57 protein-coding genes (1 of these 57 running past the window's edge) are annotated in these 56171 nt (G+C 59.9%); 31 read left to right on the top strand and 26 right to left on the bottom strand.

Going from position 1 to position 56171, the window contains the following annotated elements:
• Nucleotides 1–128: 128 nt before the first annotated feature.
• Complete coding sequence (locus Q0K06_RS02335; RefSeq protein ID WP_294548051.1) at nucleotides 129–953, bottom strand: late competence development ComFB family protein; 825 nt, start codon at nucleotides 951–953, stop codon at nucleotides 129–131.
• A complete protein-coding gene (locus Q0K06_RS02340) occupies nucleotides 953–1744 on the bottom strand; it encodes a ParA family protein (protein WP_294548054.1) in 792 nt (263 codons plus the stop codon). Before Q0K06_RS02340 ends, Q0K06_RS02335 begins: the two co-directional genes overlap by 1 nt.
• A 255-nt stretch (nucleotides 1745–1999) precedes the next feature.
• Here Q0K06_RS02340 and fliD point away from each other — a divergent pair, with 255 nt between their 5' ends.
• From fliD to Q0K06_RS02355, 3 genes are read left to right on the top strand one after another with little or no spacing between them, the layout of a single operon-like run.
• Nucleotides 2000–4591, top strand: coding sequence for a flagellar filament capping protein FliD (gene fliD, locus Q0K06_RS02345; protein ID WP_294548057.1), 2592 nt, complete (start codon nucleotides 2000–2002; stop codon nucleotides 4589–4591).
• Between the two features lie 27 nt (nucleotides 4592–4618).
• Nucleotides 4619–4993, top strand: coding sequence for a flagellar export chaperone FliS (locus tag Q0K06_RS02350; RefSeq protein WP_294548060.1), 375 nt, complete (start codon nucleotides 4619–4621; stop codon nucleotides 4991–4993).
• 10 nt (nucleotides 4994–5003) lie between these two features.
• Complete coding sequence (locus Q0K06_RS02355) at nucleotides 5004–5435, top strand: hypothetical protein (RefSeq protein ID WP_294548062.1); 432 nt, start codon at nucleotides 5004–5006, stop codon at nucleotides 5433–5435.
• Between the two features lie 82 nt (nucleotides 5436–5517).
• On the opposite strand, the gene Q0K06_RS02360 is transcribed toward Q0K06_RS02355, so the two are convergent.
• On the bottom strand, nucleotides 5518–6390 hold the full coding sequence (locus tag Q0K06_RS02360) for a C39 family peptidase (RefSeq protein ID WP_294548065.1): 873 nt from the start codon (nucleotides 6388–6390) through the stop codon (nucleotides 5518–5520).
• Nucleotides 6391–6466: 76 nt separating this feature from the next.
• Here Q0K06_RS02360 and Q0K06_RS02365 point away from each other — a divergent pair, with 76 nt between their 5' ends.
• The 4 genes from Q0K06_RS02365 to Q0K06_RS02380 all read left to right on the top strand — a co-directional run bounded on the left by Q0K06_RS02365 (nucleotide 6467) and on the right by Q0K06_RS02380 (nucleotide 11671).
• Nucleotides 6467–7177 (top strand): ATP-binding cassette domain-containing protein, encoded by a 711-nt coding sequence (locus Q0K06_RS02365; protein WP_294548068.1) that lies wholly within the window; start codon nucleotides 6467–6469, stop codon nucleotides 7175–7177.
• Nucleotides 7178–7265: 88 nt separating this feature from the next.
• Nucleotides 7266–9011 carry a methyl-accepting chemotaxis protein gene (locus Q0K06_RS02370; protein ID WP_294548071.1) on the top strand — a complete coding sequence of 582 codons (1746 nt, stop codon included), beginning with the start codon at nucleotides 7266–7268 and terminating at the stop codon, nucleotides 9009–9011.
• Between the two features lie 42 nt (nucleotides 9012–9053).
• Nucleotides 9054–10931: a cell division FtsA domain-containing protein gene (locus Q0K06_RS02375; RefSeq protein WP_294548074.1), complete on the top strand. Its 1878-nt coding sequence runs from the start codon at nucleotides 9054–9056 to the stop codon at nucleotides 10929–10931.
• Nucleotides 10928–11671, top strand: coding sequence for a hypothetical protein (locus Q0K06_RS02380; protein ID WP_294548077.1), 744 nt, complete (start codon nucleotides 10928–10930; stop codon nucleotides 11669–11671). The genes Q0K06_RS02375 and Q0K06_RS02380 overlap by 4 nt, the downstream gene beginning before the upstream one ends.
• An 89-nt stretch (nucleotides 11672–11760) precedes the next feature.
• Here Q0K06_RS02380 and Q0K06_RS02385 read toward each other — a convergent pair whose 3' ends face one another.
• Entirely contained in the window at nucleotides 11761–12165 is a 405-nt protein-coding gene (locus Q0K06_RS02385; protein WP_294548080.1) for a hemerythrin family protein, read from the bottom strand.
• A 272-nt stretch (nucleotides 12166–12437) separates the two neighbouring features.
• On the opposite strand from Q0K06_RS02385, the gene Q0K06_RS02390 reads away from it, so the two are divergent.
• From Q0K06_RS02390 to Q0K06_RS02420, 7 genes are read left to right on the top strand one after another with little or no spacing between them, the layout of a single operon-like run.
• Entirely contained in the window at nucleotides 12438–12725 is a 288-nt protein-coding gene (locus tag Q0K06_RS02390; RefSeq protein ID WP_294548287.1) for a flagellar biosynthesis anti-sigma factor FlgM, read from the top strand.
• A 5-nt stretch (nucleotides 12726–12730) separates the two neighbouring features.
• Nucleotides 12731–13177 (top strand): hypothetical protein, encoded by a 447-nt coding sequence (locus Q0K06_RS02395; protein WP_294548083.1) that lies wholly within the window; start codon nucleotides 12731–12733, stop codon nucleotides 13175–13177.
• An 11-nt stretch (nucleotides 13178–13188) separates the two neighbouring features.
• Nucleotides 13189–14787 (top strand): flagellar hook-associated protein FlgK, encoded by a 1599-nt coding sequence (flgK, locus tag Q0K06_RS02400; protein WP_294548086.1) that lies wholly within the window; start codon nucleotides 13189–13191, stop codon nucleotides 14785–14787.
• Nucleotides 14788–14819: 32 nt separating this feature from the next.
• Nucleotides 14820–15929, top strand: coding sequence for a hypothetical protein (locus tag Q0K06_RS02405; RefSeq protein WP_294548089.1), 1110 nt, complete (start codon nucleotides 14820–14822; stop codon nucleotides 15927–15929).
• Between the two features lie 55 nt (nucleotides 15930–15984).
• Entirely contained in the window at nucleotides 15985–16590 is a 606-nt protein-coding gene (locus tag Q0K06_RS02410) for a DUF6470 family protein (protein ID WP_294548092.1), read from the top strand.
• Nucleotides 16591–16605: 15 nt separating this feature from the next.
• Nucleotides 16606–17067, top strand: coding sequence for a flagellar assembly protein FliW (locus tag Q0K06_RS02415; RefSeq protein ID WP_294548095.1), 462 nt, complete (start codon nucleotides 16606–16608; stop codon nucleotides 17065–17067).
• A complete protein-coding gene (locus Q0K06_RS02420; RefSeq protein ID WP_294548098.1) occupies nucleotides 17054–17317 on the top strand; it encodes a carbon storage regulator in 264 nt (87 codons plus the stop codon). Before Q0K06_RS02415 ends, Q0K06_RS02420 begins: the two co-directional genes overlap by 14 nt.
• Before the next feature lie 238 nt (nucleotides 17318–17555).
• On the opposite strand, the gene Q0K06_RS02425 is transcribed toward Q0K06_RS02420, so the two are convergent.
• A complete protein-coding gene (locus Q0K06_RS02425; RefSeq protein ID WP_294548101.1) occupies nucleotides 17556–18233 on the bottom strand; it encodes a TIGR00266 family protein in 678 nt (225 codons plus the stop codon).
• Between the two features lie 204 nt (nucleotides 18234–18437).
• Here Q0K06_RS02425 and Q0K06_RS02430 point away from each other — a divergent pair, with 204 nt between their 5' ends.
• The 6 genes from Q0K06_RS02430 (at nucleotide 18438) to Q0K06_RS02455 (ending at nucleotide 24933) form a co-directional block, all read left to right on the top strand.
• Nucleotides 18438–19292, top strand: a complete 855-nt coding sequence (locus Q0K06_RS02430; protein ID WP_294548104.1) for a hypothetical protein — start codon at nucleotides 18438–18440, stop codon at nucleotides 19290–19292.
• Nucleotides 19293–19347: 55 nt separating this feature from the next.
• Nucleotides 19348–19821, top strand: coding sequence for a TspO/MBR family protein (locus Q0K06_RS02435; RefSeq protein WP_294548107.1), 474 nt, complete (start codon nucleotides 19348–19350; stop codon nucleotides 19819–19821).
• A 316-nt stretch (nucleotides 19822–20137) separates the two neighbouring features.
• Nucleotides 20138–21193 carry an ABC transporter ATP-binding protein gene (locus tag Q0K06_RS02440; RefSeq protein ID WP_294548109.1) on the top strand — a complete coding sequence of 352 codons (1056 nt, stop codon included), beginning with the start codon at nucleotides 20138–20140 and terminating at the stop codon, nucleotides 21191–21193.
• On the top strand, nucleotides 21190–22053 hold the full coding sequence (locus Q0K06_RS02445; protein ID WP_294548111.1) for an ABC transporter permease subunit: 864 nt from the start codon (nucleotides 21190–21192) through the stop codon (nucleotides 22051–22053). Before Q0K06_RS02440 ends, Q0K06_RS02445 begins: the two co-directional genes overlap by 4 nt.
• Entirely contained in the window at nucleotides 22053–23498 is a 1446-nt protein-coding gene (locus Q0K06_RS02450; protein ID WP_294548113.1) for a GldG family protein, read from the top strand. Before Q0K06_RS02445 ends, Q0K06_RS02450 begins: the two co-directional genes overlap by 1 nt.
• Entirely contained in the window at nucleotides 23485–24933 is a 1449-nt protein-coding gene (locus Q0K06_RS02455; protein ID WP_294548115.1) for a DUF4340 domain-containing protein, read from the top strand. Before Q0K06_RS02450 ends, Q0K06_RS02455 begins: the two co-directional genes overlap by 14 nt.
• 54 nt (nucleotides 24934–24987) lie before the next feature.
• Here the strand turns inward: Q0K06_RS02455 and Q0K06_RS02460 are convergent, their stop codons facing one another.
• Nucleotides 24988–26211 (bottom strand): HAMP domain-containing sensor histidine kinase, encoded by a 1224-nt coding sequence (locus Q0K06_RS02460; RefSeq protein WP_294548118.1) that lies wholly within the window; start codon nucleotides 26209–26211, stop codon nucleotides 24988–24990.
• Nucleotides 26208–26882 (bottom strand): response regulator transcription factor, encoded by a 675-nt coding sequence (locus Q0K06_RS02465; RefSeq protein WP_294548121.1) that lies wholly within the window; start codon nucleotides 26880–26882, stop codon nucleotides 26208–26210. The genes Q0K06_RS02460 and Q0K06_RS02465 overlap by 4 nt, the downstream gene beginning before the upstream one ends.
• 483 nt (nucleotides 26883–27365) lie before the next feature.
• On the opposite strand from Q0K06_RS02465, the gene Q0K06_RS02470 reads away from it, so the two are divergent.
• Nucleotides 27366–28010, top strand: a complete 645-nt coding sequence (locus Q0K06_RS02470; RefSeq protein ID WP_294548124.1) for a metallophosphoesterase — start codon at nucleotides 27366–27368, stop codon at nucleotides 28008–28010.
• Nucleotides 28011–28058: 48 nt separating this feature from the next.
• Here the strand turns inward: Q0K06_RS02470 and Q0K06_RS02475 are convergent, their stop codons facing one another.
• The 11 genes from Q0K06_RS02475 to Q0K06_RS02525 all read right to left on the bottom strand — a co-directional run bounded on the left by Q0K06_RS02475 (nucleotide 28059) and on the right by Q0K06_RS02525 (nucleotide 42365).
• On the bottom strand, nucleotides 28059–28634 hold the full coding sequence (locus tag Q0K06_RS02475; protein WP_294548128.1) for a 3'-5' exonuclease: 576 nt from the start codon (nucleotides 28632–28634) through the stop codon (nucleotides 28059–28061).
• 88 nt (nucleotides 28635–28722) lie between these two features.
• A complete protein-coding gene (locus Q0K06_RS02480; RefSeq protein WP_294548131.1) occupies nucleotides 28723–29382 on the bottom strand; it encodes a DUF6198 family protein in 660 nt (219 codons plus the stop codon).
• Entirely contained in the window at nucleotides 29382–29813 is a 432-nt protein-coding gene (locus Q0K06_RS02485) for a MarR family transcriptional regulator (RefSeq protein WP_294548134.1), read from the bottom strand. Before Q0K06_RS02485 ends, Q0K06_RS02480 begins: the two co-directional genes overlap by 1 nt.
• A 149-nt stretch (nucleotides 29814–29962) precedes the next feature.
• Nucleotides 29963–30781: a rhamnulose-1-phosphate aldolase gene (gene rhaD, locus Q0K06_RS02490; protein WP_294548137.1), complete on the bottom strand. Its 819-nt coding sequence runs from the start codon at nucleotides 30779–30781 to the stop codon at nucleotides 29963–29965.
• A gap of 20 nt (nucleotides 30782–30801) precedes the next feature.
• Nucleotides 30802–31944 carry a lactaldehyde reductase gene (gene fucO, locus Q0K06_RS02495; protein WP_294548140.1) on the bottom strand — a complete coding sequence of 381 codons (1143 nt, stop codon included), beginning with the start codon at nucleotides 31942–31944 and terminating at the stop codon, nucleotides 30802–30804.
• 42 nt (nucleotides 31945–31986) lie between these two features.
• Entirely contained in the window at nucleotides 31987–33243 is a 1257-nt protein-coding gene (locus Q0K06_RS02500) for an L-rhamnose isomerase (RefSeq protein WP_294548143.1), read from the bottom strand.
• Nucleotides 33236–34552 carry a rhamnulokinase family protein gene (locus Q0K06_RS02505; RefSeq protein ID WP_294548145.1) on the bottom strand — a complete coding sequence of 439 codons (1317 nt, stop codon included), beginning with the start codon at nucleotides 34550–34552 and terminating at the stop codon, nucleotides 33236–33238. The genes Q0K06_RS02500 and Q0K06_RS02505 overlap by 8 nt, the downstream gene beginning before the upstream one ends.
• A 33-nt stretch (nucleotides 34553–34585) precedes the next feature.
• Nucleotides 34586–36049: an MFS transporter gene (locus Q0K06_RS02510; protein WP_294548148.1), complete on the bottom strand. Its 1464-nt coding sequence runs from the start codon at nucleotides 36047–36049 to the stop codon at nucleotides 34586–34588.
• A gap of 15 nt (nucleotides 36050–36064) precedes the next feature.
• Nucleotides 36065–38608, bottom strand: a complete 2544-nt coding sequence (locus Q0K06_RS02515; RefSeq protein ID WP_294548151.1) for an alpha-L-rhamnosidase — start codon at nucleotides 38606–38608, stop codon at nucleotides 36065–36067.
• A gap of 143 nt (nucleotides 38609–38751) precedes the next feature.
• Nucleotides 38752–39228: a hypothetical protein gene (locus tag Q0K06_RS02520; protein WP_294548153.1), complete on the bottom strand. Its 477-nt coding sequence runs from the start codon at nucleotides 39226–39228 to the stop codon at nucleotides 38752–38754.
• Between the two features lie 2 nt (nucleotides 39229–39230).
• Nucleotides 39231–42365 (bottom strand): glycoside hydrolase family 3 C-terminal domain-containing protein, encoded by a 3135-nt coding sequence (locus tag Q0K06_RS02525; protein WP_294548157.1) that lies wholly within the window; start codon nucleotides 42363–42365, stop codon nucleotides 39231–39233.
• 287 nt (nucleotides 42366–42652) lie between these two features.
• Between Q0K06_RS02525 and Q0K06_RS02530 the strand changes: the two genes are divergently transcribed.
• The 9 genes from Q0K06_RS02530 to cutA all read left to right on the top strand — a co-directional run bounded on the left by Q0K06_RS02530 (nucleotide 42653) and on the right by cutA (nucleotide 50415).
• Nucleotides 42653–43396, top strand: coding sequence for a DeoR/GlpR family DNA-binding transcription regulator (locus Q0K06_RS02530; protein ID WP_294548159.1), 744 nt, complete (start codon nucleotides 42653–42655; stop codon nucleotides 43394–43396).
• A 22-nt stretch (nucleotides 43397–43418) separates the two neighbouring features.
• Nucleotides 43419–45209, top strand: coding sequence for a hypothetical protein (locus Q0K06_RS02535; protein ID WP_294548162.1), 1791 nt, complete (start codon nucleotides 43419–43421; stop codon nucleotides 45207–45209).
• Entirely contained in the window at nucleotides 45206–45451 is a 246-nt protein-coding gene (locus tag Q0K06_RS02540) for a hypothetical protein (RefSeq protein ID WP_294548165.1), read from the top strand. The genes Q0K06_RS02535 and Q0K06_RS02540 overlap by 4 nt, the downstream gene beginning before the upstream one ends.
• Nucleotides 45448–46875 (top strand): MBOAT family O-acyltransferase, encoded by a 1428-nt coding sequence (locus Q0K06_RS02545; RefSeq protein WP_294548167.1) that lies wholly within the window; start codon nucleotides 45448–45450, stop codon nucleotides 46873–46875. Before Q0K06_RS02540 ends, Q0K06_RS02545 begins: the two co-directional genes overlap by 4 nt.
• Nucleotides 46876–46889: 14 nt before the next feature.
• Nucleotides 46890–48332, top strand: coding sequence for a hypothetical protein (locus Q0K06_RS02550; protein ID WP_294548170.1), 1443 nt, complete (start codon nucleotides 46890–46892; stop codon nucleotides 48330–48332).
• A 94-nt stretch (nucleotides 48333–48426) separates the two neighbouring features.
• Nucleotides 48427–49176 carry a peroxide stress protein YaaA gene (yaaA, locus tag Q0K06_RS02555; RefSeq protein ID WP_294548173.1) on the top strand — a complete coding sequence of 250 codons (750 nt, stop codon included), beginning with the start codon at nucleotides 48427–48429 and terminating at the stop codon, nucleotides 49174–49176.
• Nucleotide 49177: 1 nt separating this feature from the next.
• A complete protein-coding gene (bcp, locus tag Q0K06_RS02560) occupies nucleotides 49178–49642 on the top strand; it encodes a thioredoxin-dependent thiol peroxidase (RefSeq protein ID WP_294548176.1) in 465 nt (154 codons plus the stop codon).
• A 23-nt stretch (nucleotides 49643–49665) separates the two neighbouring features.
• On the top strand, nucleotides 49666–50058 hold the full coding sequence (locus Q0K06_RS02565; protein ID WP_294548179.1) for a DUF5655 domain-containing protein: 393 nt from the start codon (nucleotides 49666–49668) through the stop codon (nucleotides 50056–50058).
• Between the two features lie 24 nt (nucleotides 50059–50082).
• Nucleotides 50083–50415 carry a divalent cation tolerance protein CutA gene (cutA, locus tag Q0K06_RS02570; protein ID WP_294548181.1) on the top strand — a complete coding sequence of 111 codons (333 nt, stop codon included), beginning with the start codon at nucleotides 50083–50085 and terminating at the stop codon, nucleotides 50413–50415.
• A 51-nt stretch (nucleotides 50416–50466) separates the two neighbouring features.
• On the opposite strand, the gene Q0K06_RS02575 is transcribed toward cutA, so the two are convergent.
• The 6 genes from Q0K06_RS02575 to Q0K06_RS02600 all read right to left on the bottom strand — a co-directional run bounded on the left by Q0K06_RS02575 (nucleotide 50467) and on the right by Q0K06_RS02600 (nucleotide 54143).
• Nucleotides 50467–51105 (bottom strand): alpha/beta hydrolase, encoded by a 639-nt coding sequence (locus Q0K06_RS02575; RefSeq protein ID WP_294548184.1) that lies wholly within the window; start codon nucleotides 51103–51105, stop codon nucleotides 50467–50469.
• A 157-nt stretch (nucleotides 51106–51262) separates the two neighbouring features.
• On the bottom strand, nucleotides 51263–51757 hold the full coding sequence (locus Q0K06_RS02580) for a hypothetical protein (RefSeq protein WP_294548187.1): 495 nt from the start codon (nucleotides 51755–51757) through the stop codon (nucleotides 51263–51265).
• On the bottom strand, nucleotides 51754–52443 hold the full coding sequence (locus Q0K06_RS02585; protein WP_294548190.1) for a hypothetical protein: 690 nt from the start codon (nucleotides 52441–52443) through the stop codon (nucleotides 51754–51756). Before Q0K06_RS02585 ends, Q0K06_RS02580 begins: the two co-directional genes overlap by 4 nt.
• Nucleotides 52440–52676 carry a helix-turn-helix transcriptional regulator gene (locus Q0K06_RS02590; RefSeq protein ID WP_294548192.1) on the bottom strand — a complete coding sequence of 79 codons (237 nt, stop codon included), beginning with the start codon at nucleotides 52674–52676 and terminating at the stop codon, nucleotides 52440–52442. Before Q0K06_RS02590 ends, Q0K06_RS02585 begins: the two co-directional genes overlap by 4 nt.
• A gap of 14 nt (nucleotides 52677–52690) precedes the next feature.
• Nucleotides 52691–53278, bottom strand: coding sequence for a DUF2975 domain-containing protein (locus tag Q0K06_RS02595; RefSeq protein ID WP_294548193.1), 588 nt, complete (start codon nucleotides 53276–53278; stop codon nucleotides 52691–52693).
• A gap of 136 nt (nucleotides 53279–53414) precedes the next feature.
• Nucleotides 53415–54143: an NAD-dependent protein deacylase gene (locus Q0K06_RS02600; RefSeq protein WP_294548195.1), complete on the bottom strand. Its 729-nt coding sequence runs from the start codon at nucleotides 54141–54143 to the stop codon at nucleotides 53415–53417.
• Nucleotides 54144–54301: 158 nt separating this feature from the next.
• Between Q0K06_RS02600 and Q0K06_RS02605 the strand changes: the two genes are divergently transcribed.
• Nucleotides 54302–55102: a TetR/AcrR family transcriptional regulator gene (locus Q0K06_RS02605; protein WP_294548198.1), complete on the top strand. Its 801-nt coding sequence runs from the start codon at nucleotides 54302–54304 to the stop codon at nucleotides 55100–55102.
• Nucleotides 55103–55149: 47 nt separating this feature from the next.
• On the opposite strand, the gene Q0K06_RS02610 is transcribed toward Q0K06_RS02605, so the two are convergent.
• Entirely contained in the window at nucleotides 55150–55305 is a 156-nt protein-coding gene (locus tag Q0K06_RS02610; RefSeq protein WP_294548201.1) for a hypothetical protein, read from the bottom strand.
• A gap of 30 nt (nucleotides 55306–55335) precedes the next feature.
• On the bottom strand, nucleotides 55336–56171 hold the 3' end of the coding sequence (gene feoB / locus Q0K06_RS02615; RefSeq protein WP_294548204.1) for a ferrous iron transport protein B. 1597 nt of this gene lie beyond the right edge of the window; 836 of the gene's 2433 nt are visible here — the last part of the coding sequence; its start codon lies off the right edge, out of view; its stop codon occupies nucleotides 55336–55338.

Raw genomic sequence — 56171 nt, forward strand, 5'->3', positions numbered from 1 at the left:
TATCGGGGAGTCCTTTTTTTGTCCATAGCTATAAGCTCTTTATCCACTGGCAGACCCAGTGGTTCTTTAAGCAAAAGAACGGGCCGCTTCCGGAACACTCCGGAAGCGGCCCGCAGCCTGTTCTGTTTTTACGCCCCGTGCCGTGGGTGCTCCATCACCGTCTTGCAGGCCTGAATCACCTGTGCGATAACCTGGGACTCAAATTTCGCCCGGTACAGGCTGATCATGGGCGCTGCGTAAGCGCCGGGCAGCACAACATACTTCGGCGGCAGGCGGGTCAGGGACAGGGCCCGGACATCTGCCAGGCAGCGGGGACAGGTGCACAGTCCAAACATCCGCACATACCGGTCCAGCCGCTCATCCACCAGCAGCTCCATCACATTGACGCACACCGCGCTGTCCGGCAGGCGGGTCTCGCGGGGAAGGAAGGGTCCGGCGGGCTCCGCTTTCCCCTCCTCTCCGGGCTGTCCGGGCGGCGCAGGGGCCTCTTCTTCTGCCGCTTCCGGCGCGGCCTCCGGCTCCGCCTCCTGGGCGGGCGTCCCGCCCGGCTCCGATTCCGGTTCCTGCTCCGACTCCGGCCCAGCCTGCTCCGGCTGGGGCTCCGGCTGAGGCTCCGGCCCGGCTTCAGAAGGCCCCGCCCCGCCCCCCTGGGCCAGCTCCTCCTCCAGCGTCTGGGTCAGGGCGTCCCGGATGGTCTGGGACAGGGCTTCATTATTTGTGCGGGCCACCTGCAGAATGGGAGGGCCCAGCCGCTCGCCGTTCCGGCGCGCCAGGCCGCCCTCTGCCGGTGCGGGCTGCTGCTCTACCTGGGGCGGCTGCCCGCCGGCCGTCTCCTCCCGGACTCTTTTCTCCTGCTCCGGCGCCGCCGGAGTCTCCTCTTTTTTGGCTCCGCCGGAGAGCAGATTCAAAACATGGTCGGTCTTGCTGCTGCGGCTGCCTTTTCTGCCTGCCATCAGCGCCCTCCTTTCTTCTCTCTGCGGGGAAAGCGGGCGTCCGCTATCTGGTCGCACAGCTGCTCAAAGTCCTGGGCGGGCTTGGCGGAGGGGGCATAGTCCACTACGCTCTGCCCATGCGCCGGGGCCTCCGCCACAGAGACGCTGGTGCGGATCTTGGTCTCAAACACCACGGTATCCAGCTGCCGGGCAATCTGCCCGGCCAGTTCCAGCACCTCCCGGTTCAGATTCAGCCTGGGATTGTACCGGTTGAGCAAAATGCCCAGCACCTTCAGGTGGGGATTGTAGTACTCCCGCACGCTCTCGATGGTCTCTTTAATCTGTGACACGCCCAGCAGGCTGAGCACCTCGGGCGCCATGGGAATGATCAGGCTGTCCGACGCCACATAGGCGTTGACGGTCAGCAGGTTGAGGGCGGGAGGGGTGTCCACGATGATGTAGTCATACCGTTCCTCCACCTTGGACAGCGCCGTCTTCAGCATGAATTCCCTTCCGGGCCGGTTGAATTCCAGCTCCGCGCCCGCCAGCAGAATGTTCGCCGGCAGCAGATCGCAGCTCTCCGCGGCGGCAATGGCGTCGGCGGGCTCCATGTCCCCCCGGAACACCTCATAACACGTAGCGCACTGTTCAATGTCCAGCCCCAGGCTGAAGCCCAGACTGCCCTGGGGGTCCATATCCACCCCCAGCACGCGCGCCCCCCGGCGGCTCAGGCTGGCCAGCAGCGCGGCCGCCGTCGTGGTCTTTCCCACGCCGCCCTTCTGGTTGGTAACTGCTATGATAGAAGCTGACATATTGTCTCACTCCAATTCTGTCCCGCTGCGCAGGACGGTTACAATTTTTTGCTGAATTTTAGAGAAAAAATGTGAAGCAACACTTAATCTTTTGCCGCAGCGGACGATATAGAATGATGAGAGAACATGTAAACACTTTCAAGGCTATTGTACTCAAAAGACTTTTCCTTGTCAACCAGCCGAAAATCCCGCGCAGTACTGCTTAAAATTAACCAAATTGGTTCTCTTTTTCAATCCTGAGAAAAGGGAGTGTAAATGATGGCATCGGTCAGCAGCCTATCCAGTTCTAGTTCTTCCTCCAGTATCTATGGAAACCGCACTTATAACATTATCTCCGGCCTGGCCAGCGGTATGGATACGGAAGAGCTGATCTCCGGTGTGGTCCAGAGTTACCAGCAGAAAATCCAGTCGCTCCAGAAGGACCACACCTCCCTGGAGTGGAAGCAGGAGGCTTACCAGAGTATCTCGGATAAGCTGGTGGAGTTTTCACGGAATTACACCTCGTATGCGTACTCCAGCACCAACCTGCTCAGTTCCAGCTTTTTCAACAACGCGGTAAATATTACCACCAACGGCGCCAACGCCGCACTTATCACCGCCTCCGGTAAAACCAGCAGCGACGTGGTGATCAACGCAGTGCGCCAGCTGGCTACCGCCGCCCGGTACAGCGTGTCCGGCAACAGCCTAAACGCCAGTGTGTCTGCCGACAGCAGCACCGGCAGCAAGACCATTGCCGGCGGCGCTATCGCCGTCAATGACGACGATACCGTCGATGTGAGCAATCTGTCCGGCTCCCTGACCTTTACCTACGGCAGCAGGACGGTCTCGATAAATCTGGGGCAGCGGGAGTTCTTTACGGATGAAGACGGCAACTTCAGCGCCCAGAAGCTGCAGGATGCCATCACAGAAAAGCTCAGCCAGCAGCAGATCTCCACCAGCGGCGGCTCCGGCTCTGCAGATAAGTACATCGGTGTGGAGGTCAAGTCCACCGACGACGGAACCATCTCCATCTCTGTCACCGACAAGAAGAACGCCAGCAACAGTGTGTCCATTACCGGCGCCACCGGCAGCCTGGGCGAGCTGGTGGGCGAGCTGGGCGACGGCAAGGCTTCTGTCTCCCTGGGGGACTCCAGCAGCTTTACCAAAAAACTCACCCTGGGCGAATTTGTCTCCGGTCAGAGCCTGACCGTCTCCATGGACGGCAAAAGCAAGACCATCAGTCTGGACAAGTTCAAGAGCATCTCCGATCTGGATGCGTTTCAGTCCGCCCTCAACGAGGAGCTGAAAAACGCCTTCGGCACAGTGGACACCGGCAGCGGCAAGGTCAACAAGGTCAGCGCCACGCTCGATAAAAACGGCATCTCCTTTACCATGGACCCCTCCGTCAAAAACTCCACCTTTGCCGTAACCGCCTCCAGCTCTGACGTGGGCGATGTGCTGGGCATCGGCTCCGGCCTGACCAGCTATCTGGACACAAGCAAGACCCTGGGGGAGTTGAATCTGGGCGCAGGCTTCGACTGGACAAAGGGCACCATTGTGATGGGCAGCGGCGACAAGGCCATTGAACAGACCGATGAGAGCGGAAAAGTCATCGGCTATGTGGATGCCGACGGCAATGCCGTCAATGCAAACAACGAGCGCCTGGGCAAGGACGGCAAAGTGCTGTATGGCTATGACCTTGTCATCAACGGCGTAAAGATCGGCACTTATACCCGGGACACCGAGATGAACACCGTCATCAACAACATCAACGCCAATACCGAGGCCGGCGTAAAGGTCGATTACTCCAGAACCTCTGGACAGTTCATCTTTACTGCGAAGGATACCGGCTCGAGCGGCCGCGTGGACATCGAATCCGGCAGCCTGGGCGCCGCGCTCTTCGGCGCCACGGTCGATTCCGGCGGCACCCGCCTGGGCACGCTGAACGACAGCTACTCCGAGGGAAAGGATGCCCTGCTCAATGTCACCATCAACGGGGTGAACATGGAACTGGTCCGCTCCTCCAACGCCGTGGATCTGGATGGCATGTCTGTCAACCTCAGCGGCACCTTTAACGAGGACGTCACCGAAGATGACATCAAAGCCGATAAGCTGGACGCGACCAGTAAGGTGACCTTCACCAGCAAGACCGACGCCGACACCATTGTGGACGCAGTCAAAAAAATGGTGGATGACTTCAACGCCATTATCAAGGAGGTCAAGAGCGCCTACTCCGACATGCCGCTTCAGCAGTCCAACGGCTCCCGGTACGAGCCGCTCTCCGACGACGACATGGCAGATATGAGCGACTCGGCCATTAAGGCCTACGAGGAGAAGGTCAAGACCGGTATTCTGTTTATGGACAGCGACCTGTCCTCCCTCTATAATCAGCTGCGCAACGCCATCTCCGCCAGCGGCGCAGACGGCACCGCGCTGCGCTCCATTGGCATCTCCACCTCCTACTCCGACGGGCTGACCACCCTAACCTTTGATGAGCAGGCATTCCGTCAGGCGCTGGACAGCGACCCGGATAAGGTGCAGGAGGCCTTTACCAAGTCCAAAGACAGCGGCGCGGCCACTGACGGTCTGATGACCTCCATCCAAAAAATCATTGACCGTTACGCCTCCACCACCGGAGATCCCAAAGGCATCCTCATTGAAAAGGCCGGCTCCAAGTATTCCCCTACCGCCGCGCTGAACAACACCATGCTCAGCCAGATGCAGGCCCTGGAGGAGGAGATCTCCAAGTGGCAGGACAAGATGTCCGACAAGGTGGACTACTACACCAATAAATTTACCCAGCTGGAAGTGCTTATGAACGAGATGAACTCCCAGAGCTCCGCGCTTTCCGGCCTTCTGGGCGGCTAATTATCTCTCAGGAAAGGAATACGGCCTATGGATATGCACGGTTATCAGTATTACCGGGAACAGGCTGTGAACACCATGACCCCCGGCGAGCTGCTGCTCCTGCTCTATGATGAGCTGGTCAAGCGGCTGACTCAGGCGGAGCTGTCCCTCTCCCAGGAGGATTACCCCACCTTTGAGGCCGCAGTGGACCGCTCTGTTGCTATTATTCACTATCTGGACGATACGCTGGATCATCAGTACCCCATCAGCGCCCAGCTCACCCGACTCTATGAGTACTTCTGCTATGAACTCAGCCGCGTAAAAAGCGGACGGAACAAAACAGAACTGGAGCGGGTCAAGCGCATGGCCAGCGAACTGCGCGAGAGCTTCCGCACAGCGGAAAAAAGCTCTTCCGCCCGTTAGGAGCGCCGAAATGCTGACCGATCAGACACTGATGGATATCGCCTGCCTGCAGCGCAGAATATACGCCTCTCTCACCGAGATCTCTGAGCTCACTGACCAGCTGTCCCAGGCCTTGAGCCGGCAGGACCAGGTGTCCGTGCGTCTGTTTCTCTCCATGCGGCGGGAAGAACTGGACCATCTTCTGGCGCACAGGGCTGCCCTGAACCTCCAATGCGCCCAACTCCCCGGAGACGATTCCGCTGCCCTGCAGCAGCTGCTCTCCGGTAATGACGGTTCTGTCCCCGACTCGCCCGGCAAGGCGGCGCTGCTGCGGCAGGTCAAGATGAACCGCTCCCTTCTGGAGCGAATCTGTCAGGCAGATCAGGCTGTCAGTCTCCGGCTTGGGGGACGCAGGTCCTTTTACAGTAAAAACGCTGAAAACGCAAAACAGCGCCGGACATAAAATGCCGTCGCTTCTTGCCCTGTACCGCGCAATAAAAAGGGACCCTGCCGGCTTTTTCCGGCAGGGTCCCCACCCGCTCTCTTCAGCTCTCCAGCGTGGAGAAGCACCACAGCGGCGCCCCGTCCGTCTGGCTGGCTGACAGCTCGTCCAGAATAAGCTGCGGGTCCCACAGGGCCAGGCTGCGTTCCCTGCTGTTGGGGTCGGCCACCAGGATCTCCCCTGTCAGCGTAAGACCCCGCAGGACAATAAAATGCCCGCCGTCTGTAAAATGTCCGGGGCCCATCAGTGCCACCATCAAATGCCCAGACGCCAGCAGCTGGCACAGTTCCTCTGCGGTGATATCTCCGCAGGACTGAGCCTCCAGCCCAAACAGCCGGCCAAGTCCCTCTACAATCGAGAGGTATGAGCCGCTGCCCGGCGCGCAGTACCCCTGCTCATAGGCCGTCTGGGCCATCTGCGCCGGGTCCACAATCTCATTCCCCAGGGTGGACACCACCATGGACATGGCAGTGGGCCCGCAGCCAAAGCCGCTGATGGGGTCGGGGCCAAAGCGAGCGTCCGCCCAGGGAGCTTCCCCCTGGTTGAAGTAGATGAGCTCCACCGTTCCGCCGGTCAGGACTTCCTGACCATTGCGCACGGCAAACTGGGTGGCCTTTGGGTCCTGCCACAGCTCTGACTGGTCGTCCTGCGGCTCCTGTATCTCCTGGCTGACCGGCTGGGTCTGGGGCGGCTCTTCTTCCGCCGCTTCTCCGGCGCTCAGCACTGTCTCTGCCAGCGTCTTTCCGCGTGCCCAGACCGCTTGGACCAGTCCCGCCACAGGCTGGGTGATCCTTTGGAACAGGTCAGGCGCTGCCACACTGCAGACTGCCAACTCCATTCCGGCAATGCAGGCCAGCGCCAGTGCGGCCGCACCCAGCACACGCAGGACTTTTCTCCGTTTCTTTTTCTCATCCAAGCTCTCTACGCCACCTTTTCCTGATGTGAAAGTGATTATAGCAAATTTATTTGTCTTTGTATAGAAGGAGCCGCTTATGCCGCAGATTCGTTTGGAAGGCATCGGGAAGGATTTCCCCGTGGAAAATGAAAAACGGGTGGTGCACGCAATCCGCTCTGTGGATTTAACCATTGAACAGGGGGAGTTTGTGTTCATAACAGGCAGCAGCGGCGCCGGCAAGAGTACGCTGTTGCAGATGATCGCCTGCGATCTCCGTCCCACCCACGGCGCCGTCTATCTGGACGGCGTGAACGTCACCCGTATGACCCAGCGCCATCGGGCCCGCAAACGTCTGTGCTTTGGCTATGTACCCCAGATCTCCACACTGGCCCGAAAGCGGACCGTGGAGGAAAACCTCTCTGCCGTGGCCCTGCTGGGCCGCGGGCGGGGACAGCGCACTCCTGCTGAATCCGTCCGCAAGGCCTTAAGTCTGGTTGGCCTGAGCGGCGCTGCCGGATGCTATCCGGTAGAACTCTCACTGGGAGAGAGCCGCCGGGTGGAGCTTGCCCGCGCCATTATCAACAATCCTGAGATCCTTGTTCTGGATGAACTTACTGCAAATCTGGACGAGGATACCGCATGGGATATGTTTCTCTTCCTGTCCGAGCTCAACCACCACGGAATCACTGTCATCATGGCCACCCACGCCAAAAACTTTGTCAACCTGATGCGCCGCCGGGTCATTACCCTGGTGGATGGTCTGGTTTTCGGCGACGTACAGAAAGGCCGGTACGGCGATATTGTATAGTCCCCCAGCATCCTGTCTGCATGCCTCGGACCAGGATTTTATGTTCCATAAAGAAAAGTAAAGTATAAAAATCGGGAGGAACCACACCATGAAGAACACAAAAGTCGGGACCAAAATGCTGATTTCGCTCGGCATCACCCTGGTGCTCACACTGCTTATGATCGGCATCGCTGTCAGCACCATCATCCGCACCAACAGCGGCTACAACGATATTCTCAACAATCAGGCCACCGTGACGGACGCTGTGCTGCAGAGCGAGATGGAGGTCAACTCCGTTGCCCGCCAGCTGCGCGATATGGCCCTGTTCGGCTACAATGAGTCCACCATCGGCGAGATCAACGCCTCTATCTCTGACATCTCTGAGACCTTAAAGATCATCAGCTCCAACAAGAGCGACCTGGCCGCCCAGTATGTGCAGCAGGTGCAGGACTGGGAATCTATCTTTGGCGAAGTCTCTGACGCGCTGCAGACGCAGGACTCTGCCAAGGTTAACGACCTGATCCAGAACCAGTGCACGCCCAAGCTCAACCTGGCTGTCGCGACTGGCCAGTCCCTGATTGATCAGCTGGAGGAAACCAGCAATCAGCTTACAGACGCTCTGAACGGTCAGATTATCCGTGACATTGTTATCCTGGCCATTATCGTGGTCATCAGCATTATCGTGGGCCTGGCCTTTAATCTGTACACCGTGCGCTCCATCGTCCTCCCCCTGCGCAAAGCTGAGGACGCTGTGGTGGCCTTCAGCCATGGCGACCTGTCCTATGCGCTGGATTACGAGTCCAAAGATGAAATCGGCGGCATCTGTGATGCTGTCCGCACCTCTCAGCAGATCCTCCACGGCACCATTGAGGATATCGTGTCCGTCACCAAGCGTCTGGCAGGCGGAGATCTCACCTGTGTTGTGACCCAGCAGTACCCTGGCGAGCTGGCCCCCATTAAGGAGAACATTGAGTATCTGCTGGAGCAGCTCAATGACACCATGAGCAGCATCCTCCAGGCCGCCGACCAGGTGGCCGCCGGAGCCGACCAGGTATCCACCGGCTCTCAGGCCCTGGCTCAGGGCTCCACGGAGCAGGCCAGCGCTGTGGAGGAGCTGTCCGCCACCATCAACGACCTGGACAACTCCGCCCAGGAGAACCGCAAGACCGCCCAGACCGCCAAGGAAAAGGCCGACCAGGCCGCCGATCAGGTCCGCATCAGCAATGAGCGCATGCAGGAGATGCGCAAGGCCATGGGCGATATTCTCACCGGCCAGAAGGACATTGGCAAGATCATTGAGACCATTGAGAACATTGCCTTCCAGACCAACATTCTGGCTCTGAACGCCGCCGTGGAGGCCGCCCGGGCCGGCAGCGCCGGAAAGGGCTTTGCTGTGGTGGCTGACGAGGTCCGCAATCTGGCCTCCAAGTCCGATCACGCCGCCAAGCAAACCAAGAAGCTCATTGAGTCTTCCATGGCCGCCGTGGAGCGCGGCGACACGCTGGTCGAAGATGTGGACGCCAATATGCAGAAGACTGTGGAGTGCGCCGGCGCGGCCATTGAGTACATGGACAAGCTGGCTGAGAGCACCATCTCCGAGGCTGAGGCCATTGCCCAGCTGACCACCGGTGTGGATCAGATCTCTTCTGTGGTCCAGACCAACTCCGCCACCAGCGAGGAGTCCGCCGCCGCCAGCGAGGAGCTCTCCTCCCAGGCCGTAATGATGAAGCAGATGGTCCAGCGCTTCCATCTGAAGTCTGGCGCCCAGCTCTCCTTCGAACCCGAGCATCTGGACATGACCTCCGGCATGAGCGCCGAGCACGCTGCGGGGGAAAACCGCTTCAGCAAGTATTGATTCCAAGCCGCGCCCGGCTTTCAGGAAAGGAGTTGTCTGTAAATGTCAGAGACGGCTGAATCCTCCGCCCTTCCCCACCAGGATCAGGGGCTTATCTATGCCCTGGACATTGGAACGAGAAGTGTTATCGGGCTTTTGGGCACAAGAGAGGACGGCAGAGTCCGCATTCTGGCTATGGAAAAGCAGCTCCATGCCCACCGCGCCATGATGGATGGGCAGATTGAGGACATTGCACAGGTGGCCTCCGCCGTGCGGGACGTAACCGCACGGCTGGAGCACACCGCCGGCTGCCGGCTGGAGCGGGCCTGTGTGGCTGCCGCTGGCCGGGCCCTGCGCACAGAGCAGGGTCACGGTCTGCGGGAGCTGTCCGCGCCTGAGTCCATTGGCCCTGCCCTGATTGCACAGCTGGAGGCCTCCGCCGTTGCAGAGGCCGAACAGGCTGTCCGCGCCGGAAATGAGGACGGACAGCAGCTGCTCCTGGTGGGCTATACTGCCACCCAGTACCAGCTGGACGGCTATCCCCTGGCCACACTGCTGGGTCACAGCGGCCGGAAACTGGAGGCCAGCGTGGTGGCCACCTTCCTGCCCGGCGGAGTCATCGACAGCCTGTACGCTGTGATGCGCCAGTCCGGTCTGGAGGTGGAGAGCCTGACCCTGGAGCCCATCGCCGCTCTGAACGCCGCTATCCCCGCTGATCTGCGCCTTCTCAACCTGTGTCTGGTGGACATCGGCGCCGGCACTTCAGACATTGCCGTGTGCCGGGATGGGACTGTGGTGGGCTACACCATGGCCACTGTGGCAGGAGACGAGATCACTGAGGCGCTGATGAAAGCCTATCTGGTGGACTACGGCACCGCCGAACGGATGAAAGCCCAGCTATCCCAGTCCGCCACCGTGACCTTTACCGATATTCTGGGCCAAGAGCAGTCCTGTGACAGCCAAGAGCTGGAGGCCGCTCTGGAGCCCGCCGCCCGGCTTTTGGCCGGAGAGATTGCCCAGCGTGTAATGTCCCTCAACGGTGCCGCCCCTTCGGCCTTATTTCTGGCTGGCGGCGGCAGTAAACTGATCGGGCTGCGGGAAAAGGTTGCAGAGGCCCTGGAAATGGACCCCAGGCGGGTTGCTGTGGCGGGGGGACACTTTAAAGCTACCGCATGCTCTGATACCGTTGCTCTGGAGGACCCGGAGTATGCCACGCCGCTGGGCATTGCCGTCTCCGCCGGGCTGGGACTTATCAGCGACAGCTGTCAGGTCACGCTGAACGGGACCAGGGCCAAGCTCTTCCGCAGCGGCGACCTCTCCGCCATGGACCTGCTGATGATGAATGGATACAGCTACTTCGATCTCCTGGGTAAGAGCGGAAAGCCCCTGGTGCTCCAGGTAGACGGACGCCGGAGAGTATTCCACGGCCAGCCCGCCCAGCCCGCTGTTTTAAAAATCAACGGCAAGGAGGTGCAGCCCTCCGCCCCTGTCTGCGCCGGCGATGCAGTAGAATTTATCCCCGCCAAGGCCGGAGAGGACTGCCAGCTCACAGCCGCCCAGTTGGCCCAGCGCCTCAACGCAGATGCCATTGCCATTGACGGCGCACCCCCTGCCGGCCCGGATATGCTTGTGCCCTCCGGCTCCTTTGTGGTTGTGGTCCGGGGCAGTACCCCGCCCTCCCATCTTCCCTCTCAGACAAGTCAGCCTGTCGGCACTACCTGTACGGTCACCCTCAATGGCCGCTCCATTCTGCTCCCAAACAAAGCAGACGGTTCCCCCCACTATGTGATGGATCTGCTGGAGCACTCCGGCATTGACTTCAAGCATGCAGAGCGGCCGGTGGAGCTGCGGGTAAACGGCGCGCCCTGCCTGTTCCAGCAGGCGCTCAAGCCCGGCGACCAAGTGATTATCGGATATGAGGACGAGGTGAATGCTCGGTGAAACACGCAAAAAAAGCGGCAGTGTCTATGCTGGCTGCCGCTCTGCTGCTTTCCGGCTGCAGCAACAGCTCCGCCCCGGAGCCGCCGCTGGATTATGCGCTGGGTGAGGACAGCCTTCCCTCTCTCAGCAGTCTGGTGACGCTGGACAGCAGCTTCCAGTTCCAGGAGTCCGCCTCCGAGGATGAGCCGGACAGCGTTACTTATGTCTATTCCCAGCTCTCCAACGGCGGGGAAACAGCGGAGCAGTATACCAAGGCCCTCGAAGAGGACTATAACTGTACTGTGAGCACCGGGGACACCAATCTCACTGCCCCGGATTTTTCTGCTGCCTCTGGTCAGGCGCTTGTTTTTCAGTCTCCGGACGGCTCTGATGAATGCTTTCGGCTGACGGTACAGTGGGAAGAGACCTCCTGCTCTGTTACGCCCTCCCTTGTTCCCAAGGATGAAATTCCTCAGACTGCGGATGAGGCGGAGAATTCCGTCACCGTGGAGGAGGCTGTGGCGCATATGGAAGGGCTGTCCCCCGCCTATCTGGGCCTGTCCGGCAGCAGTATGGCGCAGTATACCATTATCCCCCAGGACGGCCTCGTGCGGCTGGATGATCAGGAGTGCCTGTGCGTCAACGTCTATCTGGCCGACACCCATCAGTTCCAGAAGAGTTATCTGCTCACTCTTCCTGCCCTTCAGGTATACGCGCTGGACCGGATCACCGGTCAGGCCACTCCTCTGGGGGCGCCGTAATATCGCAGAACACAAGAGCCGGGATATCCCACAGAAAGGGACATCCCGGCTCTTGTGTTGTTCTGTGTAAAAGCGCTGCTCCGGCTGGCTCAGCTGCCCTGTTCCTGAATGTAGCGGGCCAGACGCTTGTCCTCCGTCCGGATGTGGGAAATCAGCACGCCAACCACCCGGTTGAGGTCGCCCAGGGCCTTGACCGTGGGACCGTCTCGCATCAGACTCTGAGACGTCTCGCTCATCTGCCGGCAGTACCCGTCGTGGAAGGTCTTATGCGCCGGATAGCCGGGATACTTGCTCTGGATCTGCAGCTGCTCCTCATCCCGGAAATGCCGGGCCACATAAGAGTTCAGAAAGTCTACGGTCTTCTGGAGCTGTGTGCGGCCCTGACCCTGGGCACAGGCATCCATCAGCGCGTTTACGGCGTCGAACAGCTGCCGGTGCTCCGAGTCAATCAGTGTATTTCCAGTGACGAGATCCTTTGTTACTTCATATCGCACGGAATCTCACTCCTTTTTTCGTGTCGTCAGTTACCGCCGGCGGCACTGTATTTCGGGGAGATTTTCTCCCCTGTTTACTATATCGACCTGCTCACGCAAAAAGATAATCATGATACGGATTATATTTTTCTTTCGCGATTTTTCTCATCCCCTATTATGTAATGCCCGAGGCAGGCCGATATATATATCAAACAGAGAAATGCGGTGCACCATATTCCGCACAAAGCTATGAATGAGAATGAGAGGGAGGCCTTGTAATGTTCCGGATTAATATGGGCGAGGGGTATCCTGTCATTGGTCCGACAGCTTATGGTAAAAAAACAGATGCCGCCAGTGTCGCTTCTCCTGCACAGCAATATGATCAGGTTCAGTTTTCCTCCCATATGGATATGGCGGAAAAGCGCATGAAGGAAACGGTAAGCCGTCTGTCTCAGGAGGTCCGCACCCGGGTCACCGCCCAGGATGTGGAGCATTTGCAGCAGCAGGTGGCCGCAGGCGAATATCAGCCCAGTCCCCGGGAGATTGCCGCCCGGATGCTTCTTCTGCGAGAGGACGGTTAAGCTCCATGGATATTAAAGATTATCTCTTATTTTTGTCCGAGCTGTGCCAGGCGCTGGACTCCCTGACCGTATTGGAGCAGCGGAAGCTCAGCGCTGTTCAGGCCGGAAATCTGGAAGAGCTGGACGCCTGCATGAAGCAGGAGCAGGTCGCTGCCCTGGATCTTCGCGGCCGGGAGCAGAAGCGAACCGCTATGCTCAGGGAGCTGGGCCTGGAGCAGGTGTCCCTGCGGGACCTGCCCGGCCACTGCCCCGACCAGCACCGGGCTCAGGCGTCTGAGACGATCCAGCAGATTCTGCGCAGTTATCAGGTGCTCTCCAGCGCCCAGAATGCTGCGCGCACTGTAATGGAGTCCAACCTGCGCCATATTCAGCAGGAACTGGAACGCCGTGAGACGCTTCGCCAGGGGCATCTTGCCGGCCCACATACGCCACAGACTGATTTTCGTGCCTGAGAGGAGTTGCCATGAGTACTTTTGGTTCTTTTACCACCGTCCGTCTGGGGATCTATGCCGCCCAAAAGGGTCTGGATGTGACGGGCAATAATATCACCAACATCAACACTGCCGGCTATACCCGTCAGCGGCTCAATCAGGTCAGCCTGGTTCCCTCCGTCAGCGACCGGTATTCCTCCAGCTATACCAACCGTATCGGCCAGGGCGCCATTATAGCCGGCGTAACCCAGCTGCGTGATCCAGGGCTGGATATCTCCTACCGCAAAGCCTCTTCCGACGTGGGCTCTGCCAACGCCAAGCTGGAGGGGCTCAACTCCCTGGCCACCATTCTGGACGAGGTGGGGAAGGGCGACCTGGAGCAGGACGACGGCGTAATCCTCAGTCAGCTTAACGATATGCGGGATCTCATCAGCCAGGCCATTGCCAATGGCACCGATACCTATGACGGCCTCATCCGCTCCTCCGCCGACGCCCTGACCACCCTCTTCAACTCTTATGCCAGCAAGCTCTCCGAGCTGCAGTCCACCTACGAGGACAAGCTGGACCAGCAGGTCTCCCAGGTCAATGATATTCTCAATAACATTCGTGATCTGAACCTCTCCATCCGCAACGCTGATATCCGTGGGGACCCCGGTTTGGAGCTGCGGGATCAGCGCAACCTGCTGCTGGACGAGCTGAGCCAGTATATGAAGATTGACGTTAAATACTCCATGGAGGACGTGGGCGCTGGAACCATGATAGAGAAGCTCACCGTCACCCTGTCCAACGACCCGCCCCACAATCACACGTTGGTGGACGGTGAATACTCTGCCCAACTGCTGGCAGATAAGAATAACGACTACCGTCTCAACCTCTACGCCCTTCGGGATGCCAGCGGAGAAAAGCAGAACGCCGGAGACACCGACCCCCAGGTGCTGCTGGACAATGACCTGTACGGTTCCCTCCAGTCTATCCGGGAACTGCTTACGGAGGAGGGTGAGTTCTCCTCTGCCAATGATGTTGCCGCTGACCCCAACGCCGCCACCAAACGGGGTATCCCCTACTATCAGAAGGCGCTGGACTCTCTGGCGCGTGAATTTGCCGACGCCATGAACAAGCTCAATAACACCGGTCTTAATGGCGCCGGCAACCTGTTCAGCACCGGCAGCGACACGGACAATGCCGACGGCATTACCGCCGCCAATATCTCCGTCTCCAAGGGCTGGTCAAATGGCGCCGTCTCCATTCAGGCCACTGATGACGTCCATGCTGCCAGCGGCGACACCTCAAATCTGGCCAAGTTTCTGGCGCTCTTTGATCAGAAGGTAGACTTTGATCCCACTCACATTGCTGCGGACGCTGTGGGCGACACCTATCGGGGTACCTTTGAGGATATGCTCCTGAAGATCCAGTCCACTCTCGCCAAGGACCAGATGACCACGGACACCATTCTCAACAACTACACAGTCACAGCCGGCGATATCTATGTGGATCGCGAGGGCGTCACAGGCGTCGATCTGAACGACGAGGCCACAAACCTGATGGTGTACCAGAAGGCCTATACCGCCGCCTGCCGGCTGATGAGCGTGCTGGAAGAGGCGCTGGACTCCCTCATCAACAGCACAGTATAATTTGCCGCTCTGTCTTTCGAGGTGAATAATCTATGATTCGTGTTACCACCAACAGCACACTTTATACCTATCAGAAGAATCTGATGAAATCCTCCAACCAGCTCTACTCCGCCATGAATTCCCTTATGAGCGGGCGGAATTTTGACTCCTACTCCGCTGATCCGGCGGCCGCCACCCGCGCCTTTCAGATCCACAGCTCGCTCAATGCCACCAACACCCAGTACTCCAATAACACTACGGTGCTCAACAAGGTCTCAACGGCGTGGGATGTGGCCGACGATATTATTGATAAGCTGGTGCGGGACCTGGCTGAGGCTCCCGCCCTGTCCGGTCTGAGCGACACCAATCTGAGCACGCTGAACACGCAGGGCGACGTACTCTTCTCCGGTGCGGAGGCCATTGTCCAGAGCCTCAACAGCAAGTACGACGGCAATTTCCTCTTTAACGGCTCTGACACCCAGAACGCCCCTTTCGCCCTGGAGACCGTGGATAACAAGACATACGTCACCTACCGCGGCGTGCGGATTGACGACCCGGATACCCTGGACGACACCTACCTCGATGAGAACAATCAGCCTGTCCTCAAGGACGACGGCACCTCTATGACCAACCGCGAAATGCTGGACAAGTGGTCCCAGGAGCACCAGTATGTTGACATCGGCATCGGCTTTGAGGTGGACAAAAATGGAAAAGTCATTGACTCTACCGCTTTTGATTCTGCTATCTCAGGCACGGACTTTATCGGGGGCTACGGTGTGGATGAGGACGGAGACCCCACCAATATTGTCTCCATTATGGTTCGCCTGTCCGAAATCTTCCGGGGATATGATACAGAGTCCGGGACCTGGAGTTCTGCAGGCGACAAGGAGGACGCGCAGCGTCTGGCAGGCAAGCTGACCAAGGCCCAGGAGGGCCTCAGCGCGCAGCACTCGGCCCTGGAGACCAAAGCCAAGTATCTGGAGACCAACAAGTCCCAGCTGGAGAGCTCGTTCAGCACCCTCAATACCGAGCTCAACAGCATTGAAAAGGTGGATCAGGTGGAGGCTATTCTCACCCTTTCCTCCGTTCAGACCAGCTATAACGCCGCTCTTCAGGTGGGCGCTCACGTCATTCCTCAGTCTCTGATGGATTATCTGAACTGAATGGTTTCAGGATATACGTGTTCGCGTCTTATGCAGGGAAGGAGTAATCAGCGCCATGTATCCGCTCATTGAAATTAAGACAGTCCCAATCGAAATTCAGATGAAGGTCACGCGGGCCCGTCTGGAGTACGCCCGGGGAACTGCTCAGGTTGAAGTCTCCCGGGATAAGGGGGGGCTGAGTATCCGCAGCCGCCCCATCCAGGTGAATATCGACTCCTTTGAGGCCCGAAACTCCGTCACTCCTACCACTGCCACCCTAATCCGCCGGCAGGCTCAGGCCGGCGTCCAGGGTGCTTACCAGGCCACCGCCGTACTGGCAAAGGAGGGCAGAATGATGATGGAGGCCCGGATTGACCAGGATGTGATCCCTCAGCTGGCCAGGCAGGAAACCATGGGGCAGCCGGCCAATGTCAACATTGATTTTCTGCCCAGTACGGGCCCTGACATCAGCTGGGATGGCGGCGAAATGAGCATCCGGTACCAGATGGACAAGCTCAACTTCGACTGGCGTATGGAGCAGATGAGCTTCACCTTTGTCCCCGGCGATATTGAGTTTACCATGACCCAGCGCCCTGACGTCATTATCAAGTATGTGGGCGGTCCCCTGTATGTGCCCCCCTCTTCCGACCCGGACTATGAACCGGTGGATATCAACGTCTGAGCAGGAGGGATTTCGTTGCAGCTGAATACAAAATACTTCGGACAGATTGCCTATGCACCGGAGGATGTGCTGGACTTCCCCGACGGCCTGTTCGGCTTTGAATCAGAAAAGCGTTTCCTCCTTCTCCCCTTTTCCGGCAGCCAGGGCAACATGCTCTGCCTCCAGAGCGTATCCGCCCCCTCCCCCGCCTTTATCCTCATGAATCCCTTTTCCCTTAAGCCCGACTACCGGCCGGTCCTCTCCAGAGAGGAGCTCAAGCTGATGGGCGTCTCCCAGAGCTGCGAGCTGTGCTACTATGTGATGTGCGTGGCCAAGGAGCCGGTGGGAGAGAGCACGGTCAACCTGCGCTGCCCTGTGGTGGTCAACCCGGAGCTCCGCCGGGGCACCCAGGTTATTCTGGACACCACAGACTACCACATGCGCCACCGTCTGGAGGAGTTCTCCAACGGAGGAGGTGAGTCGGTTGCTGGTTCTTAGCCGCAAAGAGGGCGAATCTCTGATCATCGGCGACCACATCAGTATTACCGTCCTCTCCATTGAGTCCAACGGACAGGTGAATCTTGGCATCTGTGCTCCCAAGGAAGTACTTGTCCTGCGCAGTGAGCTTCAAAAGGCTGCCACCGAAAACCAGGATGCGGCCAGTACTGCGCCCGCGCTTCTGGTCGCAGAGCTGGAATCCGCCCTGTCTGGGCGCATCCAGCCCGCCCCACAGACGCCGGAATTCTAAGCGAATTCCGGCATCTGTTTTGTTTTATCCCTGTGCTGCTTCCGCAGGGAAGGCTTTTCTGCCGGTGTGTGCACGCAAAATGGCCTGGCAGGCAATCTGTGCCAACTCTATTCTACGCCTGACGGAGGCGACTGTACGTCTCTCTCCGCCCGTCTGCGCTGAGACCCCTCAGGCGCAGAGACGCCGTGCAGAGCACTTGCTCTGCACGGCGTCTCTCTTTTTTTTGCTTTAGAATGTATCAGCTGTTCCCCGTGGGGATAAAGGGCCGGATGGCCATGGCCACGCTGCTGATTGGCATAGTCTGGAGCCACACCTTGCCGGGACCGGTAAGCAGAGTGTTGAAGATCCCCTCGCCTCCGAAAAACATATTCTTCAGTCCAGGCACCTGCTGGATGTCTATGGACACCGTGGGTTCAAACCCCGCTACGTTCCCCGTGTCCACCACCAGCTGCTGGCCCGGCATCAGGTCGTACTCGATGAGTTCTCCATCAATCTCCGCAAAGGCCATGCCACAACCGGACAGGCGCTGCATAATAAACCCCTCTCCGCCAAAAAAGCCCGCTCCCAGCTTGCGGTTGAAGTGGATGGACAGCTCCACCCCTGCCTCTGCCGCCAGAAAGGACTTCTTCTGTAAAATCATTTCTCTGCCCGGCCCAATCTCAATGGGCATGATTTTCCCCGGAAAGCTGGAGCCGAAGGTGATCATGCCGTCCCCACGGGCGGTATAGATATTCTGGAAGATGTTTTCGCCGGAGAATGCCCGGGAGAACATCTTGCCCAGCCCACCGCCGCTGGTCTCCATCTGCATATTGGGCGACATCCAGACCATGGAGCCGCTCTCGGTGATCATCCTTTCGCCGTTTTCCAAGTGACACATCACAACTGGGAAAGCGCCGCCTGCAATTTCGTATCTCATCGCCAGCCTCCTCTGTGTTTTGGGATATCTCCATCATAGATGCTGTGCTCCGGGCCGTCAAGCAGTTATTACGAATTTCGAAAAAATTATTCCCCGTCGGCTTTCACAAAAGTTGCGCCTCAGCCGCCCGGGCGTGACAACCTGCCCGGGGTATGATATGATAGTGACTGCTCAATCAACCGTTTTTGACGAAAGGAAACGCTTATGAGAGAATGCACTCGAATCAAAATCCTGATGGTGGTGGTGCCGCTGATCATCGCCCTTTTCTCCGTATTTGTCGTGTCCGACATCGCCTCCTCCACGGAGTTCCACGCCGAATCCATCGCCGCCCTGGATGAAAAGCAGACTACGGTCCTGGAGCTGACCGCAGCCTCCACCGCAGCCTCTGCGGCCCTCACCCTGCTCCCCGGCGACACTGCCACCCCTATTGCAGACAAACTGGCCGATCTGAGCTCCGGGTTCCTGGTGGTGCTGTGCGCCATCTACCTGGAGAAATATCTGCTGACCCTTACCGGCTTTGTCTCCTTTACCTTTCTTATCCCCATCTCCTGCTTGCTGTACGCCGCCAATGCGTTCCTCAACCGGGACGCCGTCCGTACCATCGCCAAAAAGCTGCTTATCTTCGGCATCGCCATTGTGCTGGTTATTCCGGTCAGTGTGAAGGTGTCCGCCCTGATCGAAAATACCTACCAGGCCTCCATTGAGGCCACCATTGACAGCGCCAAGCAGACCACTGAGGACGTGGAGGAGAGTACGGAAGGCGCTGCCGCCCAGGATGACACAGGCTTTCTGGAGGGGCTTATCTCCAAGATTACCGAGGGCATCACCAATGTTGCCGCTGGAATCTCCGAGAAAGTAGGCGACATGATTAACAGCTTCATTGAAGCGCTGGCCGTTATGCTGGTCACCTCCTGCGTCATCCCCATTCTGGTCATACTGCTCTTTGTGTGGCTGGTGAAGGTCACCTTCTCTGTCTCCCTGCCCGTCAGCTATGCCGGTGCAGTTAAGGGCGTCAAGGGTGCCTTCCGCCGCGAAGGCAAAGAGGACAGCCCCTCCTGACCCCACCATACATATTCCGGCCGCCGCTGCATATGCTATCCCCGGGTGATTGCATATGATCAAACACACATGGAAGGTCTGCGGCCTGTGGATTCTGCTCTCTGAGGCAGTGGGCGGGCTGTCCGGCTGGCTGACCCGGGACGGCGTCAAACTTTACAGCCAGTCCATTGTCCAGCCGCCTCTGTCTCCGCCCCCGCTGGTCTTTCCTATTGTGTGGGCTATTCTCTTCGCCCTCATGGGCATCGGCGCAGCCCGGGTATTCCTGGGTCCCGCTTCCGCCGCCCGCACCAGAGGACTGCGGCTCTTCTTTGTCCAGCTGGGCTTCAATTTTCTCTGGAGCATCCTGTTTTTCTGCCTTCAGGCCTTTGGATTTGCCCTGTTCTGGCTGCTGGTTCTGTGGGCCCTCATTTTGTGGATGCTATTTACCTTTCTCCAGGCGGACAGAGCCGCCGGATTTCTCCAAATCCCCTATCTGCTGTGGGTGACCTTTGCCGCCTACCTGAACCTGGGCGTCTGGATTCTCAATTAGGCTCCCATCCCGCTTTCCCATCAAGGCCCGGAAGCACTTTGCTGCTTCCGGGCCTTTTTCCACGTCTTTTTCCTCAACTTCCGGTTTCCCGGCAGCCGTGACCTTATCCCAAAGGCGGCGGACAGCGCGGGTGCCGGGGATGAGACCGGCCAGGCCGGTCTTGCCCGCTCGGACGCAGGCAGCAGCCGCCTGCGTCCTTATTTTTATCCTTTCGTCGTTTTCTTTAGCCCCAATTTAGGGCCGTCTATTATATTAAATCAAGTATGGGCGGCTCAGACCGCCCGGAAACCGCCATTCAAGGCGAGGAGGTTCCGCAATGATAAAAGTTGAGCACTTAACCAAGTACTACGGCGACTTTCTGGCGGTGGACGACCTGTCATTTGAGATTGATGAGGGGCACGTCTACGGCTTCCTGGGCCCCAACGGCGCAGGCAAGACCACAACCATGAACATGATGACCGGCTGTCTCTCCGCCACCTCAGGCAAGGTGGAGGTGGGCGGATACGACATTTTCGAGGACGCCAACAAGGCCAAGGAGCTGATTGGCTATCTCCCTGAGCAGCCGCCCCTATACATGAACGAGACGCCGGAGGAATACCTGCGCTTTGTGGGCGAGGCCAAGGGCCTGCGGGGCGGAGCGTTGGAGAAACAGATTGACAAGGTCATCGACCAGGTAAAAATTCAGGGCGTGCGGGGCCGCCGCATCTCCGCCCTGTCCAAAGGCTACAAGCAGCGGGTGGGCATCGCCCAGGCCCTGCTGGGCAACCCCAGGGTCATCATCCTGGATGAACCCACCGTGGGTCTGGACCCCATTCAGATCATTGAGATCCGCGATCTCATCAAGCAGCTGGGCCAGGAGCACACCGTTATCCTCAGCTCTCACATTCTCTCAGAAGTCCAGGCCATCTGCGAAAAAATTCTCATCATTGCCCACGGCAGGCTGGTGGCCTTTGACGAGCCTGACAACCTGGAGAAGAGCCTGCTGGCCGGAAGCGAGATCGTCTTTACTACCGACGCGAAGGAAGAGACGGTGATGGACATTCTCTCCGGCGTGGAGCACATCTCCGCCGTGCGGCTGGAGGAGAAGGAGAACGGACTGGTGTCCGCCCAGCTGAAAACCGACAGCAGCGATATCTACGCAGTGTCCCGCCGTCTCTTCTTCGCTTTTGCAGATAAAAAGCAGGCCCTGCTGGAGCTGTCCCTGAAGAAAGCCAGCCTGGAGGACATCTTCATTGAGCTGACCGAGGGCGGCGCCTCTGGTCAGGCGGGTTTGAGCCAGCCAGAAGACACGGCGGCAGAGCAGACAGAATCGTCCTCTCAGACCGGGGACGAGACTTCCGCCGGTACGGAAAGCGAGGAAGATCAGGTATGACAGCAGTACTGAAACATGAACTGAGGAACTATTTCCACTCCTTCACCGCCTATGTGTTCGGGGCCTTCCTGCTGGCCATTGTGGGAATTGGCTCCATGCTGTACAATCTCCAGGCTGCGGTGAGCAACTTTGAGTATGTGCTCAGCTTTGGCAGCATTGTGTTCGTGGTCATTGTGCCCATCCTGACCATGCGGGTCATCGCGGAGGAGCGCAGGCAGAGGACCGACCAGCTGCTCTACTCCCTGCCCATTACCACCACCCAGGTGATCGCAGGCAAGTATCTGGCCCTGCTGGTGGTCTACCTCATCCCCCTGGCCGTCATCTCCATCTACCCTCTGATTTTCTCCCAGTTCGGCGAGGTATACCTGCCCACCTCCTACGGCTCACTCTTTGCCATTTTCCTGATGGGCGCAGCCCTGATGGCTCTGGGCGTATTTATCTCCTGTCTGACCGACAACCAGGGTCTGGCAGCCGGTATCGGCATCGCGGTCATTCTGTTCAACTATTACAGTGTCAGCTTATCTGAGTACGTATCCTCCACCTCCTTCGGCTCAGTCATCGCCCTGGCTGTCCTCATCCTGGCCCTGGGCGCCCTTATCCGGTATCTGACCAGAAACGAACTGCTGGCCTATGGGGTAAGCCTGGTGCTGGCAGTGGCGGTGTGCGTGATTTGCTTTGTGGACGCCTCCCTGTTTGAAGGGCTTCTGCCTGCCATTATGAAGCAGTTGTCCCTCTTTGAACGGTTCAGCGCCTTTGTCAACGGCGTGTTCGACATGACTGCCATCGTGTACTATCTGTCTGTGATCGGATTTTTCCTCTTTCTTTCTGTCCAGTCCCTTGAGAAACGGAGGTACAACTGATGAAGCGCTGGAAGCTCCATGGAGACGGGGAGCAGGCGGCAAAAAACCGCATTGCCTTTCAGGGCGGCTCCTACTCCCTGATTATCACGGCGGTGGTGCTGGCCATTCTCATCGCAGTGAATGTACTGGTATCCGCCCTGCCCGCCGCTCTGACCAAATACGATATCAGCTCAGCCAAGCTCTACTCCATCACCAGCAACACCAAGGTTGTGGTGAACGCCCTGGAGGAGGACGTGACCATCTACTGGATCGTCCAGTCCGGTGAGGAGGACGCCGTCATTGAGAACCTGCTGAACAAGTATGACAGTCTGTCCGACCACATCTCGGTGGTCAAGAAGAACCCGGACGTATACCCCACCTTCGCCGAGCAGTACACCGACGAGACAGTGCAGAACAACAGCCTGGTGGTGGAGTGCGGTGACCGCAGCCGCTTCATCGGCTACAACGACATCTACGTCCAGGAGGCCAACATGTACTCCTACTCATACAGCACCTCCTTTGACGGCGAGGGCGCCATCACCTCCGCCATCGACTATGTGGTCACCGAGGACCTGCCTCAGCTCTACCTGCTGGAGGGACACGGCGAGCAGGATCTGCCCGCCACCTTCCGCGACCAGGTGGAGAAGGAGAACATCGAGGTGAACACCCTCTCCCTGCTGACGGTGGACGAGATTCCTGAGGAGGCCGGCTGCATCATGATCTACGCCCCCTCCTCCGACATCTCCACTGAGGAGAAGGATACGCTCTCTGCGTACACCAAGAACGGCGGCAAGCTGATGGTGGTGGCCGGGCCCGTGGAGGACGGCAGCCTGGACAACCTGTACAGCTTGCTCTCCGACTACGGCGTGGAGTCCTGCGAGGGCATCGTGGTGGAGTCCGACCGGGAGCACTACACCCTCCAGCCCTATGTTCTCCTGCCCGACATGAACAGCGACGAGATCACCGACTCCCTCATTGAGGAGCACTACTACGCCATCATGCCCATCTCACTGGGTCTGAATGTGGACAACGCCAGCAGCTCAGTCACCACCCTGATGACCACCTCCGACGCCTCCTTCAGCAAGATCGCGGGCTACGACCTGGAGACCTATGAGAAGGAAGACGGGGACATTGACGGCCCCTTTGCTGTGGCGGTGTCCATCGATTGCGGCAACGAGGGCCAGATTGTGTGGTTCACCTCCTCCGCCTTCCTGGAGGACATGTACAACGCCTTCTCCTCCGGCGCCAACTCCGACCTGGCTATGAACGCCCTGTCCTCCCTCATTGGCGAGCGGGAGGCCATGGCCATCCGCAGCAAGTCCCTGAACTATAACTACCTGAATATCAGCAGCTCCACCGCCTCCCTGCTGAAGGTGCTGATGATCGGCGTGTTCCCCCTGGCCTATCTGGGCATCGGCATTGGCGTGATTCTGAGAAGAAGGAGGCTTCAGAATGAAGCGGGCTAAACGGATCTATATCCTGCTGGGCGTGCTGGCAGTGGTTTGCATTGCCGCCTTCGCCGTCATGCAGTACCAGGAGCAGCAGGAGCTTATTCAGAACACTGACGATATCATCCTGGAGGTGGACTCCGGCGCGGTCCAGTCCCTCTCCTGGAGCTACGACGGAGATACCCTGGCCTTCCACAGGGACGGTACCTGGCTCTACGATGGGGACGAGGCCTTCCCTGTAGACGGGGAGAAGATCAACGAACTGCTGGAGACCTTCCAGGCCTTCGGCGCCGCCTTCATCATCCACGACGTCACCGACTTCGCCCAGTACGGCCTGGACGACCCCGTCTGCACCATCGGCCTGACCACCAAGGACACCAGCTATGAGATCCAGCTGGGGGATTACAGCACCATGGACGCCCAGCGGTATGTCTCCATCGGGGACGGCAACGTATACCTGGTCCAGGAGGACCCGCTGGACACCTTCGATGTGGAACTCAGCGACCTCATCGACAACGACGAGACCCCCAGCTTTGACCGGGTGGAGTCCATTCAGTTCACCGGCAGCGACTCCTATCAGGTCATTTATCAGGAGGACAGCGGCTACTCCTGCTGTGCCGGCGACGTGTACTTCAAAGAGCAGGACGGGACGTACCTGCCCCTGGACACTTCCCTGGTGGACAGCTACCTGAGCGGCATCACCAGCCTGAGCCCCACCGACTATGTGACCTATAACGCCGCCGAGGAGGACCTGGCCACCTACGGCCTGGACAATCCGGAACTGACCGTGGCCGTCACCTACACCCCCGCGGGAGACGAGGACAGCGGGGAGACCGCCGAGCCCCTGGTCTTTACCATCAGTATCAGCCGTGACCCCGAGGAGCGGAGCGCAGCGGAGGAGGCGGAGCGTACTGAGGAGGCGGAGCGTACTGAGGAGGCGGAGCGTACTGAGGAGGACGACGCCGCCGGCATCACCGCCTATGTGCGCATCGGCGCGTCTAAGATCATCTACCAGATCACCGGTGCCCAGTACAAGGAGCTGATGGCCGCCTCCTACAACGATCTGCGGCACCAGGAGGTGTTCTGCGCCGACTTTTCCGACGTGACCGGCCTGGACATCACCCTGGAGGACACGGTCTATACCATCACCTCCGAGGGCGCCGGCGACAGCAGAACCTTCTCTTACAATGGTGAGGAGATTGAGATTGCCGACCTGCAGGACGCTCTGGAGGCAATAACCGCCTCCAGATTCACCGACGAGAACCCCGCCCAGAAGGAGGAAATCAGCCTGACGGTTCATCTGGACAACGAGAATTTCCCGGAGATCCGAATCCAGCTGTACCGCTTCGACGGAGAGCAGTGTCTGGCCGTGGTGGACGGCAAGCCTGTCTCCCTGGTCTCCCGCTCCTCTGTGGTGGACCTCATCGAGGCGGTCAACGCCATCGTCCTCTAATCTGCCTGCAAACACAAAAAACCAGGATCGCTCTTGCGGTCCTGGTTTTTTGTATTACAGCTTGACCCGGAAGCGGATGGCCCGTCCCTCCAGACTGGAGACGGTGATCTCACCCCTGTGCTTCTCCGCAATGGCCTTGGCAATGGACAGCCCCACACCAAAGCCGCTGCCGTAGGTTCTGGCTTTGTCGGCCCGGTAGAACCGGTCAAACAGGCGGTCCAGCTGAATGCTGTCCACTGCCGCATAACTGTTTTCCAGCGTCAGCACCGGTCGCCGCCCGCCGGACAGCCCCACCCTGATGGTACCATCCCTGTCACAGTACTTCACTGCGTTGTCCATCAGGATGGAGATGAGCTGGCGGACAGCCGCCTCGTCCCCGGTGCAGCTCACCCCAGGCGGCACGTCCTGCTCCAGGGTTATCCCCCTCTCCCGGATGGTCCCGGCAAAGGCTGCCGCCGTCTCACTCACCGCCTCACTCAGACTGAAGGGGCGCATCTCCAGGGTACTCTGGTCCTCGTCCATTCGGCTGAGCATCACCAGCCGGTTCACCAGCCCGGCCATGATGCCTGTCTCCTCCCGGATGTCGCTGAGCCATTCATTGGGGCCGCTCTCCGACTCCATAATGTCCAGATTGGTCTGAATCAGGGTCAGAGGCGTTTTGAGCTCGTGGTTTGCGTCGGTGATGAACTGCTTCTGCTTCTGGTAACTCTCCACAGCGGGCTTCACCGCCTGTTTGGAGAACAAAATTACCAGCAGCAGCACCACTACGCTGCCCGCGATGAACACTGAAGAGGCAGTCAGCAGGAAGCGCTGATTCGGCTCCCTGGTGTCCGCGCCATTGATGAACACCACCGCAGTGCCGTCGGCTGCGGGGTACACCTTGTAACGGAAATTCTCGAGCCACCCCCGCTCCTTCCCCTTCTCTAGGGCAGCGGCGGCGTATGCCTGGGCCTCCTCCTCACTGACGCTGGCGATGGCCCGGATATCCACCGAGAGCAGCTCCCCTTCTCCGTCGAAGCGCACGGTGAAGAACCGGGTGGTAAAGGGGGACTCCTGATTCACCCCTTCCGGCGGAAGAATCTGTCCCGCCTCCGGCCCGAACTGCTCAAAGTCCGGGAAAATACCGTCGTTTTCTGACACCAGGTCGGCCAGCGTGTCCAGCCGGGCGCTGGTCTGGACCTCGGTAAACAGATAGATGGCGGCAAAAAGCACAAAGAACACCGTCACAAAAGACAGCATGCAGAGCCGGATGAATTTCTTTCTCAGCCGGTCAATCATGTCTCCTGCTCCAGAATATATCCGGCGTTGCGGACCAAGCGGATGGACACGGGGGCTTTCAGCGCCGCCAGCTTTTTCCGTAAATTTGAGATGTGCACCCACACCACACTGATATCCACCTCGCTGTCCCACCCCCACACATGGGACATGAACTCGTCAGTGGCGACAATGAAATTGGGGCGCTGGATCAGCATCTCCATAATTTGAAACTCCCTGCCGCTGAGGGTCTGACTCTTCCCTCTGCAGCTGAGCTCGTAGGTGGACCGGTTGAGCGTCAGCTCCCCTACCTGTACCAGGTCGGGCACGTAGTTGTCCTTTCGCCGCAGCATGGCCCGCACCCGGGCCAGCAACTCGGAGGTGGAGAAGGGTTTGGACAGGTAGTCGTCCGCCCCCGCGTCCAGCCCCTCCACCCGCTGCTCCACCTCGGTCCTGGCTGTCAGAAACAGGGCCGGTGTGGAGATGCCCTGTCCCCGGACGCTGCGCAGCACTGCAATGCCGTCCAGCCCGGGCATCATAACGTCCAGCACCATGCCGTCGTACTCCTCTGTCTCGGCATAGGCCAGGGCGTCCGTCCCGGTGGACACCGCGTCCACCATGTACCTGTTTTTCTCAAAGATGTGCTTGAGGGATTTCAGCAGCTTCAGATCGTCCTCCGCCACTAGCAGCCGCATAAGCTCAACCCGCCTTTCCTGGGTGATGTTTTCTGAGCTGTGCGCCGCTTCTTTCCCGCTGTTTCTTTCCTGTGTCTATTATAGTCTCCCGACGGAGCAGTATCAACGCGCGAAGCATTTCGTTTACAAAATGTTTTGATTTTCCCGGCCTTTAACCACAGATTTCACAGTTTATTCATCAAAAATTTTAGCACATCTCAGGCGCCGGGCCTTGTGCTGTATCTCCGGTCAAAAAACGGCCGTCCCTCCACCGCTCTGTCTACCTGCTCCACCCAGAAGCGGCCCCGGCGGCAGAAAGGAATTCCCCACCTGCCGCTGCTTTTTTATTCCATTGCAGAGAAAAGTCTGTTATACTGAAGGCATCCCCAGCGGTACAACGTCTGCCAATACGGGTCCATTGAACACAGAAAAGCCCCGGCGGCGGTGTGTCCAATCCCAGCGCTGACCTACGCCGCAAAATCCATCCGGAAAGGAGCTGAAAGCATGATCTACTGCATGTCCGACCTTCACGGCGAAGAGGACCGCTTTCACGCCATGCTGGAAAAAATTCAGTTCTCCGGTCAGGATGCGCTGTATGTCATTGGGGATGTCATCGACCGGAAGCCCGGCGGTGTACCCCTCCTCCAGGAGATTATGGCGGCGGATAACATGCATCTGCTGCTGGGCAACCATGAACAGATGTGCCTGGACACCCTGGGCCCCAACAGCGTCTACGGCAGCCGGGAGCTCTGGCGGCATAACGGCGGCAACTGCACTTACCGCCACCTGATATACATCTGCTCCCCCCAGGAGCGGCGGGACATTCTCAAATTTTTATCCTGCCTGCCCGACCATATGGAGCTGACCGTAGGGGAACGCGCCTTCCATCTGGTCCACGGTATGCCGTCGGAGGACCCGCACCGGCGGATTTGGGGACGGCCTGAGCGGGACACCCCAGCCCCCCTCCACGGCTGCACCGCCATCGTAGGCCATACCCCCACCTGCTTTCTCACCGGGCGGATGGACCAGCCCCTGTCCATCTGGCACGGGGACGGGATCATCGATATTGACTGCGGCTGCGGCCACGCCAGCGAGCACCGGCGGCTCTCCTGCCTGCGGCTGGACGATATGGCCGAGTTCTATGTATAAAATCGAACGGGGACAGACAGCATCCCGGCTGTCTGTCCCCGTTTTCTCTTATCTCCGGCCGCTCCCCGCTCGAACGGTGCAAACCCGCTCCATGTCATAGGTGCGGATAAAAGACGCCACACTGGCCCCCACTTCCAGATAGCGGAGCAGGATCTCCCCGCAGGCCAGGCTGTCGCTGCCGGCATGGTGGTGGTCCAGTGCCAGCCCCAGATAATCGCTCACTGTGTCCAGCCTGTGGTTGGGCAGCCGGGGCAGCAGCCGGCGGCTCATCTGACAGGTGCAGGCATAGCGCACCGTGGGGCGCCAGCGGATGCCATAGTCTCGCAGGCACTTGGCCAGCACCGACATATCAAAGGGGGCGTTATGGGCAATGAGCAGGCCGCTGTCCATCAGGGGCCCAATCTCCCGCCACAGCTCCGGAAAAGTGGGCTTGTCCGCCACCATCTCAGGGGTAATACCCGTCAGGGCAATATTGAACCGGTCAAAGCGCTGCTCCGGGTTCACCAGCGTGTAGTACTCCCCCGCAATCTTCCCCGCCTCCACCACTGCAATGCCGATGGCGCTCATGCGGTCGTTGGCGTAGTTGGGGGTCTCCACGTCAAAGGCGATATATCTGCCGTTCATCTCTTTCTCCTCCCGCGGCTGCGTCTCCGGTCCGGGGCTCCGTCCCGCGCCTGATTGTACCACAGCCCGGACGCCAGGGCAAGCCCGCTCAGAGATACCGCTGGGCAAACCGCTTCATGGGCTTGTTGACCTGCTTGGCTGTAAGCCCCACGCAGATGGCTGCCGCCACCGTGCCCTCCCGGACGCCGGTCAGCTTTCCCAGGAACAGGAAGGACAGAATGGCAGCCAGAACCACCAGCGTTACGTCAAAGCCCACCTTGGCATTGGCAAACTTCACACGGAAGGCCTTACACACGGCCAGAACCATGCCCTCGCCGGCCAGAGTGACCACCCCGGCAGTGACCTCAAAGCTGACGCCCACGCCCACCAGCAGAATTCCGATTATGCACAGCACCCAGGCCGTGGGGTAAGAGGTGCAGGCGATGCCGCGGAGAACCCACACGCTGAAGTCAGTCAGTCCGCCGAATATCAGGGCCACGGGCAGCTGGATGAGCTGGACAGGGTCATACTGCCTGCGCAGCAGCAGGATTTGCAGCACAATCAGCGTCACGTGCATGGCAATGGTGGCAGTACCGACAGTAAGCGGCGTAAACTGGCTGAGCACATAGGGCAGGCTGGAGATGGGCGACGTGCCCAGTCCCGCCTTAATGGAAAAGGCCACACCGAAGGCCATGATAACAAGGCCCACGCACAGCAGGATGTACCGCTTGACATACGCTTTGATTTTATTTTGAAGTTCCGTCTCCATCACCCGTTCTCCCTTCCGTCAGGTGACACCGACGCGTATACTTTTTCCAGCAGCACCCACAGCTGTTTTTGTTCCTCCGGCGTCAGCTGTGCCGCCGCCCGGGCGTCGGCACGGCGGAAGATGTCCGCCATCTGCGCTCCCAGCTTCTCCCCCTCCGGCGTCAGGGACACATAGAGGGACCGGCGGTTTCCGTCCCTCTGCTTCCGGCGGACCAGGCCGTCCCGCTCCATACGGAGCAGGATGCTGCCCACGGTGGCCTGTTCAATCTCACAGAAGGCTGCGATGCTCTTCTGATTGCACTCCCCCAGCGCCATCAGGCACTCCAGGATTTTAGGCTGTCCCGGCGACAGGCCCAGGGCCGCCGCCTCGCTCAAAATCCAGCGGTTCAGGTTGGTGTGAGTTTTCATCAGCAGGTAATGCAGTGCGTCCATATCTGTTCTCCCGGATAATAAGTTTTCTTATTATATCGATGCTTATTATAGTCCGGCGGCCTCATCTGTCAAGTCCCGGACGCGCAGGCGCCCCGCTCTGCGTCGTGCAGAGCGGGGCGCCTGTGTGCGCTATCTGCCTGTGAAAACGGTCAGTCCAGGTTCAGGAAATCTTTCCGGTAGTTGACGCCGAAGAATTCGGCCAGCTCCTGCATCTGGCTGTCCAGAATGGTGTTCTTCCGGGGCAGGTGGGCGGTGAGCATGTAGATCTGAGCCGCCTTCTCCACAGTCTCAATGAGGCCGAAGGTCTCGTCCAGGGTCTTGCCCGCACCGTAGATACCGTGCATCCCCCAGATAACCAGCCGGAACTCCTCCATCTTCTTCGCGGTGGCCTCGCCGATGGAGTTTGTGCCGCAGAGCATCCAGGGCAGCACGCCCACGCCGTCAGGGAACACGGCGATGCACTCGGTGCACATCTCCCACAGGGTGTGGGTGAACTTCTTCTCGTCCAGCTCATGGACATAGTTCATGGCCAGGGTGTAGGTGGGGTGGCTGTGCATGACCACCCGGTTCTCCGGGTCCACCTTCAGGCGGGCCATGTGGCTCATCAGGTGGGCGGGCAGTTCGGAGGTGAACTTGCCGCCGTCCTTATAGCCCCACAGCAGCTCGGCGGTGGTGCCGTCCTGGGCGATGCGGATGATGCCCAGGTTGGTCTCCGGGTCCTTCTCCACATTCTTGAAGTACTTGCCGGTGCCGGTGACGATGAAGTACTTGCCAATGAGAGGCTTGGCGTCAAATCCGGTGGGAATGGTCCGGATCACCTTATTCAGGTCCAGATAATCGGCAACCTCCTCTTCAGGCAGTAAGTAGCTCAAATTGCCGCCGTTCCGCTCATCCCACCCCAGCCGGTACATGTTGGCAGTGGTGCTCTTCATCTCCTCCACAAAGGGAGCGGTCAGAATATCTTTCATGGCGTTTCTTCTCTCCTATCTCACATCAGCTGGCGGAACAGACTCTTGAAGTCCTCCACAGTGGCCTCTCTGGGATTGCCGGGGGCGCAGGCATCGGCGGCGGCGGACTGGGCCAGGAAGTCCAGGTCCTCCTCCTTCATGGCAGGCAGCTTGGTGGGGATACCCACGTCCTGAGACAGCTGGCGCACGGCGTCAATGGCTGCCTTGCGGTAGGCTGCCTGGTCCATGCCTGTGGTATCCACCCCCATGGCCTCGGCAATATCCTTGAACTTCTCGCCGGTGTACTCCTGATTGAACTCCATCACGATAGGGAGCATCATGGCGCAGGCCACGCCGTGGGGGGTGTCGTACACAGCGCCCAGGGTGTGGGCCATGGAGTGGGCGATGCCCAGGCCCACGTTGGAGAAGGCCATGCCGGTGACAAACTGGCCCAGAGCCATGCCCTCCCGGCCCTCGGGCTCGTTGTTCACAGCGCTCCGCAGGTTCTTGGAGATGAGGCGGATGGCCTCCAGGTTCAGGCAGTCCGCCAAGGTCCAGGCGGCCTTGGTGGTGTAGCCCTCAATGGCGTGGGTCAGGGCGTCCATGCCGGTGGAGGCGGTGAGGCCCTTGGGCATGGTGGACATCATGTCGGGGTCCACAATGGCGATGTCGGGGATGTCGTTGGTGTCCACGCAGACGAACTTGCGCTTGCGCTCCACGTCGGTAATGACGTAGTTGATGGTGGCCTCGGCGGCGGTGCCGGCGGTGGTGGGCACGGCGATGGTGAACACGGTGCGGTTCTTGGTGGGGGCCACACCCTCCAGGGAGCGGACGTCGGCGAACTCGGGGTTGTTGATGATGATGCCGATGGCCTTGCCGGTGTCCATGGAGGAGCCGCCGCCGATGGTAATCATGTAGTCGGCGCCAGACTTCTTGTAGGCCTCCACGCCGGACTGGACGTTCTCAATGGTGGGGTTGGGCTTGATGTCGGAGTAGATCTCATAGGCCATGCCGGCCTCGTCCAGCAGGTCGGTGACCTTCTTGGTGACGTTGAACTTGACCAGGTCGGGGTCGGAGGCGATGAAGGCCTTCTTGTAACCCTTGGCGGCCACCAGACCGGGGATCTCCTTGATAGCGCCCTTTCCGTGATAGGAGATGGCGTTGAGCACAAAACGATTGACCATGGTAATACTCCTCCTGTATCTTTTCCGTTTTATTGTTTCAATTCAGCGCTTGGAGAGCACATCCCGCTCATACTGGAGCACGGTGTCCAGCCAGGTGCCGTCCAGGGGCGCGCCGCACCGGCGGCAGTACTCGTCCCACACATCGCCGAAGGGCATGGTCTTCAGCTCGTCCTGGCGCACCAGCACGGCGGTCAGGTCGCCCGCGTCCTGGTCGGCCTTCAGACTGTCGCTGGGGGTGAGCAGGGCGTAGAGCAGGGCCTTCTGCCAGTTGCGGAAGCCCAGAGTCCAGGCCGCCACCCGGTTGACCGAGGCGTCGAAATAGTCCAGGGCCATCTTCACCCGGCCCTCCAGGCCGCCGCAGCGGACAATCTCTTTGGCCATCTCCCGGGTCTCATCGTCAAAGAGGACCACGTGGTCGCTGTCCCAGCGGACGGGGCGGGTGATGTGGAGGGCGATCTCGGGGAAGAACACCAGCAGGGCGGGGATCTTGTCGCTCACCACCTCGGTGGGGTGGTAGTGTCCGTTGTCCATAAGGGGGATGCACCTGCCCGGGTTGGCGGCGGCGTAGCTCAGGGAGAACTCGGCGCTGCCCACAGTGCAGGCCTCCACGCCGATGCCGAATACCTTGGACTCCACGCAGGGCTTGACTTTGTCAAAGTCAAAGGGTTCGGAGAGAATCTCATCAATGGACTCCTTATAGCGCATCCGGGGCCCCATACGGTCGGCGGGGATGTCCTTGAAGCCGTCGCCGGTCCAGATGTTCATGACGCAGGGCTGTCCCAGCTCCTCGGCCAGATACTGGCTGATGCGGATGCAGGCCTTGCCGTGGTCAATCCAGAAGCGGCGGGTCTCCTCATTGGGAGAGGACAGGGTCAGAGGGTCGCACATGGGGTGGGAGAAGAAGGTGGGGTTGAAGTCGCAGCCCAAGCCCCGCGCCTTGCAGAAGTCCACCCACTTCTTGAAGTGCTTGGGCTCCAGCTTGTCCCGGTCCACCCAGCCGCCGTTGCCGTCGTCAAAGATGGCGTAGCTGGCGTGGAGGTTCAGCTTTTTCATGCCAGGGCACAGCTTGAGAACCATGTCGATGTCAGCCATCAGCTCTTCAGGGGTGCGGGCCCGGCCGGGGTAATTGCCTGTGGTCTGGATGCCGCCGGTGAGGGGCTTGGTTGGGTCGGTGTCAAAGCCGCGAACGTCGTCGCCCTGCCAACAGTGGAGAGAGACGGGAGCTTTCATCAGCCGCTCCATGGCCTGCTCGGTGTCCACACCCAGCGCGGCGTATTTCTCTTTCGCTTCGTTATACATATGCAGCCTCCTGCAGCAGAATATTTCCCAGGGCCGTGGCCTCGGGGGAGCCGGTAATCACCGGCCGGCCGATGGCCTGCCAGGTAAGGTGATTAAGGTAGGTGTTGTTGGCGCCGCCGCCCACAATGCACAGCACATCAAACTTTTCGCCGGTGATGTTTTCCAGCTCGTCCAGGGCGGCTGCGTAGGCGTGGGCCAGGCTCTGATAGATGGCATGGGCGTACTGACCAGGTGTCTGGGGTATGGGCCAGTTCTTCCGGGCGCACTCATCGTCAATCTCCGCCATCACCGACTTGGGCGCCAGATAGCGGGCGCTGTTTACGTCCAGGCGGTAGTCGAAATTGGCCTCGTCCCTGGCCATTTGGGCCAGCTGGGCGAAGGAGTACCGGTCTTCCAGCTCCCGCTTGAGACACTGGACCAGCCACAGTCCCATAATGTTCTTGAGAAACCGGATGGTGCCCACGCCGCCCTCATTGGTGAAGTTGGCCTTCATAGCCTCAGGGGTGGTGATGGGCTGCTCCAGCTCTGCTCCCAGCAGAGACCAGGTGCCGCTGGAGATGTAGGCCGTGCCCTTTCGGGGCAGGGCGGCGATGGCGGAGGCGGTGTCGTGGGTGGCGGGGAGGACTACGTCGCAGGTGAAGCCAACTTCCCGGGCGATGTCCCCCTTCAGCCGGCCCAGCTTTACCGGCGGGCGCTGGGGCTGGGCGGCGAAGAGCCGCTCCGGCAGGCCCAGAGCGGAAATGATCTCCATATCCCATGTCCTGCGCCTGGCATCCAGCAGACCGGTGGAGCTGGCGTTGGTGTACTCGTGGGCCTTCATGCCTGAGAGATAGAAACTCAGGTACTCGGGCAGCATGAGGAAATCCGCCGCATGCTCCAGCCGTCCGCGGGCCTTGTCCCAGCAGAGCTGGTAGATGGTGTTGAAGGGCTGAAACTGAATACCGGTCCGCTCATAGAGCCTTTCAAAGGAAATTGTCTTGTGGGCCAGCTCAGCCCCCTCTCCGCCCCGGCTGTCCCGGTAGCAGTACAGGGGCAGGATGGGCTGGTCCTGGCTGTCCAGCAGCACATAGTCCACCGCCCATGTGTCGATGCCCACGCTGTCGGGCACAATGCCCTGCTCCCTGCAGGCCTTCAGGCCGCCCACCACCTCCCGGCACAGCCGGTCCAGGTCCCACACCAGGTGGCCCTCCCGCTCTTCAGGCAGGTTGGGAAAGCGGTAGACCTCCTTCATTTTCAGCTCGCCGTTCTCCCTCCAGGCGGCAATATGCCGGCCGGATGAGGCGCCGATGTCAATGGCTAAGTGTATCATTTCCGATGCCCTCTCTTTTTTGGGGTTTAGAGGTCAGTCCTCCTGCTGCTTGTGGCGGGCAGCGATAGCGGCCTGCTCCTCGGGCAGCTTCTTCTCCACAGTGAAGAAGAAGATCAGCGCCGCGCACACCACATAGGCGATGGTCTCCACCCAGATATAGCCCACGGTGATGGTGCTCTGGACGGCGGCAGTCTGCACAAGGGTCTCTGCTCCACCGGTGGGCTTCTGGTAGTTGACCGCGCCCAGCATGGCCATGAATACGGCGTTCATGATGGGGGTGGCGGCCACCATCAGGGAGGAATAAATGCTCATGGTCAGGCCGTCAGTGCGGATGCCGCGCTTGAACTCGATGTGGTCAATGACGTCGGCCAGCATGGCCAGAATCAGGTAGCAGGCGGGGGCGGAGCCCAGGCACTTGAGGGCCACGCCGACGGCCACCAGGACAAAGTTGTGGCTGCCCAGTCCGGCGATCACGCCGCCCACGGCGCCCAGCAGCATGCCCGCCAGACACACAATACGCTTGGAGAACTTGTTGGCCAGGGGCACCACAAACAGGGCTGCCACCGCCATGGGGATGGCGCCCAGAACAGCCAGAATGGTCTGGGCAAAGCCCCAGTCGATGGTGCCGGTGGCGCCGATGACCCACTCGCAGAAGTAGCTCATGGAGCCGTTTTTCATGGCGCCGGCCCACTGGAAGCCCAGGTAGAAGAGAATGACAATCCACCACCACTTCTCACTGGTGACGGCCCCCAGCTGCTCGCCCAGAGAGGCGGCCTTAGCCTTGGTCTCCTGAGCATCTCCCTTTCCCATGGCCTCTTCAGTGACCCGCTCGCGGGTAAACTTGTACTGGAGGAAGATAGTCAGGGCGGAGAAAATAGCCACGGCCAGCATGACCATGAACCACATGTTCTGGTCGTTCTTCATCACCTGGCTCACCAGGATGGGGAATACCATGGAGCCCACGCCCATAACGCCCAGACCGGCCACATTGGTGAAGGAGGCCAGGGCGCCCCGCTGCTGGCTGTTGCGGGTGGACACGGGGATGAGGGTGGAGTTGGCGGTGTTGTAGATGGGATAGGCCACGGCATAATAGAGGTTGTAGGCGATGGCAATCCACACCATCTTGGCCACGCCCTCAAAGGGGACGATAAACATGAGCACGCTGGCCACCGACAGCGTCAGGGCGGACAGCAGCACCCAGGGCCGGGCTTTACCCGCCAGGCAGCGGGTGCGCTCGATGAGCTGGCCCACAATCAGGTTGGCCGCCACGATAAGGACCGTGGACGCCACCTGGAGCACAGAGAGAAATGCCTCATCCAGGGCCAGCACATCGGTGAAGTACTTGTTGAGGAAACTGGTGAAAATGCCAGAGGAGAGCAGGGCTCCGAAGGGGCCGATAAAGTAGCCCAGCAGCATCTCAGGGAGCCGAACTTCCGGGGATCGAATCAGGGATCTGGTGAGGGGTGTGTTCCAGAAGTCATTTTTTTTGTTGTTCATAGTCCAAGTCCTTTCTCACAGCTTGCAGGCCCGTGTGTGGGTTCCGCTACTGTAAATTGTATGACTTCTGTCGGGCAGCGTCAACTCACAACTTGCGCCCACAGGCACCGTCACCGTTACGGTCAGCGTGCCGTTCTCCGCCTTCCAGTCCACTGCGGCCCGCCCGTAAGGGGTCTCCACCCAGGCGCTGGCCCAGGTGAGGCCGCCGCCCACCAGAGGCTTGACGGCAAAGCGTTTGTAGCCCGCCTCCAGGGGCTCGATACCCGCCACACGGCGGTAGAGAAAGTCTCCCACCGCGCCGGAGGCATAGTGGTTGTAAGAGATCATCTTGTCGGTGCCGTCGTCCCCGATGGGACACTGGCCGTTTTCGTCCAGGCCGTCCCACCGCTCCCAGATAGTGGTAGCTCCCATCTTTACCTCATAGAGCCAGGATGGACACTTGGTGTTGAGAAGCATTTTATAGGCCGTGTCGGCATGGCCGTTGTCGGCCAGGGCAAAGAGGATGTAGGGTGTGCCGGGGAAGCCGGTGCCGATGCAGAAGTTGTTCTTCTCCACCAGCCGGGCCAGGTTGTCCGCCGCCTTTGCGCGAACCTCCGGCGGAAACATGCCGAACTGGAGGGGCAGGACATAGGCTGTCTGGAACTCGTTGAGGAGTTTGCCCTGGCCGTCAGTGAACACAGAGCAGTAGGCGTCGGCCACCTTGGCGCTCAGGTCTTTGTAGTAGACGGCGTCCTCCTGCTCGCCCAGCAGCTGGGCCACCTGAGCGGTGACCGCGCTGGTGTGACACAGGCTGGCAGTGGCAGTCCACTTGCTGCGGGCCTGCCACTGCTGCATCTTGGGCACATCAGGGGCCACCCAGTCCCCGAAGTGGAGCACCGAGGGGGTGCTCCAGATGTATCGCTTCTTGCCGAAGCTGAAAAGCCCCGCCCAGAATTTGCAGGCCTTCACATATTTTTTCATGACCGGGTAGAATCTTTTCAGGATAGACAGGTCTCCACGGGCCATATACTCCGCCCAGGGCACCAGCACACAGGCGTCGCCCCACCAGTCCACCGCCATGGCGGGCATGGTGGCTGGAAAACCATACCCCTGGACAGGCACCGTGTTGGGGATGCCTCCGCCGGGCAGCTGCTCAGCCTGCACATCCAGCATCCACTTCTCCAGGAAGCCGCTCATGTCGAAGTTGAAGCAGGCCGTGGGGGAGAACACGGCGATGTCGCCGGTCCAGCCCATACGCTCATCACGCTGGGGGCAGTCGGTGGGGATGTCCACAAAGTTGGACTTGGCCCCCCAGCGGATATTGGACTGGAGCTGGTTGAGCATCTCGTCGGAGCAGGAAAAGCCGCCGTTGTCAGCCAGGTCGGAGTAGAGGGCCACAGCGGTCACATCGATATCCTCCGCGCCGATGCCCTCCACCCCCGCATAGCGGAAGCCCATGTAGGTAAACCGCGGGGAATAGGTCTGCTCCCCGTCCGCGCAGGTGTACGCGATGCGGGCCTTGGCGGTGCGGAGAAAGGCGGTGTTCAGGGTGCCGTCCGGGTTGAGGATCTCGGCGTGGCGCACCAGAATTTTCTGACCCCGCTTGCCCCGGATCTTCAGCCGGACCACGCCGGCAAAATTCTGACCAAAGTCGTACACCAGGCAGTTTCCAACTTTGGTACAGGAGATAGGGGAAAATTCCTCGTGGGCGGTGACTGCCGGGCCGTAGGATGCCCGGATGGCTGGGCTGACCCGTAGTTTCTCCACCGTGGCGTTGCGCCAGCTGCCGGTCTCTGCGGTGGCGTCGTACACCTCGCCGTCGTACAGGTCGGCCTCCCGGAGGGGGCCCTCCTCAGTGACCTGCCAGGAAGGATCGGTACCCACAATCTCCTCTGTTCCGTCCTTGTAGACGACCCGCAGTTCCAGCAGCAGGGCCTGCCGGTCGGCAGTAACCCGATTCTTCCGTGTGAATACAAAGGAGCCCACCGCCCAGCCGCCGGCTACTACTGCCGTCAGGGTGTTATCCTTCCGGAGCTGACCGGTCACGTCGTAGGTCTGGTATTGCAGATTGGTCTTGTAGGAGGTAAAGCCGGGGGCAAAGTACTCGTTGCCCACCGGTGCGCCGTTGAGGGTCAGTTGATAGATCCCCATGGCGGTGGAGCGGATTTTAGCCTCCTTCACTTCTCCCCGGAGGGCAAAGGTCTTGCGGAAGGTCATGGGTACGGGAGAGACCTTTTTCTCGGTAAAGGAGTAGGCCCCGTCGCTGATCCACTGGGCATCCCAGGGGGTATCCAGCCGTCCGGTCTCAAAAGTCAGCTCCGCCCGGGCCGTCTCCCCGGCGTCGTCCACCGCCGTCAGCTCTGCACGGTAACGGGTAAAGGGCTTGAGGGCCGGACCGCCGTAGGGGATGGCGGCCTGCTGGACGGTCTCCACCGTCCAGCCGTTGACCGTCAGAACGGCTTTGGCCAGCTCTGCTCCGGCCCGGTCGCTGTCCAGGGAGAAGCCAAACCTGGGTGCGGCCGCATCCGTGACGCAGTGTTCCCGCTGATTTTCACAGGTAAATGTTCTGATGGTAAGCATATGTAACCGGCCTTTCTTACGCAGATATTCCTTCTTCTCTCCCGCCCCTGCCGGGCAAAGAAATTGCTGTGCCCAGGGTGGGGTCCCCAGGCACAGCAATTCAAACCCTGTTCAGGCCTTCAACGCTTGCCTGTAGGTTTTTCTCAGGCTTCCTTCTTGTTGAGGCGGAAGAAAGCGGCTGCCATGGCTGCCACCGCAGACACGGCCAGGCAGATCATGTTGACGATGGTGCCGGTGGCGGAGGACAGGTTTTCAGGGGTCTGGACCTCCAGGGTGACGTCGGCGTTGGAGAAGTAGATGTAGCCCAAGCCCTCGGCTCTGGCGGCAATCAGGTTGATAAGGCAGAGCGTGAGAAGCACAGGGATGGCAATGCGCATGGCGCCGGAGATCACCTCCACCACAGTGGCGGCAGCGCCGGTCAGCTTCACCTGGGCCAGGATAATTACCAGCACCAGCAGAATAATGGCGGGAATCCCGTAATTCAGCATGCTGCTGACTTTGGCGTTCTGGAAGTAACCCTCGCCGGAGATATTTACGCCGTAGACAATGAGAGAGGCCACCGCCAGGATGGCGGCAATCAGATTAACCCAAACGCCAGCGGACTGTTTCTTGATGTTCATGGTTATACCTCCTCCTTCTTTTTCTCGGGCACCAGGGTCAGAGCCAGCCAGGCCACACCGGTAATCACGGCCAGCGCGCCGCTGGTGTAGGTAATGGCGGCCAGGGCGTTGTCCCACCAGGTATTGACCTTCTCAGTGGACACGTTCATGATGGCGCTGTTGGCGAAGGTGTAGAGCTGATACTTCAGGTTCTGTCTGGCCTGCTCCACCAGAGCAGAGTCATTCTTAACGGTATCCACAGAGATGTAGGGCCAGGTGGCGTCCACGCCGCCCTCACCCAGGTTGATATGGTTATCCTCCGTGGCAAAGTCAGCCACCTGGGTGATGCCGGCCATAACCATGGACTCGGCGTTGAAGTAGTACTTGTTGTTCATCATATCGGTGGAGATGAGGCCGGTATAGCCCCACTCACCCCGGAGAATTTTCTGGAGCATGCCCACGTGGTGAGAGGCATTGGTAGCGCCGATGCGGTTGAAGGCAATCATAATGCCCATGCCGTCGGCATCCTCCAGGCCGCCCTGGAAGCAGCGCAGGTCGGTCTCGCGGAACTTCTGCTCGTTCATGTAGGCGGAGATGCCGCCGCGGTTATGCTCCTGGTCGTTGAATCCCATGTGCTTGGGACCGTTGATGATGCCCATGTCGGCGCAGCCCTGGAGCACGCCGTAGCCCATCCGGTTTGCCAGCATGGGGTCCTCGGAGATGTACTCGTAGTTACGGCCGTTGTAAGGGGTGCGGCGCTGGGTCAGGCCCACGCCCCACAGGTGGTACCGCTTGAGCCACAGGCCGGAGTTGCCCTCGATGCGGCCCCACTCGTAGGCCAGGTCGGGATTGAAGGAGGAGCCCAGCAGGGTCTGGGAGTGGACGTTGAAGCGGTAGGTCTCGCCGGTGGTCTCGTCGGTATAGGTGGCGGTAAAGCCGCTGACGCCCTCGTTCTGGTTGACCACGGGGTTGTCCACATAGGTCAGCACGTCGGACTGGCTGCCGCCGTGGATGACGGCGCCCACGGCCTCGTCAATGGTGATGGAAGACACCAGGGTATCCCAGAACGGGTCATTGACGTTGCTCAGCTGCTCATACTGGATGTTAGTGGTGTCGAAACGGACACCCTTGTCGCCGCCCTCGGCGGCGGGGCTGCCGGTCTGGATGGTATAGGTCTGGCCGCGGAGCTCAGCGATCCACTCGTCTGCCCTGGGGCTGTCGGCGATGGTGACGGCAACCTCATTGTAGTTGATGGGGTAGGTGCTCTCCCAATCGCTGCGGGACAGGTAGGTGACAGTGTCCTCACCGGTCCAGTAGTTCAGGTCGGCATCGTCCGCCACGTTGGTAACAGCCACGCCGTTTTCAACAGCAAAAGTAGTCTTGTCCAGCTCGCCCAGGCTCCACACCTGCGCGGTGCCGGTGGCCTCGGCGTCCATGCCGTCGGCAGTGGTCTTGCCCTGAGCGGCCAGAATGTTGTTCACGGCCTCATGGGCCCCGGCAGCGGCGGTGAAGTAGTAGTCACCGGCGTCCAGGATGTAGGTCTTGGCATTGGTGTAGTCGTAGCTGGCCAGGTACTTGGTGGGGATGGTGATGGTCACCTCAGCGGTCTGACCGGCTTTGACCTCGGTCTTGGCGGAGTTGAGGAACATCACGGCGGACTTCTCCACATGGTTCTGCCTGTCGTAATCGGTGTAGGGCTGCTGAACATAGAGCTGAGCCAGGAAGTAGCCGTCCTGATCGCTGTTGTTCTTGATCTCCACCACGGCGGTGATGTTGCCGTCGGGGGTGCGGTCCACGTCTACGCTCTTGAGCGTCTGAGTATAGTCCAGATAGCTCAGGCCGTGGCCAAAGGAGTAGAGGACTTCCTTATTATAATCCCAGCTGCTGTCCTGGGTGGCGCCCGCGCCGGAGTTTGCGCCGGAACCGGGGTTCATAATGGAGTCATAGTACCGGGTCTCGTAGTACTTGTAGCCCACATAGATACCCTCGGCCTCCACGATGTAGTAACCGCCGTTGTAAGTGTCGCTGCCGCCGAAGGAACCGGCAATGGTGTTGGCGATCTCCACGCCGGGATAGCGGGGGTCGTCGCCGTCGCTGCTCACGATCTCGTAGTCGGCATAGTAGCCGCCGCCGAAGTTCATCACAGCGGGGTTGGAGGCGTTGTCCGCCACATAGGTGTCAGGCAGGGCGCCGGTGGCGTTAACCTGGCCGGTGAGCACCTTCACCACGCCGATGGCCTGGTAGTCGTTGAGACAGCCGATGTAGGCGATGCCGTCCACCTCGTGGGCGCCGCCGGCGGCAATGTCCTTGATGACCATGGTGTTGCCGGTGTTCAGGAGGACAACCACCTTGGAGCAGGTCTCCTTGGCCACATCGATGACGGCCAGCTCATCCTCGCTCAGAGCCAGAGGGTCCTCGCCGGTCTCCTCACCGGCGTAGTTAACTGCGGAGCCGGGCATGTAGGTGTTGCCCTCGCCGGCGCCCCGGGCGAATACGCAGATGCCGACGGTATTATCCTTGTCCACCTGGCTCTTCCAGTCGGCGGGAGCACCCAGATTTTCATACTCCGTGGGGGGAACCTCGGCAATTTGGTAGGTGGTCATGTCGCCAGGGGAGGCCACGTAGATGTGGTCGTAGGCGGTGCTCTCCTCCATCTCGCCGGTCCACTGGTTGGGGACCTGCTCGGTGTGCTTGTTGAGGATATTGTTCTGATAGAAGTTCTTCACCGTCTCATTGATCTGCACGCCCGCATCGGTAAGGGCCTGCACCAGATCCACCGCGTCGGCGTTGCCCGCCTTGTGGTCGCCGCTGGTGTAGGGATAAGGAGCGTAGGCGGCCAGGCCGAAGAGGGCCACTGTGGTGTCAGAGGACAGCGGCAGCACATCGTTGTCGTTCTTCATGATGACGGTGCCCTCTTCGCCTTCCTTGATGGCGATGTTCCTGGCAGCGGCCTTCATCTCGTCGATGGTGCCGTAGTCGCTCTGGAAGCGGGCGGAGTCCTCATCTGTCAGGGTAATATAGCTGTTAGTGCCAAGGAAACCGTCCAGCGCTGAACGATAGCCCTCCGCGATGCCGGTGCCCACGACGGACAGGGCAAGCACGGAGGCCATGACCGCCGAAAGGCCTCTCATGACGGGTGCAATTCGTTTCGCTTTCATCATTTTTCCTCCCCATAGTAACATGAACATTAACGGCCGTTCTGTTGTGAGGAATTATAACACTCCGGCAATCTCTTGTCCATGTTTTAGTGATAATATCCAAGAAGTAGAAAGAACTACAAGCTTTCCAGACCATCTGAACACAAATGAACAGAAATGAACAGATTTTCAGATGCCAGGTGGGCTTCGTGCCCGTAAACAAAGCCCATAATATTCCAAATCAAAGGGGACATTGACAATAAAATGGCCGAATGATACAATATCGGCGAATTATGGAGGTCTTAATTATGCATACGAACGAACGTTTTGACCTAATTCTGGACTACCTTAAAATGCACAAACGAGCAACAGTTGCAGATTTGAGCAAATTGGTATACGTCAGCGAGGCCACCGTGCGCCGGGACCTGAACGAGATGCAGCGGATGGGCCTGCTGCGCCGAACTCACGGCGGAGCCATGTATGCCGACGGTTCGGAGGAGGTGTCCATCTTTGTCCGGCAGGAGGTCAACGCCACCGGCAAAGAGGTGACGGCCTCCATCGCACTGTCCCACCTGCCCGAGTTTCATACCATCTTTATTGACAACTCCTCTACCTGCCTGGCCCTGGTGCAGCGGATGAACCTCCAGCACAAGGTGGCGGTAACCAACGGCATCCAGGCCGCCACCTGGCTGGTGCAGCAGGACGATGTGCAGGTCATTATGCCCGGCGGTGAGCTGAAGCTGAACACCGGCTTTACCGGCAGCACAGCCTGCAACGCGCTGCGGGGCTTTCGGTTCGATGTAATGCTCTGCTCCTGTGCCGCCATTGATTTGGAGGGCACCTACGAAAACTCTCTGGCGGTGAAGGAACTGAAAGTCACCGCCATGGAACTGTCTGAACGCTGCATCCTCATTACGGACAAAACCAAATTCAGCCTGAAGTCCCCCTACCATACGGTAAGCCTGCGGAAGTACGACTGTATCTTCACCGACGCGGATGACAAGCTCCTCGCCCCCTACCGGGAGACCGGGCTGCAGATTATCAACCGGTGAGCGGGCGCGAGGGGGCTTTTCCGTGAGAATCCGCAGTCTTCCGTTGCTGCCAGGCATACTGGCCGCCGCACTCCTGCTTCTGTCCGGCTGCGGGGCGGTTGGAGGGAACGCTCCCACCTGCACCGTAATTTTTGAGGACAACCCAGAGCTGTTCTTTTATAACCAAGTCTACGAGACGGAGCGGGGCGGGGATGTGACCGCCACCGTGGGCGTGCCCACCGGCTGCCGCATTGACACTGTCAGCTTTGACCGGTACACTGTGTCTGGCAAAACCGGCTTTTCCGCCAGCTATGACTACTATACTTTGATTCTCCACGACGTCCGGTATCCGGCGGTGGTGCGGCTGACCACCGCTCCCGCCCTCACCACCGTCTATGCCCCGGGAGAAGGACATGGGGAGACCATCACCGTTCGGGAGGACAGCCCCCGCCTGTCCCCCAACACCCTGCCCTGGCGAGGACAGTTCTCCAGAGACGGCTTTCTGGCCGTGGGCTGGAATACCGCACCCGACAGCAGCGGCGTCCACATTGGCTTCGGCAGCCGGGCAGCCAGAGGGGACGGGGCCGAGACGCTGACCCTCTACCCGGAGTGGCTCCCCTGTACGCCGGAGGAGGCCTTCACCTGGACAGAGCAAGACGGCGGCGCCGTCATCACCGGCTATGACGGCAGAGAGGGAGACCTGGTTATCCCCGAGACCCTGGGCGGACTGCCTGTCACCGCCATTGCAGCCGGTGCCTTCGGCACTGTGACGGCGGACATTGTGGCCCTGCCGTCCACCCTGACAGCCGTGGAGCCGGGGGCCTTTTCCGCCCTGACGGCGGAGCATCTGTACCTCTTTGATACCCTGGAGCAGGTGGACGAGGCCTCCTTCGGGGACTACGCCGTCACCCGTCTCCATCTCAACGCCGTCAGGGACCCGGCCTACTGCGGCACCTACTTTGACACCTTCCCTGACAAGGCGGACTACCTCCGGTCGGTGGCGGCGGAGGACAAGCTGGTGCTCTTCTGCGGCTCCTCCGCCCGGTTTGGGTACGACAGCCCCATGCTCGCTGAGGCGTTTCCCGATTATGAGGTGGTGAACATGGGGGTATACGCCTACGCCAATATGCTGCCCCAGGCCAGAATCGTCCTCCACTACATGAAGGAGGGGGACATTCTCCTCCACTCCCCCGAGCTGGACGCCATTGAGCAGCAGTTCTGCGGCAGCACCGCCCTGGACAAGGAGACCTTCTGCATGACCGAATCCAACTACGACCTGCTCTCCCTGCTGGACTGCCGGGAGTTCACCAATCTGTTCGGCGCCTTTGGGGCCTTCCAGGCCGCCCGGGCGGACATGGAGCCCCGCTCCTACGCCGACTCCCCTTCCATGTACGACGAGGACGGAAACCGGCAGGAGCAGGCCACCTACAACCGCTACGGGGACTACATCCTCTACCGGGAGAACAACCTGTCCGGGGAGAATTTCGGCATCAAACGCGCCTTCTATAACGCCGACCATATCACCCAGGCGGACTGGCGGGGCATCAACGGCATGTACGACAGCTTTGCGTCCAAGGGCGTGTCGGTGTACTTCACCTACTCGCCCCGCAGCCGCACCAGCATCTCGGAGGACAGCACTGAGGAATCCATCGCAGAGCTGGACGCCCTGTTCCGGCAGAAACTCCACGCCCCCGTCATCTCCGACATTCATTCCTCCCTCATGGACCCGCTGTACTTCTACGCCACCGACAACCATCTCAGCACCGAGGGCGTGCAAATCCATACCGCCCAGGTCATCGGCGACCTGCGCCGGGCACTGGAGGGAGAGGCATGACCTTTGTCTTTCTCCAGTACCCCCTCATTCCCGCCCTGCTGGTTTCGTCCCTGGCGCTAATCGCTCTGGCCGGGCTCCTCCGCCGGGGCGGCGGGGCGGCGGCAGTACTGGCGGCGCTGTCCGCATCGGCCATGGTGGTGGCCGCGCTGGCCTGCTCAGTGCCCTATGAGGAGATTTTGCTCCTGCTGCTTCTCCCAGCCCTTACATGTTTTCTGACTGTGGTAAGGGGGGAGAAGAAATGAGCTTTGTGTCCCCCGGTTTTCTTGTTTTTCTCCCGGCGGTGCTGGCCCTCTACCGGTTTACCCCCTGGCAAAAGCGGTGGATGGTGCTTCTGCCCGCCTCCTACTTCTTCTACGCCTGCCACAGCCCCTGGCTGCTCAGCCTTATCTTTCTCACCACCCTGGTGTCCTACGCAAGCGCCCTGCGCATCGAGCGGGCGGAGACCAGAAAGCAGAAGCGCCGGGCGGTGGTTCTGGATGCGGCGGTATGCCTGGGCATCCTGTTCATCTTCAAATACCTGGACTTTGCCCTGGGCGGGGTGTTCTCCCTGCTGGGGCTGTTTGGGATGGAGAGCAGCTTTTCCGGCTTCCACCTGCTGCTGCCCATGGGCATCTCCTTCTATGTGTTCCAGACTATGTCCTATACCTTTGACGTCTATCGGGGCACCATCCGCGCGGAGCGCCACCTGGGGTACTACGCCCTGTTTGTCTCCTTCTTTCCCCAGCTGGTGGCGGGCCCCATTGAGCGCCCCGGCGACCTGCTGCCCCAGCTGAAGGCCCCCAATCCTCTGGAGCAGGAGGACATCGCCCAGGGCGTCCGGTTTCTGGTGCGGGGATACGGAAAAAAGGTGCTCATCTCCGACTTTCTGGCCCCCTTTGTGGATAAGGCCTATGGAGACGCCGCCGGGGCCGGGGGCGCGGCCATGGCGCTGGCCACCGTGCTCTTTGCCCTGCAAATTTACTGCGACTTCTCCGGCTACTCCGACATTGCCATGGGCTGTGCCCGGCTTATGGGCATCAGGCTTACGGAAAATTTCCGGCAGCCCTACGCCGCATCCTCCCTCCGGGACTTCTGGCGCAGGTGGCACATCAGCCTGACCCGCTGGTTCACCGATTACCTGTACATTCCCCTGGGCGGCAGCCGCCGGGGACTCCTTCGGCAGTGCGTCAACACACTGGCTGTCTTTCTGGTCAGCGGCCTGTGGCACGGGGCCAGCCTGACCTTCGTGGTGTGGGGCGGGCTCCACGGATTATTTCTTGTAGCGGAAACTCTGCTGCTGGGGCGGCGGCAGCTCAGGTCGCCTCTGGGGCGGGGGCTCCACCGGGCGGTGACGCTTATCCTGGTGTGCTTCGCCTGGGTGTTCTTCCGCTCGTCTGATCTGTCCCAGGCTTGGTTTATCCTCCGGTCCATCTTTACCGACTTTCACCTGTCCGCCGCCCTGACCGGGCTGGGCATGGGCCGGGCAGAGCTGGTGCTGGCCTGTCTGCTGGTGCTCCTGCTGCCCCTGCTGGAGCAGCTGCCCGCCCTCAGAGTGCAGGAGAACCGAACCCGGGGGCGGTATGCGGTCCCTCTGCTCTACTTCCTGCTGATTGCCGCCATTGTGGCCTGCCGCTGCCTGGTGCTGACAGAGCACGGGGCCACCGCCTTCATCTACTTTCAGTTCTAGGGGGGGAGGATGCCATGAAACAGCGAAAAATACCCTCCCCCGCTGTCCTCTGCGGCGTGCTGGCGGCGGCTCTGTGCCTGCTGGCCGGGGTGCTGCTCCTCTTGGGCTTTGTCCTGCCGCCCCAGTATGAGGACACCTTTCTGGGGGAGATGAAATACAAAATGGAGCGGCTGGAGACCACGGAAGGGCCCCGCATCATCGTGGTGGGGGGCAGCAGCGTGCCCTTTGCTCTGAAGAGCGGCCTGGTGGAAGAGTACCTGCCCGGCTATCAGGTGGTGGACTTCGGCATGTACGCCGGTATGGGTACGGTGGTCATGCTGGACTGGGCCCAGACCCAGGCCCGTGAGGGCGATATTTTCGTCATCGCCCCAGAGCAGAGCGCCCAAACTCTGTCCTGCTTCTTCTCCGGCGAGCTGGCCTGGCAGGCGGCGGACGGCGCCTTTGACCTGCTGCCGCTGATCAACTCCGGCCGGTACGAGTCCCTGGCGGCCGCCTTCCCCGCCTTTGCGGGGAAAAAGCTGTGGTACGCTCTGACGGGAGCCCCGGAACCGGATGGCGTATATGCCCGCTCCTCCTTTGACGGCTATGGCGACATCGTCTATCCGGACCGGACGGCCAACATCATGTCCGGGGGGCGCAACCCCAACGACCTCATCTCCTTCTCCCAGGACGTCATCACAGAGGACTTCATCGACGCCCTCAACGGCTTTGCCCGGGCGGTGACCGCCAAAGGGGCCAAGGTGGTCTATCACTTCCCGCCCATGAACGCCGCCGCTCTGGAGCCGGGTACCGACCAGACGGCGGTGGACGCCTATTATGACTACCTGGACGGACAGCTTCTGTTCCCCATTCTGGGGGACCCTGGCCGCTGCATTCTGGACAGCGGCTGGTTTTACGACACCAACTTTCACCTCAACGCCAGCGGCGCCACGGTGTTTACCAAGCTGCTCATTGAGGATTTGAAGATCTTTCTGAAGGACACCTCCCCTACCGAAATCGCTCTGCCTGCCATGCCCTCCGCCGGAGCGGCCGCCCTGGGGACGGATAACACCGATGGGGCCCTGTTCACCTACCGGCATACAGAGCAGGGATGGATTTTGTCCGGCTTAACCGAGGAGGGTCGGGCCGCCCGGAACCTCACCCTGCCCGGCAGCTACGCGGGGGAGCCGGTGGTGGGACTGGATAAGGCGCTCTTCGTGGGCAACACCGCCATCCGTGAAATCAGGGTCCAGCCCAATATCGGCGTGCTGTACGACGGCATGTTCTCCGGCTGCACCGCTTTGGAGCGCCTGATTCTCACCGGGGAGGACCCGTCGGCCTATGCCGCAGGGGACGGCCTGCGGGAGGGCGCGGACTTTTTCATCTGCGTGCCGGAAGGGGCGCTGGACCGGTACCGCCGGGACTACTTCTGGCAGGCCTACGGCGCCTGGATTCAGCCCTGGCGGGAGGATTCCTGACTCAAGTCCGCCATTCCCATTTGAAAGCGGAACCGTTCTGTGTTATCCTGTCAGCAGAGGCGGGACGAGAGCCCGCCCCCTGCAAGGAGTTTCTATGCGGATTATTATCTCACCGGCCAAGAAAATGATTGTGGACACCGACAGCTTTCCGCCGGAAGGCCTGCCCGCCTTTCTGCCCAAAACGGAGCGTCTGCTCTCCGCCCTGCGCTCCATGTCCCCTGCGGCGCTCCAGGCCCTCTGGAAGTGCAACAACGCCATCGCCGCCCTCAACGTAGACCGCCTGGCATCCATGGATCTGCGGCGAAACCTGACCCCTGCCATCCTGTCCTACGAGGGCATTCAGTACCGCTACATGGCCCCTACCGTCTTTGAGCAGTCCCAGCTGGACTACATCCGGGACCATCTGCGCATCCTCTCCGGGTTCTACGGGCTGCTGCGCCCCTTTGACGGCGTCACCCCCTACCGGCTGGAGATGCAGGCAAAGCTGGCGGTGGACGGCTGCCGGGATTTGTACGCCTTCTGGGGCGGAGCGCTGGCGGAGGCCCTGGCGTTGGAGACCGGCCTGGTGGTCAATCTGGCCTCCAAGGAGTACAGCAAGGCAGTGGAGCCCCACCTGCCTCCTTCAGTCCGGTTCCTCACCTGCACCTTTGGCGAGGAAAAGGATGGAAAGATACTGGAAAAGGGCACCGCCTGCAAGATGGCCCGGGGACAGATGGTCCGCTGGATGGCGGAGCGGAGCATTGACCGGGCTGAGAACCTGCGGAACTTTGACAACCTGAGCTATGCCTTCTCCCCTGTCCATTCCTCTGAAAACCACTTTGTCTTTTTGAAAGGAGAAACCTGATATGCTGGAAGTTGGAACCAAAGCCCCTGCCTTCACCCTGCCCGACAAGGACGGCAACCCCGTCTCTCTGTCCGACTTTGCGGGAAAGAAGGTGGTGCTCTACTTCTACCCCAAGGACAATACCCCGGGCTGCACCAAACAGGCCTGCGCCTTTGCCGCTGCCTACGGCGAGTTTCAGCGGCTGGGCGTACCGGTTATCGGCGTGAGCAAGGACTCCGCCGCCTCCCACCAGAAGTTTGCCGATAAGTACGGCCTGCCCTTCATCCTCCTCTCCGACCCGGAGCTGACCGCCATTCAGGCCTACGGCGTATGGCAGGAGAAAAAGCTCTACGGCAAGGTGTCCATGGGCGTGGTGCGCACCACCTATATCATCGATGAAAACGGCGTCATTGAGAAGGTTATGCCCAAGGTAAAGCCGGACACCAATGCGGCTGAGATTCTGGACTATCTCAAGTCAGGCCAGTGATTTTCTGAGAGGGGGCGCCGGATGTGAACTGTTCCCAGCACTACACTGACGACCTGCTGTTTTACTTTGACGGCAGGCCTCTGGAGCTGTCCCTCTATGAGGCCCTCTTTGCCGCCCTGGACGCCGCCTTTCCTCAGGCCTCGGTCAAGGTACAGAAGAGCCAAATCAGCTTCTACGGGCGGCATCTCTTTGCCGCCGCCTCCCTGCCTGTGCGGCGGAAGAAGGGCTGGCCGGAGCACTGCATTCTGGTCACCTTCGGCTTGTCCCATCGGGTGGAGGACCCCCGCATCGCCGTGGCGGTGGAGCCCTATCCCAACCGCTGGACCCACCACGTGGTGGTGGATAAGCCGGAGCAGATTGACGGCCGGCTGCTGTCCTGGCTCCGGGAGGCCTGGGACTTTAGCGAGAGCAAGTGATTTTTTCAACAGGAGGCGTCCCATATGGCGGAGTTTTCCTACTGCAAGCTGGAGATTTTTATCCCGGAGACCCATCTTGCCCTTCTCCGGCAGGCTCTGATGGAGGTGGACGCAGGACACATCGGCAGCTATGACTGCTGCCTGTCCTATTCCCCGGTCACCGGCTGCTGGCGGCCCCTGGCGGGTACCTCTCCCTACCTGGGTCGGGAGGGCCAAATTAGTTCTGAGCCGGAATTGAAGGTGGAGGTCACCTGCCGGACCGAGCGGGTGGACGAGACCATCGCCGCCGTTAGGCGGGTTCACCCCTACGAGGAGCCGGTTATCAACGCCATCCCCCTCTACCGTGTGGGGTTGTAAAGCGGCATAAAAAGGGCGCGTGCTGTATGGTACAGCACGCGCCCTTTTGTCTTATGTACTTTGTACTGCGGCATGGCGCTTATAGAAGTCGGCCAGCAGTACGCTCAGAGCCTCCGGCGCATCCTTGTTGGCCTCGTGACCCCCTTCGGCGATGAGACGCACCTCCCCGTCGGGCAGCATCCGCCCCAGCTCCTTTGCTGCCCGGCGGTTGGCCCGGTCCTGCTCGCCGCAGAGCACCAGCGCCGGGCATGTAATCTGTTTCAGAACAGGCCGCAGGTCCAGTTCCGCCATAGAGGCGCACAGCCTAATGGCCGCCCCCTTCTCCAGGCCTATCTTACGAAAGCGCTCGGCGGGCATCACCCGGAACAGCAGATTCTGGAATGCCAGCAGGACTTTGGGCATGGAGGCCCGCGCGCCGATGAGGGCCAGGCTGTTCACCCGCTCCGGGTGCTCCGCGGCGTACTGGAGGGCCAGCACACCGCCCAGGGACAGGCCGCACAGGTCCAGCTGCCCCTCCAGGCCGTCGCAATATCGCTCAAACGCACCGCAGAGCGCGGGGTAGTCCTCCCCGTCGCGCTCCAGGGCATACAAATTCGGACACAGCGCCTGGCTCCCCCTGTTCAGCCGGCTGATAACCGCGTTCCAGTCCTCAGGTTTCTGTCCCAGTCCATGCAGGAACACGATGGGCACGGGCAGATCCTCCTTTCTGATGCAGCCTAATACTGCGGAAATCATAAGAATACATTCTCAGTATAGAGAATCCCTCTTCTTCCCGCAAGGGGGAAAATCCTTAATTTTTCATAAATTTTCTCTCAATTCAGGAGTTTTTTCAACTTTTGGATGGGCTCTACGTGTCCAGCTCATAACAGTAGAGCACCCCGCTCTCCCCGTCGTAAACCGCCAGAGTAAAATTATAGGAGTGCCGTCCGAAAAGCCCGCTGTCGTCCCGAGGGTCCTCCGCCTCGCTGTGGCGGTCCAGGAAGTAGTACCAGCCGTCGGTCAAATCCTGGGGTACGTCCTCAAACAGGTCCCCAAAGCGCTCCTCATACACTGCCCGGCTCAAGTTTTCTGTCAGTGGCAGAGCCTTCCAGCCGTCGGCTCTGGCTATCGCTTCCTCCAGTGCAGTCCGATTCTCCCCAGTGAAGGCAAGTATCAGAGTGGTATCCCCGTCGCCGAGAAAGCCGCCGTGGGTATCCTCCTCCCTGACCGTGTGTCCGTCAGTCAGGTTTACTCCCAATGTCCGGGAGAACTCCCCCTTCACTCCGGCGGACGGCCAGGGGACGCACCCGGCCAGCAGCAGCACTGCGGCCAGAACAGCCGCCAGCAGATACGTTCGCCTCATCTCTCTCCCTCCTCCGGTTCTGAATTTTTCTCCGGTTGGCAGTCTGAACTCATCGCTGTTGCCGGCAAATTTCCTCGCATTCCGCCTTGTTCCACAGTTGAAGCCCGGCGGGCCTGCCGCAGGCTACCGAACGTAAAAAGCAGCGAAGGCAGCAGCCCCGCCGCCAGCACTCCGACGACCAGGACACCCCAGGCAGATCCCGGCCTCAGAAGCCCCAGCCCCTCCAGGACCTGGATGCCCCCCGTCCACAGGCTGGCCGCCAGCAGGACCGAGGGCGCCCCCAGCAGGAAGGAGGCGTAGATGGCCCCAAAGAACATCCAGGCCTGGTACACATTTCCGTCCTCCATGGTCCAAAAGAGGCACAGCCCCGCCGCCGCCCACGCCCAGGCCGCCAGGGCAGGAAGCAGCACCGACAGGACCAGCACCCGGCGCTCCGGCGTCTCCCGCCAGCCCCGCACCCGGGCGGCCACGGCTCCAGCAGGGAAATAGCACGCCATAAGCAGCGGCGGAAGGCCGTACCACAGCAGCTGTACCACCCGGTTTTCCTCCAGCAGGAACAGGAGAAACAGCAGCGCTATCCACGCCACAGCCAACACAAGGCCCACGGGTAAAGACAGCGCCAGCTGCCCACAGGCAAAGCCCAGCAGGCGGCCTTGCAGCGTCGTCCCCGGGCCCGCTTTGCTCATTCCGCGCCCTCCTCCCCGTCCGAACCCTGTCCGGGCACGTACTCCAGAATGTCCCCCGGCTGGCAGTCCAGGGCCTTGCAGATTGCCTCCAGGGTCGTGAAGCGCACAGCTTTGGCGTGGTTGTTCTTGAGCACCGACAGGTTGGCCAGGGTCAGATCCACCCGCTGGGCCAGCTCGCTCAGGCTCATCTTCCGCTTTGCCATCATTACATCCAGGTTTACTACAATGGGCATGTCTCTCCCCTCCCTCAGATGGTCAGGTCGTTCTCTTCCTTCAGCTCGGCGGCCTGACGGAAAAGAGCGGACATGACCATGCACAGCAGAAAGCCCATGAGGAACAGGGGGACAAACAGGGTGTTATAGGTGAATACCGGGATAATGGAGCGGTAGAAAGCCACCGCCCAAATAGTCCTGACCAGGGCCACCAGGGCGATGACCAGGCAGCACAGCGCCGCCCGCTTCAGGCTGCGGGCGTTGTCCCGGCAGAATGGGTTCCCCTTTCGGATGGTGCCCAGCACTCGCTTGGCCTGCCAGAGGATGATTGCCGTGCATACCCCGCAGAACATGAGAAAGGCCGCAATGGCGGCGGTGTGGGGCGTGCGCCAGATGCGCCAGAGGAACTGCCAGCAGACCGCGAAAAAGAGCGCCGCTGCCGTGGGTGCGCCGCCGGACAATCCGCTATCGGATATAAAATCGGCAAAATACCCCAGCCCGCCCTCTGAGGCGATGCCTACCAGGCCGGGCACCAGAGGCAGGGCCACCAGATTGCAGACAAATGCGATGAGTACCAGAATATTCAAGACTTTGGCCAGCTTTTCGGCCGCTGAGTGTTCCATAGAACATCCCTCCTTGCTGATGTGGCCATTATAGCGCCGTTTATATTGTTTGTCAATCTATTTTTATTGTTTTTCAATAAATTTTTATTGATAAGGAAGGGTGCACAGGTACAACGCCCGTCCACCCTTTCCCGCTTTATTTCACTTTGATGCCGCCTAGCACCTGGCCGATGGGCGCGGCAATGACCAGATCGGCGTTCCGGTCGTAGGGCGTGGGGCTCTTGTTGATGAGCACCAGCTTATTGCCCCGGTAATAGTTCACCAGGCTGGCTGCCGGATACACCGCCAGAGAGGTGCCGCCGATGATGAGCATATCCGCCTTCTGGATGGCATTCAGAGCTGCGGTAAGGACCTGCTCATCCAGCGCCTCCTCGTAGAGCACCACATCGGGTTTGACCCGCCCGCCGCACTGATCGCACCGGGGTACGCCGGAAGAGGCCAGCACATCCTCCAGCGAGAAGAATTTGCCGCACTTCTCGCAGTGGTTGCGCAGTACTGAGCCGTGGAGCTCCAGCACATTTCTGCTTCCCGCCTTCTGGTGGAGGCCGTCGATGTTCTGGGTAACCACAGCGGTCAGCTTACCCGCTGCCTCCAGTTCGGCCAGCTTCTTGTGGGCCGCGTTGGGCTGCGCGTGGGGGAAGAGCATCTTATTCCGGTAAAATCGGAAAAACTCCTCCGGCTGGGCCTCATAAAAGGTGTGGCTGAGAATGGTCTCAGGCGGATATTTGTACTGCTGGTTGTACAGCCCGTCCACGCTGCGGAAGTCGGGGATTCCGCTCTCAGTGCTTACTCCGGCGCCGCCAAAAAACACAATCCGGCTGCTCTCGTCAATCCAGCGCTGCAAAAGCGCCTCTTTTTCCTCCATAGCTGTCCCCCCTGGTGATAAGATGTTGCTTTTATTGTACCACAATCTAATTTTCATTCCAACTGTATGAAATTCTCTCCCCTGCAAGCCTTGACATTCCGGCGTTCTCTCCGCTATACTGAAAATATACTGACCTTGCGGTAGCAGGTGATACTTCTATGACAAATAATTTAAGAAAGCTAGCGCTAAAGGAACGCATTCAGGCGGCGGCCAGGCGCGTCTTTCTAAAAAAAGGCTTCTCTGAGACCAAGATTAGCGACATTGCCGCCGAGGCAGGCATCTCTCCCTCCACCATCTACCTCTATTTCTCCGGGAAAAAGGATCTTTTCTCCTCTCTGGATATCCAGCATATGGCAGATATTCGTCCGGAATTTGAGCGCAAGCGGGAGGATATCTGCCGTATTGCCCTGAAAATTTTTGGCGAGGAGGGCTTTGAGCGCACCACCATGGATGCCATTGCCGAGAAGGCCAGGCTGTCCAAGGCGGCGCTGTATCAATACTGCTCCAGCAAGGAAGATCTGTTCCTCCAGGTGCTCCAGTATTACATCTCCAGCGGCTTCCTGGGCCCTGACGAGACCCGAAACGACAACGACGACTGGAGAGAGTACCTGCGCACGGTGGCAAAGAGCTGTCTGAACAATGCCCGCAACGCCGAGCGCAGCGCCTTCCTGGGTACGGTCATCCGGGACTCCAACAAGTTCCCCAGCTTCGGTGCGGCCTACTATCAGTACAGTTACTGCGTGGCCCGGAAGGGGCTGGTGCGGTTTCTCACGCTTCAGCAGCAGCAGGGCCTAATCCGCGCCGACGCGGATGTGCCGGGCATCACGGAGGTATTTCTGGGCAGCCTGATGTCCTATGTAGTGCTCTACCGCATCATCAACGGCGTCACCTGCGACGTGGACGAGCAGGATTATATCAACAACACGGTGGATACCTTTGTCCGGGCTCTGGAGCCCTAATCCAGTATAAAAAATGCGTGCGTCTTTTCAAAAGACGCACGCATTTTTTAATCTTTCTTTTTTCCGCAGCAGGAGCAGTCGCCGCTGCAACCGCCGCCGCAGGAGCCGCAGTCGCCCCTGAGCTGACGGCGGACATGGCGGATCAGATAGACCACCGCCCACACCACCAGGACGGCCACAGCCGCATAGATGATGTATTTCACAAAAACCTCCCGCGGATTTGACCGCGCAATTCAGAAAATCAGGCTGCCCACCTGGTATACCAGGAAGGAGACAAGATAGGCGCAGCACAGCTGCCAGAGAATGGACCGGATGGTCCACTTGGTGGAGTTCATCTCCTTGTGGATAGTGGATACAGCCGCAACACAGGGCACGTAAAGCAGTACAAAAACCAGGAAAGCGTAGGCCGCCACCGGGGTCTGGAAAGTGCCGGACAGGGCGGAGGCCACCACCGCCCCGCTGGCGCCCATGGAGAAGCCGTAGAACAGGCTCATGGAGGAGACCACCGCCTCCTTGGCCACAAGGCCGGACAGCAGGGCCACCGCCGCCTGCCAGGTACCGAAGCCCAAGGGGATCAGGATGGGGGCAATGACGCCGCCGATAGCGCCCAGCAGGGACTGCCCGGCATCCTCCACCATCACCAGGCCGCCGTTCCAGCCGAAGGACTGGAGGAACCAGAGCACCACGCTCATGGCCAGGATGAGGGTGCCCGCCTTCACCAGGAAGCCCCGTACCTTTTCCCACACGTGCATCAGGCAGTTCTTCAGGGTGGGCAGACGGTAGGGGGGCAGCTCCAGCACAAAGGCGGCGGGCTCGCCCTTGAACATGGTCCTTTTCAGAATGAGACCGGAGCAGATGGCCATCAGCAGGCCGATGATGTACAGGGAAAAGACCACCAGGCCGGCGTACTGGGGGAAGAACGCGGCGGACAGCAGGCCATACACCGGCAGACGGGCGGAGCAGGACATGAAGGGCACCAGCATAATGGTCATGCGGCGGTCCTTCTCGTTCTCCATGGTGCGGGCGCCCATGACGGCGGGCACCGTGCAGCCAAAGCCCATCAGCATGG

This window comes from uncultured Pseudoflavonifractor sp. (assembly GCF_944387805.1).
GTDB lineage: Bacteria > Bacillota > Clostridia > Oscillospirales > Oscillospiraceae > Pseudoflavonifractor.

Bases quoted from the DNA above. Each gene is read 5' to 3' on its own strand.
- Q0K06_RS02335 (WP_294548051.1), bottom strand. From the start codon at position 953: ATGGCAGGCAGAAAAGGCAGCCGCAGCAGCAAGACCGACCATGTTTTG.
- Q0K06_RS02340 (WP_294548054.1), bottom strand. From the start codon at position 1,744: ATGTCAGCTTCTATCATAGCAGTTACCAACCAGAAGGGCGGCGTGGGA.
- fliD (WP_294548057.1), top strand. From the start codon at position 2,000: ATGATGGCATCGGTCAGCAGCCTATCCAGTTCTAGTTCTTCCTCCAGT.
- Q0K06_RS02350 (WP_294548060.1), top strand. From the start codon at position 4,619: ATGGATATGCACGGTTATCAGTATTACCGGGAACAGGCTGTGAACACC.
- Q0K06_RS02355 (WP_294548062.1), top strand. From the start codon at position 5,004: ATGCTGACCGATCAGACACTGATGGATATCGCCTGCCTGCAGCGCAGA.
- Q0K06_RS02365 (WP_294548068.1), top strand. From the start codon at position 6,467: ATGCCGCAGATTCGTTTGGAAGGCATCGGGAAGGATTTCCCCGTGGAA.
- Q0K06_RS02370 (WP_294548071.1), top strand. From the start codon at position 7,266: ATGAAGAACACAAAAGTCGGGACCAAAATGCTGATTTCGCTCGGCATC.
- Q0K06_RS02375 (WP_294548074.1), top strand. From the start codon at position 9,054: ATGTCAGAGACGGCTGAATCCTCCGCCCTTCCCCACCAGGATCAGGGG.
- Q0K06_RS02390 (WP_294548287.1), top strand. From the start codon at position 12,438: ATGGGCGAGGGGTATCCTGTCATTGGTCCGACAGCTTATGGTAAAAAA.
- Q0K06_RS02395 (WP_294548083.1), top strand. From the start codon at position 12,731: ATGGATATTAAAGATTATCTCTTATTTTTGTCCGAGCTGTGCCAGGCG.
- flgK (WP_294548086.1), top strand. From the start codon at position 13,189: ATGAGTACTTTTGGTTCTTTTACCACCGTCCGTCTGGGGATCTATGCC.
- Q0K06_RS02405 (WP_294548089.1), top strand. From the start codon at position 14,820: ATGATTCGTGTTACCACCAACAGCACACTTTATACCTATCAGAAGAAT.
- Q0K06_RS02410 (WP_294548092.1), top strand. From the start codon at position 15,985: ATGTATCCGCTCATTGAAATTAAGACAGTCCCAATCGAAATTCAGATG.
- Q0K06_RS02425 (WP_294548101.1), bottom strand. From the start codon at position 18,233: ATGAGATACGAAATTGCAGGCGGCGCTTTCCCAGTTGTGATGTGTCAC.
- Q0K06_RS02430 (WP_294548104.1), top strand. From the start codon at position 18,438: ATGAGAGAATGCACTCGAATCAAAATCCTGATGGTGGTGGTGCCGCTG.
- Q0K06_RS02435 (WP_294548107.1), top strand. From the start codon at position 19,348: ATGATCAAACACACATGGAAGGTCTGCGGCCTGTGGATTCTGCTCTCT.
- Q0K06_RS02440 (WP_294548109.1), top strand. From the start codon at position 20,138: ATGATAAAAGTTGAGCACTTAACCAAGTACTACGGCGACTTTCTGGCG.
- Q0K06_RS02445 (WP_294548111.1), top strand. From the start codon at position 21,190: ATGACAGCAGTACTGAAACATGAACTGAGGAACTATTTCCACTCCTTC.
- Q0K06_RS02450 (WP_294548113.1), top strand. From the start codon at position 22,053: ATGAAGCGCTGGAAGCTCCATGGAGACGGGGAGCAGGCGGCAAAAAAC.
- Q0K06_RS02455 (WP_294548115.1), top strand. From the start codon at position 23,485: ATGAAGCGGGCTAAACGGATCTATATCCTGCTGGGCGTGCTGGCAGTG.
- Q0K06_RS02460 (WP_294548118.1), bottom strand. From the start codon at position 26,211: ATGATTGACCGGCTGAGAAAGAAATTCATCCGGCTCTGCATGCTGTCT.
- Q0K06_RS02465 (WP_294548121.1), bottom strand. From the start codon at position 26,882: ATGCGGCTGCTAGTGGCGGAGGACGATCTGAAGCTGCTGAAATCCCTC.
- Q0K06_RS02470 (WP_294548124.1), top strand. From the start codon at position 27,366: ATGATCTACTGCATGTCCGACCTTCACGGCGAAGAGGACCGCTTTCAC.
- Q0K06_RS02475 (WP_294548128.1), bottom strand. From the start codon at position 28,634: ATGAACGGCAGATATATCGCCTTTGACGTGGAGACCCCCAACTACGCC.
- Q0K06_RS02480 (WP_294548131.1), bottom strand. From the start codon at position 29,382: ATGGAGACGGAACTTCAAAATAAAATCAAAGCGTATGTCAAGCGGTAC.
- Q0K06_RS02485 (WP_294548134.1), bottom strand. From the start codon at position 29,813: ATGGACGCACTGCATTACCTGCTGATGAAAACTCACACCAACCTGAAC.
- rhaD (WP_294548137.1), bottom strand. From the start codon at position 30,781: ATGAAAGATATTCTGACCGCTCCCTTTGTGGAGGAGATGAAGAGCACC.
- fucO (WP_294548140.1), bottom strand. From the start codon at position 31,944: ATGGTCAATCGTTTTGTGCTCAACGCCATCTCCTATCACGGAAAGGGC.
- Q0K06_RS02500 (WP_294548143.1), bottom strand. From the start codon at position 33,243: ATGTATAACGAAGCGAAAGAGAAATACGCCGCGCTGGGTGTGGACACC.
- Q0K06_RS02505 (WP_294548145.1), bottom strand. From the start codon at position 34,552: ATGATACACTTAGCCATTGACATCGGCGCCTCATCCGGCCGGCATATT.
- Q0K06_RS02510 (WP_294548148.1), bottom strand. From the start codon at position 36,049: ATGAACAACAAAAAAAATGACTTCTGGAACACACCCCTCACCAGATCC.
- Q0K06_RS02515 (WP_294548151.1), bottom strand. From the start codon at position 38,608: ATGCTTACCATCAGAACATTTACCTGTGAAAATCAGCGGGAACACTGC.
- Q0K06_RS02520 (WP_294548153.1), bottom strand. From the start codon at position 39,228: ATGAACATCAAGAAACAGTCCGCTGGCGTTTGGGTTAATCTGATTGCC.
- Q0K06_RS02525 (WP_294548157.1), bottom strand. From the start codon at position 42,365: ATGAAAGCGAAACGAATTGCACCCGTCATGAGAGGCCTTTCGGCGGTC.
- Q0K06_RS02530 (WP_294548159.1), top strand. From the start codon at position 42,653: ATGCATACGAACGAACGTTTTGACCTAATTCTGGACTACCTTAAAATG.
- Q0K06_RS02540 (WP_294548165.1), top strand. From the start codon at position 45,206: ATGACCTTTGTCTTTCTCCAGTACCCCCTCATTCCCGCCCTGCTGGTT.
- Q0K06_RS02545 (WP_294548167.1), top strand. From the start codon at position 45,448: ATGAGCTTTGTGTCCCCCGGTTTTCTTGTTTTTCTCCCGGCGGTGCTG.
- Q0K06_RS02550 (WP_294548170.1), top strand. From the start codon at position 46,890: ATGAAACAGCGAAAAATACCCTCCCCCGCTGTCCTCTGCGGCGTGCTG.
- yaaA (WP_294548173.1), top strand. From the start codon at position 48,427: ATGCGGATTATTATCTCACCGGCCAAGAAAATGATTGTGGACACCGAC.
- bcp (WP_294548176.1), top strand. From the start codon at position 49,178: ATGCTGGAAGTTGGAACCAAAGCCCCTGCCTTCACCCTGCCCGACAAG.
- cutA (WP_294548181.1), top strand. From the start codon at position 50,083: ATGGCGGAGTTTTCCTACTGCAAGCTGGAGATTTTTATCCCGGAGACC.
- Q0K06_RS02580 (WP_294548187.1), bottom strand. From the start codon at position 51,757: ATGAGGCGAACGTATCTGCTGGCGGCTGTTCTGGCCGCAGTGCTGCTG.
- Q0K06_RS02585 (WP_294548190.1), bottom strand. From the start codon at position 52,443: ATGAGCAAAGCGGGCCCGGGGACGACGCTGCAAGGCCGCCTGCTGGGC.
- Q0K06_RS02590 (WP_294548192.1), bottom strand. From the start codon at position 52,676: ATGCCCATTGTAGTAAACCTGGATGTAATGATGGCAAAGCGGAAGATG.
- Q0K06_RS02595 (WP_294548193.1), bottom strand. From the start codon at position 53,278: ATGGAACACTCAGCGGCCGAAAAGCTGGCCAAAGTCTTGAATATTCTG.
- Q0K06_RS02600 (WP_294548195.1), bottom strand. From the start codon at position 54,143: ATGGAGGAAAAAGAGGCGCTTTTGCAGCGCTGGATTGACGAGAGCAGC.
- Q0K06_RS02605 (WP_294548198.1), top strand. From the start codon at position 54,302: ATGACAAATAATTTAAGAAAGCTAGCGCTAAAGGAACGCATTCAGGCG.